Annotated in this window: 48 protein-coding genes (2 of these 48 running past the window's edge); 24 read left to right on the top strand and 24 right to left on the bottom strand. The window is 72.5% G+C overall.

Annotated features, from left to right (window positions below; translation table 11 throughout):
- Positions 1-981, bottom strand: the 5' portion of a protein-coding gene (locus tag U5C87_RS01090) for a GNAT family N-acetyltransferase (protein WP_330474816.1). 303 nt of this gene lie to the left of the window's left edge; 981 of the gene's 1,284 nt are visible here — the first part of the coding sequence; it begins with the start codon at positions 979-981; the stop codon falls past the left edge of the window.
- Between the two features lie 151 nt (positions 982-1,132).
- Here U5C87_RS01090 and U5C87_RS01085 point away from each other — a divergent pair, with 151 nt between their 5' ends.
- From U5C87_RS01085 to purL, 4 genes are all read left to right on the top strand, one after another.
- The gene (locus U5C87_RS01085) at positions 1,133-1,750 is read left to right on the top strand and encodes a hypothetical protein (RefSeq protein ID WP_330474815.1); all 618 of its coding nucleotides are present in this window, start codon (positions 1,133-1,135) and stop codon (positions 1,748-1,750) included.
- Between the two features lie 94 nt (positions 1,751-1,844).
- A complete protein-coding gene (gene purS / locus U5C87_RS01080; protein WP_330474814.1) occupies positions 1,845-2,171 on the top strand; it encodes a phosphoribosylformylglycinamidine synthase subunit PurS in 327 nt (108 codons plus the stop codon).
- Positions 2,168-2,863, top strand: coding sequence for a phosphoribosylformylglycinamidine synthase subunit PurQ (purQ, locus tag U5C87_RS01075; protein ID WP_030199187.1), 696 nt, complete (start codon positions 2,168-2,170; stop codon positions 2,861-2,863). The genes purS and purQ overlap by 4 nt, the downstream gene beginning before the upstream one ends.
- Positions 2,860-5,178: a phosphoribosylformylglycinamidine synthase subunit PurL gene (gene purL, locus U5C87_RS01070; RefSeq protein WP_330474813.1), complete on the top strand. Its 2,319-nt coding sequence runs from the start codon at positions 2,860-2,862 to the stop codon at positions 5,176-5,178. Before purQ ends, purL begins: the two co-directional genes overlap by 4 nt.
- A gap of 21 nt (positions 5,179-5,199) precedes the next feature.
- Here the strand turns inward: purL and U5C87_RS01065 are convergent, their stop codons facing one another.
- Both U5C87_RS01065 and U5C87_RS01060 read right to left on the bottom strand, forming a co-directional pair.
- A complete protein-coding gene (locus U5C87_RS01065) occupies positions 5,200-6,000 on the bottom strand; it encodes a spermidine synthase (RefSeq protein ID WP_330474812.1) in 801 nt (266 codons plus the stop codon).
- Positions 5,997-6,833: a hypothetical protein gene (locus U5C87_RS01060; protein WP_330474811.1), complete on the bottom strand. Its 837-nt coding sequence runs from the start codon at positions 6,831-6,833 to the stop codon at positions 5,997-5,999. Before U5C87_RS01060 ends, U5C87_RS01065 begins: the two co-directional genes overlap by 4 nt.
- A gap of 23 nt (positions 6,834-6,856) precedes the next feature.
- On the opposite strand from U5C87_RS01060, the gene U5C87_RS01055 reads away from it, so the two are divergent.
- From U5C87_RS01055 to purM, 7 genes are all read left to right on the top strand, one after another.
- Positions 6,857-7,738, top strand: coding sequence for an LLM class flavin-dependent oxidoreductase (locus tag U5C87_RS01055; RefSeq protein ID WP_330474810.1), 882 nt, complete (start codon positions 6,857-6,859; stop codon positions 7,736-7,738).
- A gap of 111 nt (positions 7,739-7,849) precedes the next feature.
- Positions 7,850-8,230, top strand: coding sequence for a sterol carrier family protein (locus U5C87_RS01050; RefSeq protein WP_330474809.1), 381 nt, complete (start codon positions 7,850-7,852; stop codon positions 8,228-8,230).
- The gene (locus U5C87_RS01045; protein WP_330474808.1) at positions 8,227-8,487 is read left to right on the top strand and encodes a hypothetical protein; all 261 of its coding nucleotides are present in this window, start codon (positions 8,227-8,229) and stop codon (positions 8,485-8,487) included. The genes U5C87_RS01050 and U5C87_RS01045 overlap by 4 nt, the downstream gene beginning before the upstream one ends.
- Positions 8,484-9,662, top strand: a complete 1,179-nt coding sequence (locus tag U5C87_RS01040; RefSeq protein WP_330474807.1) for a CaiB/BaiF CoA transferase family protein — start codon at positions 8,484-8,486, stop codon at positions 9,660-9,662. Before U5C87_RS01045 ends, U5C87_RS01040 begins: the two co-directional genes overlap by 4 nt.
- Positions 9,659-10,237 carry an RNA 2',3'-cyclic phosphodiesterase gene (thpR, locus tag U5C87_RS01035; protein ID WP_330474806.1) on the top strand — a complete coding sequence of 193 codons (579 nt, stop codon included), beginning with the start codon at positions 9,659-9,661 and terminating at the stop codon, positions 10,235-10,237. The genes U5C87_RS01040 and thpR overlap by 4 nt, the downstream gene beginning before the upstream one ends.
- Positions 10,238-10,263: 26 nt before the next feature.
- Positions 10,264-11,826 (top strand): amidophosphoribosyltransferase, encoded by a 1,563-nt coding sequence (purF, locus tag U5C87_RS01030; protein WP_030199214.1) that lies wholly within the window; start codon positions 10,264-10,266, stop codon positions 11,824-11,826.
- Positions 11,827-12,040: 214 nt separating this feature from the next.
- On the top strand, positions 12,041-13,171 hold the full coding sequence (purM, locus tag U5C87_RS01025) for a phosphoribosylformylglycinamidine cyclo-ligase (RefSeq protein WP_330474805.1): 1,131 nt from the start codon (positions 12,041-12,043) through the stop codon (positions 13,169-13,171).
- 299 nt (positions 13,172-13,470) lie between these two features.
- Here purM and U5C87_RS01020 read toward each other — a convergent pair whose 3' ends face one another.
- On the bottom strand, positions 13,471-13,665 hold the full coding sequence (locus U5C87_RS01020) for a DUF3073 domain-containing protein (RefSeq protein WP_030199226.1): 195 nt from the start codon (positions 13,663-13,665) through the stop codon (positions 13,471-13,473).
- A 432-nt stretch (positions 13,666-14,097) separates the two neighbouring features.
- On the opposite strand from U5C87_RS01020, the gene U5C87_RS01015 reads away from it, so the two are divergent.
- Positions 14,098-14,289 carry a BldC family transcriptional regulator gene (locus U5C87_RS01015; protein ID WP_045191048.1) on the top strand — a complete coding sequence of 64 codons (192 nt, stop codon included), beginning with the start codon at positions 14,098-14,100 and terminating at the stop codon, positions 14,287-14,289.
- 112 nt (positions 14,290-14,401) lie between these two features.
- Here the strand turns inward: U5C87_RS01015 and U5C87_RS01010 are convergent, their stop codons facing one another.
- Positions 14,402-14,872, bottom strand: coding sequence for a hypothetical protein (locus tag U5C87_RS01010; protein ID WP_330474804.1), 471 nt, complete (start codon positions 14,870-14,872; stop codon positions 14,402-14,404).
- Positions 14,873-15,009: 137 nt separating this feature from the next.
- On the opposite strand from U5C87_RS01010, the gene U5C87_RS01005 reads away from it, so the two are divergent.
- Positions 15,010-15,450, top strand: a complete 441-nt coding sequence (locus U5C87_RS01005) for a VOC family protein (RefSeq protein ID WP_330474803.1) — start codon at positions 15,010-15,012, stop codon at positions 15,448-15,450.
- Between the two features lie 5 nt (positions 15,451-15,455).
- Here U5C87_RS01005 and U5C87_RS01000 read toward each other — a convergent pair whose 3' ends face one another.
- Together U5C87_RS01000 and U5C87_RS00995 are read right to left on the bottom strand one after the other, a co-directional pair.
- Positions 15,456-16,118 (bottom strand): nucleotidyltransferase domain-containing protein, encoded by a 663-nt coding sequence (locus U5C87_RS01000; RefSeq protein ID WP_330474802.1) that lies wholly within the window; start codon positions 16,116-16,118, stop codon positions 15,456-15,458.
- Positions 16,119-16,153: 35 nt separating this feature from the next.
- Positions 16,154-17,788 carry a PucR family transcriptional regulator gene (locus U5C87_RS00995; protein WP_330474801.1) on the bottom strand — a complete coding sequence of 545 codons (1,635 nt, stop codon included), beginning with the start codon at positions 17,786-17,788 and terminating at the stop codon, positions 16,154-16,156.
- Between the two features lie 140 nt (positions 17,789-17,928).
- Here U5C87_RS00995 and U5C87_RS00990 point away from each other — a divergent pair, with 140 nt between their 5' ends.
- Positions 17,929-19,197 carry an NAD(P)/FAD-dependent oxidoreductase gene (locus U5C87_RS00990; RefSeq protein WP_330474800.1) on the top strand — a complete coding sequence of 423 codons (1,269 nt, stop codon included), beginning with the start codon at positions 17,929-17,931 and terminating at the stop codon, positions 19,195-19,197.
- Between the two features lie 297 nt (positions 19,198-19,494).
- Here U5C87_RS00990 and U5C87_RS00985 read toward each other — a convergent pair whose 3' ends face one another.
- From U5C87_RS00985 to U5C87_RS00925, 13 genes are all read right to left on the bottom strand, one after another.
- Complete coding sequence (locus tag U5C87_RS00985; RefSeq protein WP_330474799.1) at positions 19,495-21,264, bottom strand: alpha-amylase family glycosyl hydrolase; 1,770 nt, start codon at positions 21,262-21,264, stop codon at positions 19,495-19,497.
- 209 nt (positions 21,265-21,473) lie between these two features.
- A complete protein-coding gene (locus U5C87_RS00980) occupies positions 21,474-24,719 on the bottom strand; it encodes a glycoside hydrolase domain-containing protein (RefSeq protein ID WP_330474798.1) in 3,246 nt (1,081 codons plus the stop codon).
- 160 nt (positions 24,720-24,879) lie between these two features.
- Positions 24,880-25,842 (bottom strand): N-acetylglucosamine kinase, encoded by a 963-nt coding sequence (locus tag U5C87_RS00975; RefSeq protein WP_330474797.1) that lies wholly within the window; start codon positions 25,840-25,842, stop codon positions 24,880-24,882.
- Between the two features lie 13 nt (positions 25,843-25,855).
- Positions 25,856-26,767, bottom strand: coding sequence for a carbohydrate ABC transporter permease (locus U5C87_RS00970; RefSeq protein ID WP_330474796.1), 912 nt, complete (start codon positions 26,765-26,767; stop codon positions 25,856-25,858).
- Positions 26,764-27,663, bottom strand: a complete 900-nt coding sequence (locus U5C87_RS00965; protein WP_330474795.1) for a carbohydrate ABC transporter permease — start codon at positions 27,661-27,663, stop codon at positions 26,764-26,766. The genes U5C87_RS00970 and U5C87_RS00965 overlap by 4 nt, the downstream gene beginning before the upstream one ends.
- Positions 27,664-27,673: 10 nt before the next feature.
- Positions 27,674-29,002, bottom strand: coding sequence for an ABC transporter substrate-binding protein (locus tag U5C87_RS00960; protein ID WP_330474794.1), 1,329 nt, complete (start codon positions 29,000-29,002; stop codon positions 27,674-27,676).
- A 124-nt stretch (positions 29,003-29,126) separates the two neighbouring features.
- Positions 29,127-30,065, bottom strand: a complete 939-nt coding sequence (locus tag U5C87_RS00955) for an N-acetylmuramic acid 6-phosphate etherase (protein ID WP_330474793.1) — start codon at positions 30,063-30,065, stop codon at positions 29,127-29,129.
- 159 nt (positions 30,066-30,224) lie between these two features.
- Positions 30,225-31,124, bottom strand: a complete 900-nt coding sequence (locus U5C87_RS00950; RefSeq protein WP_330474792.1) for a MurR/RpiR family transcriptional regulator — start codon at positions 31,122-31,124, stop codon at positions 30,225-30,227.
- Between the two features lie 4 nt (positions 31,125-31,128).
- Positions 31,129-32,871 carry a serine hydrolase gene (locus U5C87_RS00945; protein WP_330474791.1) on the bottom strand — a complete coding sequence of 581 codons (1,743 nt, stop codon included), beginning with the start codon at positions 32,869-32,871 and terminating at the stop codon, positions 31,129-31,131.
- A gap of 38 nt (positions 32,872-32,909) precedes the next feature.
- Complete coding sequence (locus tag U5C87_RS00940) at positions 32,910-34,232, bottom strand: exo-beta-N-acetylmuramidase NamZ family protein (RefSeq protein WP_330474790.1); 1,323 nt, start codon at positions 34,230-34,232, stop codon at positions 32,910-32,912.
- Entirely contained in the window at positions 34,229-35,155 is a 927-nt protein-coding gene (locus U5C87_RS00935; RefSeq protein WP_330474789.1) for an endonuclease/exonuclease/phosphatase family protein, read from the bottom strand. The genes U5C87_RS00940 and U5C87_RS00935 overlap by 4 nt, the downstream gene beginning before the upstream one ends.
- Position 35,156: 1 nt before the next feature.
- Positions 35,157-36,974 (bottom strand): glycoside hydrolase family 3 protein, encoded by a 1,818-nt coding sequence (locus U5C87_RS00930; protein ID WP_330474788.1) that lies wholly within the window; start codon positions 36,972-36,974, stop codon positions 35,157-35,159.
- A 148-nt stretch (positions 36,975-37,122) separates the two neighbouring features.
- Positions 37,123-38,679: an ATP-dependent DNA ligase gene (locus U5C87_RS00925; RefSeq protein ID WP_330474787.1), complete on the bottom strand. Its 1,557-nt coding sequence runs from the start codon at positions 38,677-38,679 to the stop codon at positions 37,123-37,125.
- 186 nt (positions 38,680-38,865) lie between these two features.
- Between U5C87_RS00925 and U5C87_RS00920 the strand changes: the two genes are divergently transcribed.
- The 10 genes from U5C87_RS00920 to U5C87_RS00875 all read left to right on the top strand — a co-directional run bounded on the left by U5C87_RS00920 (position 38,866) and on the right by U5C87_RS00875 (position 53,637).
- Positions 38,866-39,876 carry an alpha/beta hydrolase gene (locus U5C87_RS00920; RefSeq protein ID WP_330474786.1) on the top strand — a complete coding sequence of 337 codons (1,011 nt, stop codon included), beginning with the start codon at positions 38,866-38,868 and terminating at the stop codon, positions 39,874-39,876.
- 187 nt (positions 39,877-40,063) lie between these two features.
- Positions 40,064-40,873, top strand: coding sequence for an SDR family NAD(P)-dependent oxidoreductase (locus U5C87_RS00915; RefSeq protein ID WP_330474785.1), 810 nt, complete (start codon positions 40,064-40,066; stop codon positions 40,871-40,873).
- Complete coding sequence (fabG, locus tag U5C87_RS00910) at positions 40,870-41,652, top strand: 3-oxoacyl-ACP reductase FabG (protein WP_330474784.1); 783 nt, start codon at positions 40,870-40,872, stop codon at positions 41,650-41,652. The genes U5C87_RS00915 and fabG overlap by 4 nt, the downstream gene beginning before the upstream one ends.
- 1 nt (position 41,653) lies before the next feature.
- Complete coding sequence (locus U5C87_RS00905; protein ID WP_330474783.1) at positions 41,654-42,688, top strand: phosphotransferase family protein; 1,035 nt, start codon at positions 41,654-41,656, stop codon at positions 42,686-42,688.
- 1 nt (position 42,689) lies between these two features.
- Positions 42,690-43,910, top strand: a complete 1,221-nt coding sequence (locus U5C87_RS00900) for an acyl-CoA dehydrogenase family protein (protein WP_330474782.1) — start codon at positions 42,690-42,692, stop codon at positions 43,908-43,910.
- On the top strand, positions 43,897-45,159 hold the full coding sequence (locus U5C87_RS00895; RefSeq protein WP_330474781.1) for an acyl-CoA dehydrogenase family protein: 1,263 nt from the start codon (positions 43,897-43,899) through the stop codon (positions 45,157-45,159). The genes U5C87_RS00900 and U5C87_RS00895 overlap by 14 nt, the downstream gene beginning before the upstream one ends.
- Before the next feature lie 283 nt (positions 45,160-45,442).
- Positions 45,443-48,649: a TIM-barrel domain-containing protein gene (locus tag U5C87_RS00890; RefSeq protein ID WP_330474780.1), complete on the top strand. Its 3,207-nt coding sequence runs from the start codon at positions 45,443-45,445 to the stop codon at positions 48,647-48,649.
- 93 nt (positions 48,650-48,742) lie between these two features.
- The gene (locus U5C87_RS00885; RefSeq protein ID WP_330474779.1) at positions 48,743-49,156 is read left to right on the top strand and encodes a nitroreductase family deazaflavin-dependent oxidoreductase; all 414 of its coding nucleotides are present in this window, start codon (positions 48,743-48,745) and stop codon (positions 49,154-49,156) included.
- A 154-nt stretch (positions 49,157-49,310) separates the two neighbouring features.
- Positions 49,311-51,779, top strand: a complete 2,469-nt coding sequence (locus U5C87_RS00880) for a sensor histidine kinase (protein WP_330474778.1) — start codon at positions 49,311-49,313, stop codon at positions 51,777-51,779.
- Between the two features lie 49 nt (positions 51,780-51,828).
- The gene (locus tag U5C87_RS00875) at positions 51,829-53,637 is read left to right on the top strand and encodes a GAF domain-containing sensor histidine kinase (RefSeq protein WP_330474777.1); all 1,809 of its coding nucleotides are present in this window, start codon (positions 51,829-51,831) and stop codon (positions 53,635-53,637) included.
- On the opposite strand, the gene U5C87_RS00870 is transcribed toward U5C87_RS00875, so the two are convergent.
- From U5C87_RS00870 to U5C87_RS00855, 4 genes are all read right to left on the bottom strand, one after another.
- Positions 53,612-54,946 (bottom strand): hypothetical protein, encoded by a 1,335-nt coding sequence (locus tag U5C87_RS00870; protein ID WP_330474776.1) that lies wholly within the window; start codon positions 54,944-54,946, stop codon positions 53,612-53,614. The two genes, U5C87_RS00875 and U5C87_RS00870, sit on opposite strands and share 26 nt — an antisense overlap.
- Before the next feature lie 69 nt (positions 54,947-55,015).
- On the bottom strand, positions 55,016-55,405 hold the full coding sequence (locus U5C87_RS00865) for a hypothetical protein (protein ID WP_229675009.1): 390 nt from the start codon (positions 55,403-55,405) through the stop codon (positions 55,016-55,018).
- 92 nt (positions 55,406-55,497) lie between these two features.
- Positions 55,498-57,231 carry a CDP-alcohol phosphatidyltransferase gene (locus tag U5C87_RS00860; RefSeq protein WP_330474775.1) on the bottom strand — a complete coding sequence of 578 codons (1,734 nt, stop codon included), beginning with the start codon at positions 57,229-57,231 and terminating at the stop codon, positions 55,498-55,500.
- Positions 57,228-57,671, bottom strand: the 3' portion of a protein-coding gene (locus U5C87_RS00855) for a CDP-alcohol phosphatidyltransferase family protein (RefSeq protein ID WP_330474774.1). It continues 384 nt past the right edge of the window; only the last 444 of its 828 coding nucleotides appear in the window; the start codon falls outside the window, past its right edge; the stop codon is at positions 57,228-57,230. The genes U5C87_RS00860 and U5C87_RS00855 overlap by 4 nt, the downstream gene beginning before the upstream one ends.

The following is a 57,671-nucleotide window of genomic DNA, read 5'->3' as shown; positions in this document are numbered from 1 at the left end:
GTCCCGGACGTGGTCGAGCAGGGCCTCCTCGACGACGTGCTCGGGCCATGCCGGCAGCACGTCGGCGGCCGGCGCCCCCGACAGCACGCGACCGCTCGATCGCACCGTCGCCCACGTGAGCACACGGTGGTTCGACGCAGGCAGGAGGTGGAGGGCCTCTCCCGGGCTGATCCGCATGATGGGGCCGCCCCGCCGAGCCGCGGCATCGTCGTGCCGACCGGCGTAGGCCTCCACCGTGGACCGCGCCACGGTCTCCACCTCCACCCGCCCGCGCCACCCGGGGTGACGCTCCGCCAGCGCGGTGTGCACCGGCGCGACGGCCGCCAGCATCGTGTCGTCCGGCGCCCGGGTGACGACGGCGAGCACGTCGAGGTCGCTCCGTGACGGGGCGAAGTCGCCGGCCACGAGCGACCCGTGCGCGTAGAGCCCGAGGAGGTCGTCACCCAGGGCCGCCCCGAGCCCCGCGGCGAGGTCGGCGAGCACCGCCTCGGGGCCTACGCCGCGGCGCAGGACGACGCGCCGGCCGAGCGCGTCCAGCCCCAGCCGGCGCTCCGTCTCGCGCAGCCGGCGAAGCCCGGGGCCGAGGTCGGTCGGCTCGACGAAGCCGTGCCGGGCGTAGAACGGGGCGTTCCACGGCACGTCAGCGAACGTGCACAGCGTCAGCGCCTCGTGGCCGCTGCGTGCAGCCCACCCGGCGGCAGCCTCGAGCAGCGCTGCCCCGACGCCGCGCCGGGCGGCCGACGGGTGCACCGACAGCTGCTCGAGATGGGCCTGCCCGTCAACGCGCTCGAGCCGGGCGAAGCCGACGACCGGGTCACCGACGACGAGGACGGCAGCCGCCCCGGCGAGCTCCTCCGCGGAGCCGACGCCCGGCGGGAGCGGCCCGATGCCGGCGGCCGCGAAGAGCGCGTCGGCGGCCGCCTCGAGTCCTGGCAGGTGCTCGAGGTCGCGGGGGCGGGCGGGGCGCACGACGGGGAGCATGCGCCCACCCTGTCAGCCGGGCACGTCCGTGTCGCAGGCGTTTCTGGTCGTATGCGGTGTGGCCGCGCGGCGCGCGGTCGCACCGTCACGCGACCCGGGGCACACGGCATACGCCATCGGTTCGTGCCTGCTGCTGTGGGACGCTGGGCGCATGACCGAGCCCGTCGCCGACGCCCCTGCGGAGCGCTACGTGCTGCGCCAGAAGCTGACCATGATGGTCAACCGCTACGAGATCCTGCGCGCCGACGAGAACGGCAGGGAGCTCGGCGTGCTGTGCTTCGCCGAGCAGAAGCGGATGGCCGCCAAGGAGCAGGTCACCTTCTACACCGACTCGGCCAAGGCGCACCCGCTCTTCGGCTTCAATGCCCGCAAGCGCCTCGACCTCGGCTCCACCTACGACGTCACCGACGGCCAGGGGCGGCCGATCGGCTGGTTCAAGAAGCACTTCAAGGCCTCGCTCGTCAGCTCGACCTGGACGCTCGGTCTTCCCGACGGGCGAGAGTTCGTCGGCGCGGAGCGCAACACCAAGGTGGCCGTCGCCCGGCGACTCTGGGAGATCGTGCCCGTCGTCGGGGACATCCCGGTGCCGTTCCTCTTCCACTTCGACTTCGCCGCTCCCGACGGGTCGCTCGCCCTCAGCTCGACGAAGAAGGCGAGCGTCAAGGACGTCTACCACGTGAGCCTCCCGCCGCTCGCGGACGGACGGCCGATCGACTGGCGCGTGGGCCTGGCGATGGCCGTCGCGCTCGACGCCCTCCAGTCCCGCTGAGACGCTGTCCGGGGGCTCGCGCCGCGCCCGATAGACTCGGGCCGTCCCTCGGGACGCCGCCACCGCCCATCCAGCGCAGGGAGAACGACCACCGATGGGAAGCATCGTCGTCGACGTCATGCTCAAGCCCGAGATCCTCGACCCCCAGGGACAGGCCGTCGCCGGCGCCCTGCCGCGGCTCGGGTTCGACGGGTTCACCGACGTCCGCCAGGGCAAGCGCTTCGTGCTCACCGTCGACGGTGACGTCACGGACGAGCACCTCGCCGCGGCCCGCGAGGCCGCCGAGAAGCTGCTCTCCAACCCCGTCATCGAGGACGTCGTGTCGGTCCACGTGCTCGAGCAGGACGCGGCCGAGCAGGACTCGGCTGAGTCGGACGCGGCCGAGTCGGACGCGGCCGAGTCGGAGGACGGCGAGCAGTGAGGGTCGGCGTCGTCACGTTCCCCGGCTCCCTCGACGACCGTGACGCGGCGCGCGCCGTCCGCGAGTGCGGCGGCGAGGCCGTCCCGCTCTGGCACGGCGACGACGACCTCAAGGGCGTCGACGCGGTCATCCTGCCGGGCGGGTTCTCCTACGGCGACTACCTCCGCTGCGGCGCCATCGCCCGCTTCGCGCCGGTCATGGACGCGCTCGTGCCCGCCGCCCAGGGCGGCCTGCCGGTCCTCGGCATCTGCAACGGCTTCCAGGTGCTCACCGAGAGCCACCTGCTGCCCGGCGCGCTGATCCGCAACGACCACCGCAAGTTCAACTGCGTCGACCAGCGCCTCGTCGTCGAGAACGCCTCCACCGCCTGGACCTCCGACTTCGAGGCCGGCCAGGAGATCACGATCGTCCTCAAGAACGGCGAGGGCGGCTTCGTCGCCGACGAGAAGACGCTCGACATGCTCGAGGGCGAGGGGCGGGTCGTCTTCCGCTACGTCCCCGACGCCGAGGGTCGCAACCCCAACGGCTCCTACCGTCACATCGCCGGCATCACCAACGAGCGCGGCAACGTCGTCGGCCTCATGCCCCACCCGGAGCACGCGGTCGAGGAGGGCTACGGCCCGAGCCTCGACGGTCGCGGCTTCTTCACCTCGATCATCAAGCAGACCCTCGAGAGCGCAGCCACCGCATGAGCGACACCCAGACCGCCCCGCCCGCGCCGGCGGCTCCCGTCCTCGACACCGTCGAGCACGCTGCCTCGACCCCCGACGTCGAGCAGCCGTGGGCCGAGCTCGGCCTCAAGCCCGACGAGTACGCCAACATCCGAGAGATCATCGGCCGGCGCCCGACCATCGCCGAGCTCGCGATGTACTCCGTCATGTGGAGCGAGCACTGCTCCTACAAGTCGAGCAAGATCCACTTCAGGCTGTGGGGCGAGAACACCACCGACGAGATGCGCGAGAAGCTCCTCGTCGGCATCGGTGAGAACGCCGGCGTCGTCGACATCGGCGACGGCTGGGCCGTGACCTTCAAGGTCGAGTCCCACAACCACCCGTCCTACATCGAGCCCTACCAGGGGGCCGCGACCGGCGTCGGCGGCATCATCCGCGACATCATGTCGATGGGCGCGCGCCCGATCGCCGTCATGGACCCGCTCCGCTTCGGCAACCTGCACCACCCCGACACCCAGCGCGTCCTGCCCGGTGTCGTCGCCGGCGTCGGTGGCTACGGCAACTGCATCGGCCTGCCCAACATCGGCGGCGAGGTCGTCTTCGACGACTGCTACCAGGGCAACCCGCTCGTCAACGCCCTGTGCGTCGGCGCCATGCGCGTCGAGGACATCCACCTCGCCAAGGCGTCCGGCGTCGGCAACAAGGTCATCCTCTTCGGCGCCCGCACGGGTGGCGACGGCATCGGCGGTGTCTCGGTCCTCGCGTCCGAGACCTTCGACGAGGGCGGCCCGACCAAGCGCCCCGCCGTTCAGGTCGGCGACCCGTTCGCCGAGAAGGTGCTCATCGAGTGCTGCCTCGACCTCTACGCCGCGGGTGTCGTCGACGGCATCCAGGACCTCGGCGGCGCCGGGCTCTCCTGTGCCACCAGCGAGCTCGCCTCCAACGGCGACGGCGGCATGCAGGTCGAGCTCGACCTCGTCCCGCTCCGTGACGCGAGCCTGCAGCCGCAGGAGATCCTCATGTCCGAGTCGCAGGAACGCATGATGGCGGTCGTCGAGCCGAAGCACCTCGAGCAGTTCATGGCGATCACCGACAAGTGGGACGTCGAGGCGACGGTCATCGGTGAGGTCACCGACGGCGACCACCTCGTCATCACCTGGCACGGCGAGACCATCGTCGACGTGCCGCCGCGCTCGGTCGCGCACGAGGGCCCGACCTACGACCGCCCGCTGGCCCGGCCGGCATACCTCGACGAGCTGAACGCCTCGGGTGCGGCCGCACTCGCCAAGCCCGAGACGGGTGAGGAGATCAGGGCCCAGCTGCTGACCCTGCTCGGGTCGCCCAACCTCTGCGACAAGTCGTGGATCACCGACCAGTACGACCGCTACGTCCTCGGCAACACCGCGCTCGCGCAGCCCGACGACTCGGGCGTCGTCCGCGTCGACGAGGAGACGGGCCGTGGCGTCGCGATCTCGACCGACTGCAACAGCCGCTTCACCAAGCTCGACCCGTATGCCGGTGCGCAGCTCGCCCTCGCCGAGGCCTACCGCAACGTCGCGACGGCCGGGGCCGCCCCGCTCGCCGTCACCGACTGCCTCAACTTCGGCTCGCCCGAGGACCCGGGCGTCATGTGGCAGTTCCGCGAGTCGATCCGCGGCATCGCCGAGGGCTGCAAGTTCCTCGGCATCCCGGTCACCGGCGGCAACGTGTCGTTCTACAACCAGACCGGCGACGTCCCGATCCACCCGACCCCGGTCATCGGTGTGCTCGGCGTCATGGACGACGTGTCCAAGCGCTCCGGCTCCGGCTTCCGCACCGACGACGCGCACGTCTACCTCCTCGGCACGACCCGCGACGAGCTCGACGGCTCCGAGTGGGCGCACGTCGTGCACAAGCACCTCGGCGGCGTGCCGCCGAAGGTCGACCTCGCCGCCGAGCAGGCGCTGGGGCACGTGCTCGTCGAGGCGGCCCGCACGGGTCTCGTGGAGGCCGCGCACGACCTGTCCGAGGGCGGTCTCGCGATCGCGCTCGCCGAGGCGTGCATGCGCCACGGTGTAGGCGTGACCGTCGACGGCCTCGACTACATCGGCGTCGATGGCGAGGGCAACCCGCTCGACGCGTTCACGGCGCTCTTCTCCGAGTCGAGCGCCCGCGCGCTCGTGGCCGTCCCGGCGGGTCACGCTGCGGAGTTCGAGGCGCTGCTCGGCGACGTCCCGCACGTGCGCATCGGCGTCACCGGCGGTCGCGACCTCGACGTCGTCGGTCACTTCTCCGTGTCGGTCGCCGAGCTGAAGTCGGCGCACGAGTTCACGCTGCCGGCGGTCTTCGGGGGCTGACCCCGGCTGACCCGAACAGGCTCAGCGCGCCCGCCACTTCCCGGTCTCGGGGGGTGGCGGGCTCTGCATTCCCTTCTCCTCGAAGGGTTTTGCTCCAGCTACCAGTTTCGTGAGCGCGGCGCCCTCGCGCATCCCGGTGGGGAGGTGGGCGCGGGCGACCTCGCGACGCAGCGTCTCGACCGGCAGCGGTGAGGCGCTGGCGAGCAGCACCGAGTTGCCGAAGCGGCGGCCCTTGAGCACCTCGTGCGTCGCGATGATGGCGACGTGGGGCAGGGCTTCGGACATGGTGGCGACCACCCTTGCGACCCAACGCATCCCGGGCTCGTCGGCGAGGTTCCACAGCGCCAGCCCGGTGGGCTTGAGGACCCGTGCGACCTCGCGGGCGTATGCCGTCCCGACGAGCTCCGCAGGCACGCGCCCTCCCGCGTAGGCGTCCGTCACGACGACGTCGGCGGATTCGTCCTTGAGTGCCCGCACCCCGGTGAGCCCGTCGACCGGGCGGACCCGGATCCGGTGGCGCCGCGGGAGCGGGACCTCCCGGCGCACGAGCTCGGTCAGGGCCTCGTCCGGCTCGAGCACGATCTGGGGCGAGCCCGGCCTGGTCGCCTCGACCCAGCGCGGCAGGGTCAGGCCCGCGCCCCCGACGTGCGTGACGCCGAGCGGTCCCGGCGGCAGCGCGTCGATGGCGAGGGCGAGGTGCTGCACGTACTCGAAGACGAGGACCGTCGGGTCGTCGGGCTGGACGTGCGACTGGGGCGAGCCGTCCATGTGGACGGTGACGCCGCCGCGCTCGTCCCACTCGAGCGAGACGTGGTCGCTCACAGGTCGAGGACGAGCTGGCGCTGCTCGCCGTAGCGGGTGAAGCCGAGCCGCTGGAGGATCGGTGACGAGGTGTCGATGCGGCCGTGCGTCAGCGCGAGGGTCGCGCCCATGCCGGCGGCGAGCTGCAGCCGCGCGGCCAGGGAGGCTCGGTAGGCGCCGTGTCCTCGCAGGTCGGGGTGGGTGCCACCGCCCCACAGCCGAGCCACGTCGCCGGCGAGGGTGAAGCCGCCGGTCGAGGCGGGACGGCCGTCGACGTAGGCGACGACCCGGGCACCTGCGCGGGCCTCGACCGTGCGCTGCACCTCCGCGAGGTGGTCGGCGACCATGTCGTCGGTCACCGGAGGGTCGTCGAAGGCGACCCGGCTGACCTCCAGCGCCTCGCGGAGGGTCTCGGCGTCGACGACGCGCCTCGTGGTGACGACGTGTGGGACGCCACGCGGGACGCCGAGGTCGGGGGCGCCGTCGCCGAGCGGGAGTGCGAGCACGTCCATCCGCTGCACGACCTCGCCGCCCCGGGAGAGCAGCTTGTCCTCGAGGCCCGCCGGCCCGCGGCTGCCGGTCACGTTCCACCACACGCGGTCACGCCCGAAGGCACGCGCCACCTCGTGGGCCTCGTCGACGAGCGCGGCGGCGTCGATCGCGTTCCCGAGGCTTCGGGCCACGGTCGGCGTGCCCACGTAGTCGGGGTAGGCGACGACGAGGAGCTCGTCGGTCCGGTGCACGCGAGCCTCGTCGGGCACCCACGACCAGGCGTCCGAGGCGGCGAGCACGGCGGCTTCGTCCCACTGCGCGCGGGACGCGGGCGCCGAGCTCTCGGGGGAGTGAGGTGTCACCCCGACAGGCTACGGTCGCAGGTATGCGCTTCGGACTCACCATCCTCCCCGAGCACCCCTGGTCCGAGGCGGCGCCGATGTGGCGCGAGGCCGAGCGGATGGGGTTCGACCACGCCTGGACCTTCGACCACGTCGTCTGGGGCGGCCTGCCCGAGTCGCCGTGGTTCGGTGCCGTGCCGACCCTGGCCGCGGCCGCCGCCGTGACCGAGCGCATCGGGCTCGGCACCTTCGTGTCGTCGCCCAACAACCACCACCCGGTGCAGTTCATGCGCGAGGTGCTCGCCCTCGACGACATCTCCGGCGGGCGCTTCCTCCTCGGCATCGGCACGGGCGGCGACCTCGACTCGAGGATCATGGGCGAGGACCTGCCGCTGCGTGACCGGGTCGCCCGCTTCCACGAGTTCACCGACCTGCTCGACCGGCTGCTGACCGACGACCACGTCGACGCCGACGGTCGCTTCTACTCGGCGCGCGACGTGCGCACGCTGCCCGGACCCGTTCGTGGTGCCGGCACCGGCAACCGCGTGCCCCTCGTCGTCGCGGCCAACGGGCCCAAGGCGGTCCGGCTCGCGGTCGAGCGCGGCGACGGCTGGATGACCTACGGCGGCAACGCCGACACCGACGACGAGTGGTGGGCCCTCGTCGCAGGCCTGGGGCGCCGGGTCGACGACACGCTGGCCGAGGCCGGGCGTGACGGCGCCGGCTTCGCCCGCTACCTCAACCTCGACTCGGCCCCCACGTTCTCGCTGAGCAGCACCGCGGCCTTCGAGGACGCCGTCGGTCGCGCCGCCGAGCTCGGCTTCACCGACGTCATCACGCACTGGCCGCGCACGACCGAGCCCTTCCTCGGCACCCGCGACGTCCTCGACGAGGTCGTCGCCGACGTCATCCCACGCCTGCGCTGACGGTGGCGACCGCGGGACCCTGATCCGCTGCGGCTTCTCCGCCGGGGCAGAGCTGTCGTGGTCTCGGGCCCTTGGCACGTTGCGTCGGTGGGCGCGGATAGCCTGCGAGGTATGCCGCCCCGCCGCCGTACGCCTGTCGCCGAGGGACACGCTGCTCTCCTCGCCTGCCGCGAGGCCGACTGGGCCGCCGACCGCCGGACCACCGCCACGGCCGTCCGCTACACCCTCGAGGAGCTCGCGACGGTCGCCCCGGGCCGCACCGTCGAGGTGCGGGTCCCGCCGCACGGCGCCGTCCAGTGCATCGAGGGCCCGGTCCACACCCGCGGCATCCCGCCCAACGTCATCGAGACCGACGCGGCCACGTGGCTGCGCCTGGCCGTGGGCGACCTGACGTGGGAGTCCGCGGTCGACGGCGCGCGCGTGCGGGCCAGCGGCCAGCGCGCGCACCTCGACGGCCTTCTCCCGCTCTCCTCGCTTAGGCTTGACCCGTGACCCAGCCCTCGCCGAACACCCAGCCGCGCACGCGTCCCGAGCGGCCCCGCATCCCGAACTTCAAGCGCTTCCTCATCACGGGCGCCGTCCTGGGCTTCATCGTGGGCGCCGTCATCTCGATCATGGGCGACGAGGTGCAGGGCTACACGACGACCACCGGCGCGCTCTACATCGGCGCCTTCGGTGCCTTCATCGGCCTCGGCGTCGCCGGGATCATCGGCATCCTCCTCGACCGGTCCGGTCGCGACCAGTCGTGACCTCGCCGGCCGGCGACGGCTCGTCGGGCCCGCTCGCCGGCGTCCGGGTCGTCGAGCTCGCCGGCATCGGCCCTGCGCCGTTCGCGGCGATGCTGCTGGCGGACCTCGGCGCGGACGTCATCCGCGTCGACCGGCCGGGTGAGCCCTCGCTGCCGGTCCCGCTGCCGCCGCAGGCCGACCTCCTCCGGCGTGGTCGCCCCTCGGTCTCGCTCGACCTCAAGCACCCCGACGGGCTCGCAACGGCGCTGACGCTCGTCGAGCGAGCCGACGTGCTCGTCGAGGGCTACCGCCCCGGCGTCGCCGAGCGCCTGGGCCTGGGCCCCGACGACTGCCTCGCCCGCAACCCGCGGCTCGTCTACGGCCGGATGACCGGCTGGGGCCAGGACGGGCCGCTGGCCCAGTCCGCGGGGCACGACATCGGCTACGTCGCCGTCACCGGGGCGCTGCACGCGATCGGCCGGGCCGGCGGACCACCCCAGGTCCCGGTCAACCTCGTCGGCGACTTCGGCGGCGGCGCGCTCTACCTCGTCGTCGGCGTGCTCGCGGCGCTCCTCGAGGCGCGCACCAGCGGTCGTGGGCAGGTCGTCGACGCCGCCATCGTCGACGGCACGGCGCACCTCTCCTCGCTCGTCCTCGGGCTGCACTCGGCCGGTCTCTGGTCCGACCGGCGCGGCACCAACCTGCTCGACACCGGCGCTCCGTTCTACGACGTCTACGAGACGAGCGACGGCGGCTGGCTCGCGGTCGGACCGCTCGAGCCCGCCTTCTACGCCGAGCTGCTGCGCCTGCTCGACCTCACCGACACCGCCCCCGACCGGCTCGACCCCAGCCGGTGGCCGGCCCTGCGCAGCCTGCTAACCGACACGTTCCGCACCCGGACCCGCGACGAGTGGACGGCGCTGCTCGAGGGCACCGATGCCTGCGTCGCGCCGATCCTCAGCTACGCCGAGGCGCCCAGCCACCCGCACCTCGCGGCCCGCGGCACCTACGTCGAGCACCACGGCGTCGTCCAGCCCGCGCCGGCGCCCCGCTTCTCGCGCACCCCGACCGCGCTCGGCACGCCACCGTCGGCCCCTGGCGCCGACACGCGAGCGGGCCTGTCCGCGTGGGGGATCGACGACGTCGACGCGCTGTTCGCCTCGGGTGCCGCGTCCGCCCCCTCCGACGGGCCATGAGGCTCTTCGTCGCCGTCGTCCCGCCCGACGACGTGCTCGACGACCTCGAGGAGCACCTCGAGCCACGTCGTGAGGCCGGACCCGAGATCCGCTGGACCGACCGCCACCAGTGGCACGTCACGCTCGCCTTCCTCGGCGACGTGCCCGAACGCCGCCTCGACGACCTCACCGAGGCCCTCGCCCGCTCCGCCGCCAAGCGCGACCCGCTCGTGCTGCGCCTCGCCGGGGCCGGCGCCTTCCCGAACCCGTATGCCGCCCGCGTCCTGTGGGCGGGCGTCGAGCAGGTGCGCGGTGACCTCGCGGCGGTGGCGGGCGGCATACGCAATGCCGCGGCCTCGGCAGGAGCGACACCCGACGGGACCCGCTTCCAGGCGCACCTGACGCTCGGGCGCTTCCACCGGCCCACCGAGGCGACCCGGTGGATCCGCGCCCTCGACGCGTGGGAGGGCCCGGCCTGGCGGGTCGGGGAGCTCGCGCTCGTCGAGTCCCACCTCGGCGAGGGCCGCGGGCGCCGGCCGCGCTACGAGGTGCTCGCCGACCTGCCCCTGCGCACGCGTCCACCGCGGACGGACTGACCGCAGAGGTGTGGGAGACTGGGCGAGTGGCACGTGGCGACGGTCGTTTAAACCATGACCTCATCCCCGGCGAGAAGGGCCCGCAGGACGCCTGCGGGGTCTTCGGCGTCTGGGCTCCCGGAGAGGACGTCGCCAAGCTGACGTACTTCGGGCTCTATGCGCTGCAGCACCGCGGGCAGGAGTCGGCCGGCATCGCGACCGGTGACGGCGAGAAGATCCTCGTCTACAAGGACATGGGCCTCGTCTCGCAGGTCTTCGACGAGACCGCGCTCAGCTCGCTCCGCGGCCACATCGCGATCGGGCACACGCGCTACTCCACGACCGGCGGCTCCACGTGGGAGAACGCCCAGCCGACGCTCGGCGGCGCCGGCCGCAGCACGCTGGCCCTCGCCCACAACGGCAACCTCATCAACACCGTCGAGCTCAAGGCCCTCGTCGACGAGCACTTCGGCGGCACCCGCATCACCGGCGAGCTCGCCCGCGGCAACACCTCCGACACCGCGCTCGTCACGACGCTGCTCGCGGCCGACGAGGACCGCACGCCGGAGCAGGCCGCCCTCGAGCTGCTGCCCAAGCTCAAGGGCGCCTTCTCCTTCGTCTTCATGGACGAGACGACGTTGTATGCCGCCCGCGACCCCTGGGGTGTGCGTCCCCTCGCGCTCGGCCGCCTCGAGCGGGGCTGGGTCGTCGCGTCCGAGACCGCGGCCCTGCAGACCATCGGTGCCGCCGTCATCCGCGAGGTCGAGCCCGGCGAGCTCATCGTCATCGACGAGGACGGCCTGCGCTCGCACAAGTTCGCCGAGCCCCAGCCCAAGGGCTGCGTCTTCGAGTACGTCTACCTCGCCCGCCCCGACGCCGTCATCCGCGGCCGGGTCGTGCACGAGGCCCGCGTCGAGATGGGCCGCGTCCTCGCGCGCGAGCACCCCGTCGACGCCGACCTCGTCATCGGCGTCCCCGAGTCGGGCGTGCCTGCGGCGGTTGGCTATTCGCAGGAGTCGGGCATCCCGTTCGGTCAGGGCTTCGTCAAGAACGCCTACGTCGGACGCACCTTCATCCAGCCGTCGCAGACGCTGCGCCAGCTCGGCATCCGGCTCAAGCTCAACCCGCTCGAGCACACGATCCGTGGCAAGCGCCTCGTCGTCGTCGACGACTCGATCGTGCGCGGCAACACCCAGCGCGCCCAGATCCGGATGCTCCGCGAGGCCGGCGCCGCCGAGGTGCACGTGCGGATCAGCTCGCCGCCCGTCCAGTGGCCCTGCTTCTACGGCATCGACTTCGCCACGCGCGCCGAGCTCATCGCGACCGGCCTCAAGGTCGAGGAGATCCGCGCGTCGATCGGCGCCGACTCGCTCGGCTACATCTCCGAGGACGGCATGATCGGCGCGACGAACCAGCCGGCCGACGAGCTGTGCTCGGCGTGCTTCACCGGTCGCTACCCGATCGAGCTGCCCGAGGACGGCCTCATCGGCAAGCACGTGCTCGAGACGCTCCCGCTCACGGTCCGCACCGGCCACGACCGCTCGGTCGACGTCGAGGGCGTCACCCTCGGGGTCGGCCTCGGCGGGGCCAACGCCCTCCAGCACCCCTGACCCGAATCGCCCGTCGTTCGAGCCCTGGGCCGGCCGTCGCCTCAACGACTCCCTGCTGAGCGCTCGAGTGCCCTGCGACGTGACGAGACCCTGGGTGGGCTCGTGCTGTCGTCCGGTTGCGAGGCAGTCGTCCGCCCCAAGAGCACTCGAGGCCGCTCCGCTCGCCGGTGGACGGCGGGAGGAGGGGCGCTCGTGGCGCCGGTAGGCTGGGCGGGTGAGCGACGCCCCCATCACCTATGCCTCCGCCGGTGTCGACGTCGAGGCGGGTGACAAGGCCGTCGAGCTGATGAAGGCGTCGGTGCGCCGCGCGACCCGCCCCGAGGTGGTCGGCGGCCTCGGCGGCTTCGCCGGGATGTTCGACGCGAGCGCCATCGCCCGGATGACCCGCCCGATCCTCGCCACGAGCACCGACGGCGTCGGCACCAAGGTCGCCATCGCCCAGGCGCTCGACGTCCACGACACCATCGGCTTCGACCTCGTCGGCATGGTCGTCGACGACATCGTCGTGTGCGGCGCCGAGCCGCTCTTCATGACCGACTACATCGCGACCGGCAAGGTCGTGCCCGAGCGGATCGCCGCCATCGTCGGCGGCATCGCCCGCGCCTGCGAGGAGGCGGGCGTCGCCCTCGTCGGCGGCGAGACGGCCGAGCACCCGGGCCTGCTCGACCCCGACGAGTACGACGTGGCCGGCGCTGCCACCGGCGTCGTGGAGTATGCCGCGGTGCTGGGTCCGCAGCGCGTCGCCGACGGTGACGTCGTGGTGGCCCTCGCGAGCAGTGGCCTGCACAGCAATGGCTACAGCCTGGTGCGCCGCGTCGTCTCGAGCGCCGGCTGGGAGCTCGACCGGCACGTCGAGGACTTCGGCCGCAGCCTCGGCGAGGAGCTGCTCGAGCCGACCCGCATCTACACCAAGCCGCTGCTCGAGCTCATCGCGACCGACGGCGTCGACGTGCACGCGCTCAGCCACGTCACCGGTGGTGGGCTCGCCGCCAACCTCGCCCGAGTCCTGCCCATGGGCATGTTTGCCCGCGTCGACCGCAGCACGTGGACCCCGCCGGCGGTGTTCCGCACGGTCCAGGACCTCGGTCGCGTGCCGCAGGCGGACATCGAGCGGACCCTCAACCAGGGCATCGGCTTCGTCGCCGTGCTGCCCGCCGCCCAGGCCGACCGCGCCATCGCGGTGAGCGAGGCCCGGGGCATCGCGGCCTGGCGGCTCGGCGAGGTCGCGACCGAGGAGCGGGCGCACGCCGGTGGACTCGTCGCGGACGGCGTCGAGATCGTGCGAGGCGCCAAGGGCGTCGACGGCGGCGCGGTGCAGGTCGTCGGCGAGCACCCGACCGCCTGACAAGACTGGCCCCGAGGGGGCCGCGGGGTCGGCCTCGGGCGCGATCACGCGCCCGGGGGCAGCGCACTCAGCCGGCCCTCAACGTCCCGCGTCCGTCGGGACCCGGCGACACGGCATACACGCGAGGGTGTGACGAAGCCCGCGCACCCCAGGAGGGTGCGCGGGCATCGATGCGTCACTCCGACGCGACCGGACCGGTGCTGCTGGCCGGCGCGTCAGCTGCCTCGAGGGCAGCACCGATCGCGCGCCGGGTGTGAACACCCGACGCACGAGGTGCAGACGGAAGGGGGAGGACGAGCTCAGCGCTCGCCCGAGACCCACTTCCCGTATTCGTCGTACTCGTCGTCGTCGACGGATCGCGGCTGATTGGAGACGTCGCGTTGCGACGGCCCGTGCAGCTCACGCTCCAGCGCGCTCAAGTCCGTGTCGGGTGTGTAGTACTTGAGCTGCCGTGCGACCTTGGTCTGCTTGGCTTTGGCTCGGCCGCGCCCCATGGCGTGACCCCCTCGTGCGTCGTGCCGGGACGGCATCGCCCCTCGAAGTGCCGGATGGCTCTTCGATGTCTGCGTAGCGGTCCCGGGAATGTGTGTGTTCTCGTGGGCCTAACGCTACATGAGTGGCGCAAATCCCGCGCCCGCGGGACCACGGCTCGCCGAGCCGTCAGGGCAGCCACCGGGACAGCCCCTGAGACAGCTGTCGCGCGAGTCGTCGAGCCGGCGTCGAGGGCGGGCCTGCGGGAGGGTCGTCCCGTGGCCCTCGACGCCCCGGGTTCCTATACACCAGGTCCTGTGAAACCGGGACGATTTGACTCTTTTCAGTGTTTAACTGCCATTCGGCGGGCCGAGACTTTACCCTTGCTTTACTGAGCCCCGATTGGGGCGCATGCGTGTCGCTGCACCTAGCGACAGGGTGGTGGGGATATGACAATGACGACTCAGGATCGACACGAGACCGAGAAGCTGCTGACACCTGCCGAGGTGGCGGCCCTGTTCCGAGTGGACCCCAAGACGGTCACTCGATGGGCCAAGGCAGGCAAGCTGACTTCGATCCGGACCCTTGGTGGGCACCGGAGGTACCGCGAGTCAGAGGTTCGCGACCTTCTGGGTGGCGGGCACTGAGCTAGACCGAACAGTTGGGGGTAGCCGGTCACGACGTCGGGGGAGGAGCGCCACAGGGTGCGCCTCCCCCGACTGCTTCCGGCTCGGTTGTTCGGGCTGCGCGGGTGTGCGGTCAGGCCTGGCCGTGGGGGACCGGGTTGACCGTGCAGACGAAGTACTTCACGACGCCGTCGTCGACGAGCGCGCCGGCGGCGATCGCGGCCCGCACCTCGTCCGCGGCGTCGAGCACGCCGTCGCGGTCGTGGTCGCCCGCGGCCAGGGCGGCGGCGTACGTGCCCGTGAGCGAGACGGCGTGCACCTGCCAGCGGCCGCCGTTGTAGCCGGGATCTCCCGGGGCTGCGGTCGCGACGCTGCGCTGGACGGCGCCGAAGCTGTAGATGGTGTCCCACGCCTGCGCCGGGGCGCCCGTGAGGCTGAGGTCGGTCGGCGTCGCGACCGTCCGGTAGAGCTCGTGGTCGACGTAGAAGGCCGGCCCGGAGACGCCGCCGGCGTGGGCTGCGGCGCCGCCGGCGAGGGCGGTCGTGACCCCGACCGCGGCCACCGCGATCGCTCGGATGCTGGACCGCATCGGATTGTGTGACATGGGTTTCCACCTTTCGGCCGATCACCCTGACCGGCTCGTCCACGAGTCAAGTCCTCCGCGGGCGCGAGCTCCATGACGCAGCGGTTACCCCGACCTTACGGGCCGGCGACGTCGGTGGCCGGCCCTACGGTGGAGGGATGACGACGTCTCCCGACATCACCGCCATCACCCTCGGCGTCCGGGACGTGGAGCGGTCGCGCGCGTTCTACGTCGACGGGCTCGGCTTCCGGTCCGTGCTCCACCTCGACGGCGAGATCAGCTTCGTCCAGTGCGCGCCCGGCCAGCTCCTCGCGCTGTGGGACGTCATGCAGATGCCGGGCGAGTACGGCGACGTCGCCCACGGCCCGTCCGCCCCACCCGTGTCGCTCGGTCACAACGTGGGTGACGCCGAGGAGGTCGAGCGGTTGTATGCCGCGGCCCTGGCCGCCGGGGCCACCTCGGTCTCGCCGCCGACCGTGCGCAACTGGGGCGGGGTCAGTGCCTGCGTGGCCGACCCCGACGGCTTCCGCTGGGACCTCGCGCACAACCCGAGCTTCCACGTCGACCTCGACGGCACGGTGCACCTCGGCGAGAGCTGAGCCCCTCAATCGAGCCGCGCGCCCCACGGGTGGTCGGCCCCGTGCTGCCTCACGACGTGCGACAGCAGGGCGCGCTGGGTGGTGTCGAGCAGGGGGAGGGCGGCCTCGAGGTCCGCGTGGTCCTTGGGGCGGGTCGACCTCACCTTGTGGGCGAGGACGAGCTCGGGGCGCAGGTAGCGCACGCCGTGGCGCTGCCACGTGGCGTCGTCGAGGTCGAGGACGAGCGCCGGGTCGCGCTTGAACTGCCAGCGCCCGTCGACGTCGGGATTGAGCAGGACCTCGCCGCGCCACGGCGCCAGGGCGTGCTCTCGGAACCACACCTGCTCCGCGTCCTCCGGCATCTCGCGTCCGGGCGCGAGATGCAGCAATCCCCGGTCGCCGGCCGCCCAGAGGTGGAAGTGGGGCTCGAGATGGGCCCGCACGGCGGGCAGGTCACGGCGGAAGACGGCGACGTCGATGTCCTCGTGGTGACGCCGCACGCCGGTGAAGGCCTCGACGGCCCACCCGCCGGCCACCCACCACGGGACGTCCAGCCCGTCGAGCAGCACGCGCAGCTCGCTCGGGGACATGGGGTCCAGCGGGCCGTAGACCCTCTCGAAGTCCTCCTGGGTCATCCGCTCCTCGTCGGCCGGAGGGCGCGTCGCGGGTCGCTTCTCGGACGTCGACACGCTTTCACCCTAGTGACGGGGCGTCGGGGCCGGCGTCAGTGGCCGAGGGCGCGCAGCTGGAGCCGCAGGGCGAGGCGGGTCTCGGGGTCGTGCAGGTCGAGCTCGACGACGTCGGACAGGCGCTGCATGCGGTAGCGGAGCGTGTTGGGGTGCACGTGGATCCGCGCGGCCGCCGCCCGGGGGTCGCCCGGGTGGTCGAGCCAGGCGGCCACCGTCTCGAGGTATGCCGTGTGGTGGGCCTCGTCGTGCTCGCGCAGGGTCGCGACGGGGCCGAGCAGCTCCTCGGTCCAGATGCCGCCGAGGGCGCGGGCGTTGGTGACGGCGGCCCAGGCGTCCTCGACCGTGGTCGTCGTGCCGGTGACGCGGCCCGCGTCGCGTAGGCGCTGGACCTCGGTGGCCTCACGACGGGACCGGTCGAGGTCGACGGTGCGCGAAACCCGACCGCCGGCACTCGCCGTGGCGGTCGGGGCCACCCCGGCGACCTCCTCGACGACGCCGTGCAGCCACTCCCACGAGCCCGGCGAGGTGTCTCCGGGCACGTCGCGCACGAGTGTCAGCGCCACGCCGTCGAAGATCGCGAGGAGCGGCTGTCGCCACGACCGGCGGCGCGCGGCGGACTCCCAGACGTCGAGCTCGCGCTCGGCATCGCGGGGTGCGCCCCCGCGCGCGGCGACACTGCGGTCGCGGTGGGCGCCGGCCAGCACCACGACCCGCCAGGGTGCGGGTGGGAGCCAGCCCTCCGCCTCGTGCGTGTCGCCACTCAGCACGGCCCGGAGCCGGTCCGCCGACACCCGGCGAGCGAGGTCTGCCTGCGACCGCATCCGCAGCAGGTGCAGGGCCACGACCGCGGCCGTCTGCGCCAGGGAGGCCATGACCGGCTCGGGGGGCTCCTCGTCGACGACGGCCCAGATCGAGCCGAGCCACTCGGTGCCGGCACGGACGGGGACGACGGCGCGCGCGCCGAGGCCGCGTCCGGCCGGGACGAAGAAGGGCTCGTCGGACCGCGCGAGCCGCCGGAACACCCCGCGTCCGCGCAGGCCGGCGATGACCTCCTCGGGCACCCGGCGCCCGACGATCGTGGAGACGCGCGCCGGGTCGGCGACGTCCTGCGTCGAGGAGTAGGCGAGCACGCGCGACTGGGTGTCCTCGATGGTGATCGGCGCCGCGACGAGCGCCGCGCACGCGTCGGCGAGGACGAAGAGCTCGTCGAGCACCGGTCCCTCGGCGCGCACCGCCGGACCGCTGGCAGCCCGGTCCAGGACGCCGCGCAGCAGCCACACGACGTGGGCCCACGACGCGTGGTCGGCGAGCTCAACGAGGCTGACGCCGACGCGGGCCGCCGCCGCCCTCACCTGGCGGTTGCGGGCGGCGGCCCGGCGCAGCACCACGGCGCCACTGTCCACCGCGGCCGCTCCCTCCAGCAGCGCGGTGGCGTCGGCCGGGCGCTCGACGCCGACCCCGAGCAGCAGGTCGCCGGCCTGGCCGAAGACGCCGGACCCGGGCTCGGCGAGGGTCACGTCGTCGACGGCCGGACCGCCGGCGTCGACGACGACCGTGAGCAGGCCGCCGCCCAGGGTGCCCACGAGCTGCGCGACGGGCAGGCCGACCGGTGTCGTCGAGGAGGTGCGGGTCGCGGACTGACGCGTCGAGCGGGACGGGGCGGACGGCATACGACCATTGTGTCCCGTGATGGTGCTGACAGCACAACGACAAGCGCAGACGTTGGCGGCGCAGCACCATGGTGGCGAGTCCCTTCGGCCCCACCATGGAGGCAAGGCCACCCACCAGACCTGACACAGGAGTCGATCGAATGCCCGCCGTGACCCCCGCCGGTACCCCCGTCCCCGAGCGCGTCGCCGTCGTCGGCGCCGGCATGGTCGGTCTCGCGACCGCCTGGTTCCTCCAGGAGCGTGGCGTCGAGGTCACCGTCATCGACCGCGACGGCGTGGCTGCCGGCGCATCCTGGGGCAACGCCGGCTGGCTGACCCCCGGCATCGCGACGCCGCTGCCCGAGCCCGCCGTGCTCAAGTACGGCCTGCGAGCCGTGTTCAGCCCGAGCTCGCCCGTCTACGTGCCGCCGAGCGCGCGTCCCGACTTCCTGCGGTTCGTCACCGGCTTCACCCGCCACAGCACGATGACGGCGTGGAAGAAGGCGATGGGCGCCCTCGTGCCCGTCAACGACCTGTCGCTGCAGAGCTTCGACCTGCTGAAGGCCGGCGGCGTCGACGCCGAGACGTACGAGGCGAAGTCGTTCACGGCGGCTTACCGCACCGCCGAGGAGCGCCAGACCCTCCTCGAGGAGATCGAGCACATCCACGCCTCCGGTGGCGACATCACCTTCGACGCCCTGACCGGCGACGAGGCCCGCGCCATCGAGCCCGCCCTGTCCGACGAGATCGGCGCCGCGATCGTGCTGCACGGCCAGCGCTTCATCAACCCCGGCGCCTACGTCGCCGCTCTCGCCGACTCGGTCACCGCCCGCGGCGGCAAGATCGTCACCGGCAGCGCCGTCTCGCGCATCACCGACACCCCGACCGGCGTCCTCGTCACCAACGACTTCGGCCAGGCCGAGCACTACGACGCCGTCGTCGTCGCGACCGGCGCGTGGCTGGGCAAGCTGGCCCGCGAGTTCGGCGTCAAGCGCGTGGTCCAGGCCGGCCGCGGCTACTCCTTCAGCGTCGAGGTCGAAGACCTGCCCAACGGCCCCGTCTACTTCCCGGCCGCCCGCGTGGCCTGCACGCCGGTCGGTGACCGCCTGCGCGTCGCCGGCATGATGGAGTTCCGCCAGCCCGAGGCCGCGCTCGACCGCCGCCGCGTCAAGGCCATCGTCGAGTCCGCCCGCCCGCTGCTCAAGGGCGCCGACCTCGACCACCGTCAGGACGAGTGGGTCGGCTCGCGCCCCTGCACCGTCGACGGCCTGCCGCTCATCGGCGCGTCGAAGAACCCCAAGGTCTTCGTCGCCGGCGGTCACGGCATGTGGGGCATCACCCTGGGCCCGGTCACCGGCCGCCTGCTCGCCGAGCAGATGGTCACCGGCCGCGCGCCCGAGCAGCTCGCGCCCTTCAACCCGCTGCGCTGAGGCGCCGCTGACGCGCCGTCGATGCGCCGTCGACGCGCCGTCGACGCGCCGTCGACAGGGCCGGCCGGTCGGAGCACGCCGGCCGGCCCTGTCGCAGGCGTGCACGCAGCACAAGGCCCACCTGACGAATGCGTCAGGTGGGCCTCCGTGCGCGTCCCCCCGCGCAACGGCAGGGCGACCGGGCGCCCTGCACGGCCACCGCCGGACCCCTCAGTGCGGCGGCGGCCGTCCACAGGGGTTCGGAGACGTCACGCGGAACGGATGGGTGCCGATCCGAACCGATGTCGAGGTCGTGACTCAGGCCGGCGTCAGCACGACGAGGCTGTAGGCGCCCACGGAGACGGTGCCACCGGCGGGCTGGTCGTCGACGGGCTCGTCGGTGGCGTCCACGTCGTGCGTCTCATGGCCGGCGAAGAGGGAACTGTAGGTGGCGGCGTCGGAGTTGAAGCGGACCGACCAGAGCCCGGCGGACGGCATACCCGTCGTGATGTCCTGCGGCTCGGCCGAGGCGTTGACGACGACCACGGCGACGTCGTCGCCCGAGCGGCGGGCCCACGAGAGGGTCTTGGCCTCGTCGTCGAGGTGCAGCACGTCGAAGCCCTCGCCGCGCAGGCCGCGCGAGACCCCGTCGGCGTCGCGGCGCAGCCGGATGAGGTCACCCGTGAGGCGCACGAGGTCGCGGAACTGCTCGGCACGGTCCCAGTCGAGCGGCACGGTGTCGCGGAACTCCTCGCCCTCGAGGAACTCCTGACCCTGGAACAGCATCGGGACGCCGGGAGCCGTCAGCGTCATGGCCAGCCCGAGGGTCGCGCGCTTCTGCGCCGCCCAGCCGGTGGGGTTGCCGCCGTCGACCTCGTCGGGCACCCGGAGGCCGCCCTCGGCGACCTCGTCGTGGCTCTCGGTGTAGACGACGCGCCGGAACGGCTCGTCGTTGCCGCGCAGGGCCTCGGCGAGCTCGGACATCGAGCGCTCGGAGTCGTCCACGGCGGTCAGGACGTTCCGCACCGGGTGGACGAAGCCGGGATCCCACTGGGCGTGGAAGCCGGCGCCGCCGTCGTCGACCGTGGTGATGGCCGGGTCGGACTGCAGGTCCTCGGCGATGAGGATCTTGTCGGGGTGGCTCTCGCGGACCGCCCCGGTGATCGAGCGCATCAGCTCCCAGCCCTCGGGCACATCGCCGGTGCCGAGGCCGTCGACGGTGCGCACGTAGAGCGTGGCGTCGAAACGCAGCCCGTCGAGGTGGAACTCCTCGAGCCACATCAGGACGTTGTCGTGCAGGTAGGCGCGCACCTCCTCGCGGCCGTAGTCGGGCCGGGTGTCGCCCCAGGGCGTCGTCGAGCGCTCGTCGTTGTAGAAGTAGATGCCGCCCTTCTCGTTCTCGCTCCACCCGTCGAACTGCCACAGCGCGAGGTCGCTCGGACCGAAGTGGTTGATGACGACGTCGAGGATCACCGCGATGCCGTGCCGGTGGGCCTGCTTGACGAAGTCCTTGAGCGCGTCCGGGCCGCCGTAGCTGCTCGAGACGGCGAAGGGGTTGGAGGGGTTGTAGCCCCAGGAGTAGTCGCCCGCGAACTCGGTGACCGGCATCAGCTCCACGGCGCTCACGCCGAGGTCGGAGAGGTGGTCGAGCTTCCCGGCGACGCCCCCGAGGTCGCCCGCGTCACCCTCGGCTGCGACGAACGAGCCGATGTGCGCCTCGTAGATGACGAGGTCGTCGTGCGGCGGGCAGCCGAAGGTGTCACCCTCCCAGTCGAAGGCCTCGCGGTCGTAGACCACCCCGTTGCCGGACGAGTTCGTCACGACGCGGGCCCGCGGGTCGATGCGCATGAGGCGCTGCTCGCCGTTGGTGATGACGAACTGGTACTCGTCGCCCGGACCGGCGCCCTCGACGTCGGCGTACCAGTGCCCGTTCTCCTCGGCGACCATGGCGTGGCCGTCCTCGGACCAGTCGGTGAAGCTGCCGGTGACCGCGACGGCGTCGGCGTTCGGGGCCCAGACGCGGAAGGCGGTGCCGCCCTCGTGCGGCATCGAGCCCAGCCCGGGTCGGGGGGTGTCGTGCTCGGACATGGGGCTCCAGACGTCGGGAGGGGTCGGCCCGAGCCGACGGGCTCGGGCCGGGTGGGGACCGATGGGTGTCGTACCCGATCGTCCCGCCTGACCCGTCAGCCCGTCGACCGGCTCGGCGTCCCCGGCTCAGCGCCCCGGATCAGCGAACTCCGCTCAGCGAACCCGGCTCAACGTCGATCGGCTCAGCGCCCCCGGGTCGGCGCCCCCGGTCAGCGCAGGTAGCCGGTGACGTCCGCGACGAGGTGGACGGTGCCACCCGAGTGGTTGGTGATGGTGATGGTGCCGGTGCTGGACAGGCGGCCGACGAGCAGGTTGGCGACCGTCTGGCCGGCGGCGAAGTTGGCCGTCGAGCTGCCGCTGGTGGCGGAGGAGTCGGCGCTGAGGTTGCCCGCCCGCTGCGGCGCCGTGGCGGTCAGGTTGATCGCTGCTGCCTTGGCCCCGGCCGGGACCGGTGAGCCGGTGATGCCGGCCACCCGGACCGTCAGGGACGCCCACGGGGCGAGGGCGGTGCGGACCGGGTTGGTCTTCGTGCCGTAGCGGGTGTCGAGCAGACGCGTGGGGGTCGTGGTGGCCCACTGGTTCGACGTGCTCGCCGCCGTGACGTAGCCGGTGACGTCGGCGATGACGTGGACCGTGCCACCCGAGTGGTTGACGATCGTCAGGGTGCCCGAGGGGGTGAGGCGGCCGACGAGCAGGTTGGCGACGGTCTGGCCGGCGGCGAAGTTGGCGGTCGAGCTGCCGGTGGTGGCCGTGGAGTCGGCACTGAGGAAGCCGGCCCTCTGCGGCCGGGTGGCGGTGAGGTTGACCGCGGCGGCCGTGGCCCCCGCGGGGACGGGCGAGCCCGAGACGCCCGCGACCTTGATCGTCAGGGACGCCCACGGGGCGAGGGCGGTGCGGACCGGGTTGGCCTTGGTGCCGTAGCGGGTGTCGAGCAGCCGGGTCGGGGTCGTGCTCGTCCACCGGTCGGTCGTGCCGCTCGTGGTGAGGTAGCCGGTGACGTCGGCGACGACGTGCACGGTGCCCTTGGAGTGGTTGACGATCGTCAGGGTGCCCGACGCGGTGAGGCGGCCGACGAGGAGGTTCGCCACGGTCTGGCCGGCAGCGAAGTTGGCGGTCGAGCTGCCGGTGGTGGCCGTGGAGTCGGCGCTGAGGAAGCCTGCCGTCTGGGGCGCGGTGGCGGTGAGGTTCACGGTCGCGGCGGTCGCCCCCGCGGGGACGGGCGAGCCGGAGGCGCCGGCCACCTTGATGGTGAGGGCTGCCCCTGCAGCGAGGGCGGTTCGGACCGGGTTGGTCGTCGTGCCGGAGCGGGTGTCGAGGATCCGGGTCGGCGTCACGGGGACGACGTGCGAGAAGGACGACGGCCGGACGGCAGCCGACGGGCTCGACGCGGGCCCGGGGCCGACGACGTTCGTCGCCGTGACCGTGAAGGTGTAGGCCGTCTCGTTGCTCAGGCCCGTGATGGTCGCCGACGTGGCCGACCCCGACACCGTGGTCGTCGCCCCCGACGGCGAAGCCTTGACCGTGTAGCTCGTGACCGGGCTGCCGTTGGCGGCGGCGGCGGTCCAGCGGACCGTCGCCCGGCCGTTGTCGGGGACCGCCGACACCGAGGTGGGCGCGGACGGGGCCGTCGCCACGAGCGCGAAGCGCATCGCGTCGACCCCGACCTGCTTGGTCGTGGAGACGGTGCTGCTGTCGCTGGCGTGGACGCGGACGGACGTGCCGTTGCGGGCGAAGTAGCTGCCCAGGGAAGCCCAGCCGGAGAGGGTCGACTGGTCGAGGGACGTCGTCTTCGTGCCGGTCGCGTCGGTGACGGCGTAGCGGGCGTTGGCGGTCGCCCCCGTCGCCGGGACGTAGGCGCTCACGGCGTACAACCCCGTCGAGAGGCTGGGCGACCACGTCGCGCCGTTCTCCTCGGTGCTGCCGTCCGCGGAGTAGCTGGTGTACGTGTAGTAGGCGCGGCCCTGCAGGCCCTGCCCCTGGTTGGGCTTCCAGTAGTACATGTTGCCGGTGAAGAGGAAGGACGGGCCGCCGGGGCCGACGATGCCGGCGCCGTAGCTGATCGGCACGGGGTTGCCGGTGACGCGGCCGCCCACCCAGTTGGCGTCGATGTTGATGTTGACGCCGCCCCACGTCTCGCTGCCGGTGCTGTACTGGTGGATCCGCTGGCCGTTGGCCCAGTAGTTGTCCCGGAACGCGGGGTACTTCGCCGAGTCGGACAGGGTCTGCAGGCCGTTCCAGTTGGCGAACCACACGTTGTCGGGCGCCGTGAAGCCCGTCGTGCCGACGGCCTTGGACAGGTCGACCATGAGCGACCCGGTGCTGCCGTACGCGCCGGAGGTGTAGCCGCGGGCGTGCAGCTCCTGGGTCCAGGCCGTGAGGAACGTCAGGACCGTGGAGGTGCAGGAGGCGCTCGGAGCGTAGGCCTCCATGTCGTAGTAGATCGGCGACCCGGCGCCGAGGCCGAAGAACGCCGCGCGGCCGGCCGCGTCCGCGGCGGCCGCCTTGCCCTGGGCCGCAGCCTGCTTCGGGTCGATGGTGGCCAGCCCGGTCTGGTTGACGCAGGGGGCCTGGACGCCGACGTAGATCGGGATGAGCCCCCAGCCCATCGTGCTGACCTGGCTGACCCAGCTCGACGACAGGTTGCCGTCGGGGCAGGCGCGCATGGAGCCGCCGATGTAGATGCCGGCGGCGCGGTAGGGCGAGGAGAGCCAGGACTGCATGGTGGAGACGCTGGGGGCGGCGCACGCGTCGAACCCCATGCCGGTGAAGGTGCGGGGGCCGGACGCAGCGACGGTGGTGGCGGTCGTGACAGCGGTCCCGGTGGACGCGGTCGTCAGGGAGGCGCCGGCGCGCGACGCCGGCGCGGACGAGGTGGTGGAGGAGGTCGTGGTCGGACTGGTGGTCGAGCTGGTGGTCGAGCTCGTCGTCGCGGTGGCGAGGACGTCGTCGACGGCCGACTCGGCGGTGCCCCACGTGGCGTCGACCTGCACGTCCTGCGCGGCGAACCGCGCGGTCTTGGTGCGGGCCACGGGGTCGGACCCGGTGTTCGCTCGGAGCCTGCCGAGCGCAGTGGTCCCCGACGTGGTGGCGGCCGTCGCCCGGTCGGTCCCGGGGTGCAGCCAGATGGTCTCGGTGCGCCCGACCTTGTGCGCGGGGCAGTCCTGCTGGCTGCCGGGCCGGCCGAGGTAGACGGCCTTGACGTCGAGCCGCAGGCACCGCGTGGGGTCCGCGTCGAGGTCGATGACCGGCCAGTCGGCGGGGACGGACACGCGGACGCCGCGGTAGTCCACGGCTCGCGTGCCGACGGGGACGGCCGGGGCAGCAGCCGTCGCTGCCTGCACGGCCAGGGCCGGCGCCGAGGCCGTGACCGGCTCGGCCGTCGCGGTGGTCGCGCCACCGAGGGCCAGTGCGGCAGCACCGGCGAGAGCCGTGAGTCGGCACCATGCAGCGGTCATGTCAGAACCTCTCGAACGTCACGGCAGTCGTACGGTCCAGCCGCGGTCCCTGTCGCCGCGGCACAAAACACCCATTACGCCACCCCCGCGACGGTATCGCGGTCAGCGGCCCCACGGGCCCCTATCGCCCCACCGGTCCCACGTGCGCACCGGTCCCTGTTCACCGCGTCAGGACGTATGCCGGGTGCTCGGGCACGTGCCCCGTGTCGCGCAGTTGCCGGGCGAGGAGCAGGGCGCCGTCGAGCGCACCGCCGTGGGTGGGGGAGCGCCGGGCGCCGCGTTCGGCGAGGCGCCGGTCGAGCGCGTCCGACACTGGGGCGGCGGCGAGCAGGCCGCCCGTCGCGGCGAGGTACGGGCTCTCGAGCCCGTCGGCCGCCCGGAGCAGCGAGTCGGCGAGGTCGGTCCCGGCCTGCACGCACAGGGACTGAGCGACGGGGTCGGTCCCGGCTGCCCGCGTCACGAGCGGGGCGACGGACGCGAGGCGCTCAGGTGCATCGGCGGTGGTCATGACCAGTCGCGGCCACCCCTCAGGCGGACCGAGCAGGTCCACGGCAGCGGCCAGCAGGGCGGGCGATCCGTCGGGCAGCCCGTCGTGGGCGCGCAGGGCCGCCCGCAGGCCGGCCATGCCGAGCGCGGCCGCCGACCCGGCGTCGCCGAGCACGTGCCCCCACCCGTCGACGCGGCGCCACTGCCGGTCGAAGTCGGTGCCGAAGGCGACGGCCCCGGTGCCCGCGGCGACGACGGCCCCGGGCCCGATGCGGCCGGTCGCGCCGACGAGGCCCGCGACCGCGTCGCTGACGACGATCGTGCGCCGGGCGCCCAGGCCCTCGGCGACGGTGCGCAGCACGTCGCTGCGGTCGGCGAGGAAGAGCAGCCCACGCATGGACCACGCGAGCACCTCGGGCGCCTTTGCGCCTGAGGCGATCTCGCCGTCACCAGCGTCCAGCAGCGAACGGGCGTCGGCCACGAGGGCGGCCACGTCGATCCCGCCCGCCCCGACGCGAGCGCCGGGAGCGGCGAGCACCGGACCCGGCCCCACGGCATACGACTGGAGGCGTAGTCCCGAACCGCCGACGTCGACGGCGACGACCGTGCCGGTCGCGGACGTGCTCGGCTCGCTCACGCGGGCGACCCGGTCACTTCGCCATGCCGGCGGTGAGGCCCGCGACGATCTGCTTGGTCGCGACGAGGAAGAGCAGGATGAGCGGGATGGTCGTGATGACGAGCCCGGCAAAGACAGCCGAGTAGTTGGTCGCGTTCTCGCCGAAGAAGTTCGTCAGGCCGACCGGCAGGGTGTACTTCTCCTCTCGGCGCAGCAGCACGAGCGGGAAGAGGAAGTCGTTCCAGATCGGCACGAAGCGGAAGACCGCGACCGTCGCGAGCGCCGGGCGCACGAGCGGCACCATGATCCGCCAGAACGTCTGCCAGCTGCTCGCCCCGTCGAGGGCCGCTGCCTCCTCGAGCTCCTCGGGCAGCTGCCGGAAGAACGTCGTGAGGACGAAGATCGAGAACGGGATGCCCGACGCGGCGTACATCAGCATCAGGCCGAGGCGGGAGTCGATGAGGCCGAGCCCGTCGAAGAGGTAGAAGATCGGCAGGATCGCCAGGTGGATCGGCAGCATGAGGCCGGACAGGAAGAGGGACTCGAGCCAGCGGAAGATCCGCGACCGGCCGCGGGCGAGCGCGTAGGCCGCCATCGTCGCGACCGCCGTCGAGATGGCGACGGCACCCACGGTGACCGCGAGTGAGTTGCCGAAGTACGTCGCGAAGTTGCCGGTGGTCCACGCCTCGACGTAGCTGTCCACCGTCGGGGGAGTGGGCAGCCCGAGCGGGTCGGTGATGAGGTCGGCGTTGGTGCGGAAGCTGTTGCTCACCATGAGCAGCAGCGGCACGAGCGCCAGGGCGGCATACCCCCAGAGGAGCATGCCGGCACCCGCGCCGCCGACGGGACGGTTGGACCGCGAAGGGCGGCGGCCCCGGCGGCCCTGGGTCGTCGGGACGACCGCCTGCTCCGACGGGGCCTCGGTGGTGACGACGGCGGTGGTCATGCGGTGATCCTCCGCTCGTGACGGCGCAGCACGGCCGTGGCGGCGTAGGCGCCGCCGAAGATGATGAGGAAGAGCAGCGTCGCGAGGGCTGACGAGCTGCCGATGGCATCGGTCGCGCCGGAGTCGAACGCTGTGCGGTAGAAGAGCAGCGACACGAAGTCCGTTGCGCCCGCGGGGTTTCCGGTCGAACCGCCGAAGGCGTACGGCAGGGCGAAGGCCTCCATCGCGAAGATGAACGTCAGCACCGAGACCGTGCCGATGGCGGGCACGAGGAGCGGCAGGGTGATCTTGAAGAACGCCTGCCGGTTGGTCGCGCCGTCGACGCGGGCGGCCTCGGTCAGCTCCTCGGGGACGCCACCCAGCGCCGCGCCGTAGAGCAACACCGGGAAGCCGATCCACTGCCACACGCTGACGAGGATGACGACCCAGATCGCGGTCTTCGGGTCGCCGAGCCACGGGAGGGCCCACGACTCGAGGCCGACCTTGGTGAGCAGCGTGTTGACGGGCCCGAAGGTCGGCGACAGCAGCAGGGTCCAGAGGTAGCCGATGACGATCGGGCTGACGAGGTAGGGCATCGCGTAGAGCGTCTGCAGCACCCGACGGCTGCGCGGTCGGCTGTAGAGCAGGTAGGCGATCGTCAGGCCGAAGGTGTTCTGGATGAGCATCGTGCCGAGGAAGAAGAGCACGTTGTGCAGCAGGGCCTGCGGCAGGTCGGTCGTGAAGGGGGCCCGGGTGAAGAGCGTCACGAAGTTCTGGGCCCCCGCGAACTCTCCGCGAGTCGTGCCCTGCCACTGGAAGAAGGCGTAGGAGAACGCCGTCACCATCGGGTAGAGCACGAACACCGCGAAGAGCGCGAGCGCCGGCGCGACGAAGACCAGGCCGGTGCGGCGCCTCATGCGGGATCCGTCACGCGCTCGGCTTGAACCAGGTCTTGACACCCGTGTCGAGGTCCTGGCTGACGCCGGCGGCGTCCTTGGAGCCGAGCAGCATCTGCTGCAGGCCCTTGCCCAGCAGGTCGGTGCCCGACGGTGCGCCGTAGCGGAAGTCGGTGAGCAGCAGGTACGGCGACCCGGAGTTGTTGTAGTTGTCGCTCATCTGCTTGAGCAGCGGGTCGGTCGGCTCGACGCCCGGCACGGCCGAGATCTGCTTGATGTCGTCGTTGACCATCTGTCCGAACTCCTTGGAGGTCATCCACTTGACGAGCTCCGTGGCCTCGTTGGGGTGCTTCGACTTGGCGGAGACGGCGAAGTTGCCATCGGCCCATCCTGCCGTCGTCGCGCTCGAGCCGCTCGGCGAGCCCGGGGCCGGCGGCACCTGGAAGATGCCGATCTTCATGCCGGGGTTGGCCTTCTGCAGGACCGACAGGTCGAAGCTGCCGCCCGGGATCATCGCGGCCTTCTCGGCAGAGAAGAGCGTCTGGGCGTCGGTCTGGGCGACGCCGGTGACGTTCTTGGGCATGTACTTCTCGAGGTCGCCGACGACCTTGACGGACGCTACCCAGTCGGGGTCGGTGAAGGACTTCTTGCCCGACAGGACCTCGCTCTGGAAGGCCTTGCCGCCGAAGCGCGAGCCGGCGAGCACCTCGTGCACGATCGGCAGCGTCCAGTCGTCCTTGGCGCCGACGGCGATCGGCGTGACGCCGGCCCCCATGAGCTTGTCGTTGGCGGCGAGGAACTCGTCCCACGTCGTCGGGGCCTTGAGGCCGAACTTGTCGAAGAGGCCCTGGTTGTAGAACATCTGGACCGTCTGGCGGGCGAGCGGCACGGAGTAGGTCTTGCCGTCCTCCTTGCCCTTGGCGCTCGCGACGACGTTCTCGTCCCAGCCGGCCAGGTCGACCTTGCCGTCGAGGGGCAGCAAAGACTTGCTCGCGACGGTGCCCTGCAGCTGGCCGTAGGAGCGCACCTGCGGCACGTCGGGGCCGCTCGAGCCGGCCAGGCCGGTGGCGAGGATCTTGTTGTACTCCGTCGCCTTGAAGGCCTTGAAGTCGACGTTGACGTTGGGGTGGGCCTTCTCGTAGGCGTCGAAGATCTTGTTGTATGCCGCCTCGTCCTCCACGCGCCACGACCACACCGTGAGGGTGACCTTGCCGTCACCACCCGCGTCGGTGGAGTCCGAGGAGCCCGACGAGGAGGGCGAGCAGGCGGTCACGAGCAGGGCTCCGGAGAGCGCGGCGATCGTGAGGACCGTGCGGCGTGCGCGCCGCGACGAGCCGGGAGGGCGTGAGGCGAACGTCATGGTGGTGCTCCTGTCGGGTTCTGCGAGGTGCCTCGGGTGGGCACGGGGGTGGGGTGAGGGGGACCGGGGTCGGGCTCGAGGCTTCGTGTCGTGTCGTGTCGGGTGGTGTGGGGCGGGTGCGGCGTCAGGCGGTGGGCTCGGCGGCGGCCTGCGGGACCTGGCCGCCCAGGGAGGCCAGGGCACGGGCGACCGAGCCGTCGTGGGCGGAGATGGCGTCGCGGGCGGTCGTGGCGTCGACGCCGGCGAGCATGGACAACAGCGCGGGCTTCAGCTCGCCGTCCGCGGCGTCCAGTGCGTCGCGGGCCTGGTCGGCGTCGGCGCCGGTGGCCTCGCGGAGGATGCGCAGGACCCGGCCGCGGAGCTTGGCGTTCGTCGCGACGACGTCGACCATGAGGTTGCTCCACGTGCGGCCGAGCCGGATCATCACCGCGGTCGAGAAGGAGTTGAGGACGAGCTTCTGGGCGGTGCCAGCCTTGAGGCGGGTCGAGCCGGTCAGGGCCTCGGGGCCGGTGCGCACGGCGAGCAGGATGTCGGCGTGGACGGCGAGCTCGGCGGCCGGGTTGGCCGTGACGAGGGCGGTCACGGCGCCCACCTCGCGGGCCCGCGCGAGAGCGCCGGCCACGAACGGCGTACGCCCTGAGGCCGTGAGCCCGATGGCGACGTCGCCGGGTCGGAGGGCGTCCGCCTCGGACCGGCCGAGGTCGACGTCGTCCTCGACGTTCTCGACGGCCTGGAGGAGTGCCTCGGGCCCGCCGGCGTGGTGGGCGACGACGAGACCGGCGGGGGCGTTGAAGGTGGGGCGCAGCTCGGCCGCGTCGAGCACCGCGAGGCGGCCGGACGTGCCGGCGCCGAAGTAGTGGACGGTGCCGCCGGCGCGGAGCGACTCGACGGCCAGGTCGACGAGGCGGGCCAGGTCGGGCAGGACCTCGCTGACGGCCCGGGCGACGGTGGCGTCCTCCGCGTTGAGCGCCCGGAGGATGTCGAGGGAGGTGTGGGTGTCGATGGACGTCGTCCCCGGATGGCGCTCCTCGGTGGGGGCGTCCACGGTCACCTCGCTGCTCACCCGAGCGAGGTTAGTTTCCTACGCCCGAGGCGTCAATGCTGTAAATGAGTAACATTCCGGTCACGTCGACCCGGGTCGGTGCCAGGGGCCGCGCTTCGCGTCTCGTGAAGCCGGTTGCCCAGCTGCGTATGCCGCGAGGCGCAGTCCCTGGCTCGAGGGTCAGTCGGTGACGTGGTGGCCGGCGACGGCCTCGCGCGTGTCGGCGACGGCCTTGCGGGCCCGGCGCAGGTTGCGCTGGGCGACGGCGATGTAGAGGCAGTCGATGACCGTGAGCGCGGCGATGCGGCTGGCCGTCGCGCCCGAGCGCAGGCTCGTCTCTCGCGCGGCGGTGGTGAGCAGGAAGTCCACGCCCGACGCGAGCCGCGAGAGCGGGAAGTTCGTGATCGCGACGGTGCGTGCACCCGTGGAGCGCGCGGCCGCCAGCGCCTCGATGGTCTCGGACGTCGTGCCGGAGTGGGAGATCCCGACGGCGATGTCGCCCGGGCCGAGCAGGGTGGCGCTCGTCAGGGCGATGTGGGGGTCGTTCCAGGCGAAGGCGACGATGCCGATGCGGTGCAGTTTCTGCTGAAGGTCCGTGCCCACTATGGCGCTCGCGCCGATGCCGTAGATGTCGACGCGGCCGGCCTTGGCGATGGCGGCGGCGGCGGACGCGAGGGCCTCGCGGTCGAGCTGCTGGGCGGTCTCCTCCACGGCGCTCGCGTCGGTGAAGGCGACCTTGGCGATGATGTCGTCGATGGTGTCGCTCGCGCTGATGTCGGTGCCGCTCCGGTTCATCGTGCGCGGGTGCGCCGACTCCTCGGCGAGGGCGAGCCGCAGCTGGGGGTAGCCCGGGAGCCCGAGCCGGCGGCAGAAGCGCAGCACCGTCGTCTCGGAGGTGCGCGCCGCGGTGGCGAGCTCGCTGATGGTGAGCCCGGCCGCGCGGCGCGCGTCGGCGAGGACGATGTCGGCGACACGGTCCTCGGCTGGTGACAGCGAGGGCTTGATCCCCCGCAGGCGGATGAGCAGCGATGCACTCGCGGCGCCTGCGGGGGACGAGGCCCCGTCCTCGGTCCTGGGCATGGGCCTACGCTACGGCGTCGCGACCGGACAGGCGCCATCCGTCTGCGGTGAAGGCGTCCGGTGTCTTCTCGCCGTCGAGCAGGACGCCGCCCGGCCCCTGGACGACGACGTCGTCGACGGCGACGCCGCGTCCGAGGTAGCCGCCGTCGGTCGTGTGCCGCCAGCGCAGCTGCTGCGAGCCGGCGGGCAGGTCGGCCCGGACCTGCACCCAGCGTCTGGTGCCGGAGCCGGAGACGACGCCGTCGGCGGTCTCGGTGGTGCCGCGGTCGACGACGTCGAAGGGCAGCGCCGTCCACGTTGCGCCACCGTCGGTCGAGCGCTCGAGGTGGAGCAGGTCGGTCTCCTCGGTGTCGAGGAAGAGATCGAAGCCGAGCCGGGCGCCGCGTGGGCCCACCGGCAGGGCCGGTGTCGTGAGCGTGGTCGTCGTCGCGTTGTCGCCGCCGGTGAACCAGGCGGTGTCGCCGTGGCGGGGGCGGATGGCCATCGCCGCCGCGAGCCCGTGCGCCCACTCACGCCGCGCGAGGTTGATCGATCCCCAGTTGCGGGACGGGTGCACGCGGTTGGTGAGCAGGATGGCGAACGAGCGGGACGTGAAGTCGATGACGATCGAGGTGCCGGTGTAGCCGGTGTGGCCGGCGGTGCGCGGGCCGCTCAGGGCGTCCATGTACCAGCGCTGGTCGAGCTCGAAGCCGAGACCGTGGGAGTCGCCGGGGAAGGCCTCGTTGAAGTTGGTGATGAGGGCCTCGACGCTCTTGCGGCTGAGGATGCGCTCGCCGCGGTAGGCGCCGCCGTTGAGCAGGGCCTGCGACAGGACCGCGAGGTCGTCGACGGTGGAGAAGACGCCGGCGTGACCGGCGACGCCGCCGAGGGACCAGGCGTTCTCGTCGTGGACCTCGCCGCGCACCATGCCGCGCGGCGGGGCCGTCTGGTACTCCGTGGCGGCCGCGCGGGCCTTGTCGGTCGGGTTGTAGCCCGTGTCCTTCATGCCGAGCGGCGCGGTGATGCGGTCGTGCACGACGGCGTCGAGCGGCTCGCCCCGCAGCTTCTCGACCATGACGCCGAGGGTGATGAGGTTGAGGTCGCTGTAGAGGTAGGTCGAGCCCGGCGCGTTGGTGAGCGGCTGGTCCATGACGGCCTTGATGCGCGAGGCCTTGTCGGGCCACTTGCTCCACAGCGGGAGCCACGACGTGAAGCCCGACGTGTGCGTCAGCAGCTGGCGCACGGTGACGGACTCCTTGCCGTTCGCCGCGAACTCGGGGAGGTAGGCCGCCACCGGGCTCTCGAGGGAGACGCGGCCCTCCTCGATGAGCTGGACGACGGCGATCGAGGTGAAGAGCTTCGAGACCGAGGCGAGGTCGAAGATCGTGTCGGTGCGCATCGGCTCCCACTGGTCGCGGGGGAGCTCGGTGGTCGCGTCGGCGTAGCGCAGCGCCCAGCCGCTCGCGTCCCGCTCGACGATGCGGCCCTCGTGGCCCATGATCCCCACGGCGCCGGCGAAGAGGGGGTGCCCGCTCGCGTCCACCTGCTCGTGGCCGTGGATCTGCGCCACGGCCTCGGCGATGGGTGCCGGGTCGAGGCCGACCGACGCGGGGCTCGGGTCGGACAGGACGGTGTTGGGCGGGGCGAAACCACGGTCGGGCTTGCTGAAGTCGTCGGCCGCGGCGCGGCCGGCGGGGCCGGCCGTCACGAGGCTGCCCGCGAGGGCGAGGCTGCCGAGGGCGGCCGGGACGAGGGTGCGCAGTCGCATGTCACTCCTGGATTGTCGGGGACGCGTGGGGTGCGCGCTCAGGCCGCCGGGCCGCGGTAGATGAGGTACTGACGGCGGCGGGCGTCGAACGCCGCGAGCTCGTCCTGCCAGGCGCCGACGACCTCGTCGGCGGGGGCGCCGGCCGAGATCTGGGTGCGCAGCCGCTGCGAGCCGGTCAGCTTGTCGATCCAGTACGGCCGGGCCGGGTCGTAGGAGTCGTAGCGCCACTCGAACTCGCTGTAGAGCGCCTTGGCCGCCACGAGCATCTCGACGGTGGATCGGATCGGGTCGAAGGTCGCGGGGTCGGTCACGTGGACCTGCACGCCGCCGCAGACCTTGCCCGTGTGCTTGCTGAAGGTCGGGGAGAAGTAGGCCTCGCGGAAGCCGACGCCCGGGAGGTCGAGCGCTGCGAGACGTTCAGCCCACTTGTAGTCGACGAACGGTGCTCCGACGAGCTCGAACGGCCGCGTCGTGCCACGGCCCTCCGAGAGGTTGGTGCCCTCGAACATCCCGGTGCCCGGGTAGACCAGCGCGGTGTCGGGAGTCGGCATGTTGGGACTCGGCATGACCCACGGCAGGCCCGTGACGGCATACGGCACGTCCCGTCGCCAGCCCTTGACCTCGATGACGGACAGCTCGGTGAGCCGGCCGCCCGCGTCGGCGGTGAGGAACTCGCCGTCGAAGTAGCGGGCGAGCTCGCCGACCGTCATGCCGTGCGCCTGGACGATCTCCTTGGCGCCGACGCCGGAGCTCCACGGCGTCGTCATCATCGGGCCGATCGCCTTGCCGCCGATGGGGTTCGGGCGGTCGAGCACGACGAAGCGGGCGCCGACGGCGACGGCCGCGCGCATGGCCGTGTACATCGTCCAGATGTAGGTGTAGAAGCGCGCGCCGACGTCCTGGATGTCGAAGACGACGGTCTCGACGCCCGCCGTGCGGAAGAGCGTCGTCATCTTGGCCGCGTTGGCGCCGTAGGCGTCGTAGACCATGAGCCCGGTGCGCGGGTCGGTGTGGTTGCCCTCGGAGTCGCCGGCCTGCGCCGTGCCGCGGAAGCCGTGCTCGGGGCCGAAGACGCCGACGATGTCGACGGCGCCGGACTCGTGCATCTCGTCGACGACGGTGCGCAGGTTGGTGAGGATGCCGGTCGGGTTGGTGATGACCCCGACCTTCTGTCCCGAGAGGGCGGACCACTTCGCGGCGGCCGCGCTCTGGGCACCCGTCGTCACCGGGTTGTTGGGGTAGTTGCTGGCGTATGCCGTCGGGCCGGTCTGTGCTGCAACGGAACCCGCGGCGGTGGCGGGGATGGCGACGGCGCCGAGGGCGCCGGCGGTGAGCAGCTGCCTGCGGTTGAGGTTGGTCATCTGGAGCTCTCCGATCCTTGGTCGAGCAGGACGGTCGCGGCGACAGCTCGGTGGTCGCTCGCGCCGACGAGGGTGGGGTCGTGGGCGGTGGTCGCGTCGATGACGTCGATGCCGGGGGAGACCGCGACGAGGTCGATGCGCTTGGTGGGGTTGATGGCGGGGTAGCTGAGGCCCGGCTCGCCGTCGCGGGTCGGCGCCACGGCCCACGCGTCACGCAGGCGGGTCCAGAGCCCTGCGAGCTCGGGGGCGCTCGCGTCGGCGTTGAGGTCGCCGAGGAGCACCTGGTTGGCGCCGACCGGGTCGTCGCCTAGGACGGCGACGGTGTCGGCGACCTGGAGCCGCCGGACCGTGGGGTCACCCCGGTAGTCGAGGTGGGTGACGTAGACGTGGGTACGGGCGCCACCGATCTGGATGGTCGCCTCGAGGAAGCCCGGGGCCGGCGCGGGCACCGGGTTCGGGTCCTGTGTCGACAGACGCGTCAGGTCGTGGTTCTCGACGGCGACGACCGGGTGCCGCGATAGCAGCGCGACGCCGAACTCCCGGCGGGGTGCGCCCGGTGTCGGCGGGTCGAGGCTGTAGATCGGGGCGAAGGCGGTGCGCATGCCGAGCCGGCGACCGAGCTCGGCGACCGTGTCCTCCCAGTGGCTGCGGTCGCCCCAGTGGACGTCCGCCTCCTCGAGGCCGACCACGTCGGCGTCGAGCGCACGGATGGCGGCTGCCGTCCGGTCGAGGTCGTAGACGTTGTCGCTGCCCGCCCCGGCGTGGATGTTGTAGGTCGCGACGACCGCACGGACGGGCGGAACGCTCTGGCCGGTCGGCGGGTTCGCGCTGCCGAGGTCAGCGCTGGCGGGCAGCGCAGCGGTGGCCGTGGCCGTGGCGACGACGAGTGCCGTCGCCACGGCCATCCGCTTCAGGGCGCTCATCTCAGTAGGTGAGGCCGTGGCCGAAGGGGTAGAGGACGGTGTCCGGGTCCCCGGCGACGGGGATGTCGACGGGCAGCGACGCGGTCGGGGTGACGTCGCCGACGATGACGCGTGCTGCGGCCTCGATGGCGACGGGGCTGTAGGAGTACGTCGCGACGTAGGTCGGAGCGCTCGTGAAGTAGGCGATGTCGTAGGGGTCGCGCACGGCGACGACGACGACCGTCGTCCCGGTGGCGAGCAGCTGCTTGACGAGCTTCTGCTGGCCGCCGCGCTTGTCGGTGACGCTGGTGTCCCACGCCTTCATCGTGGTGACGACGACGACGTCCTTGTCGGCGGCAGCGGCCACGGCGGCTGCGACCTGGGTATCGGTGGGGGACGTGCCGGTCTGGACCGTCTGGACGGTGGCGCCCTTGGCGGTCAGCGCCGCCGCCAGGGTGGCCGTGGTCGAGACGCCGTAGCCCGTGACGAGGACCTTCTTGCCCTTCGGGGCGATCGGCAGCGCCTTGGCGTCGTTCTTGACGAGCGTCGTCGTGCGGTCCGACACGGAGTCGGCGGCTGCGAGGTGCGACGGGGTGCCGACGACGGACGGGACGGCGCTCGGGTCGGCGTACGGTCGCGCCACGATGCCGCGGCGGTACTTCAGGCTCAGGACACGGCGGACCTTGGCGTCGACGTCCTCCTGCGGGATGCGGCCGCTGCGGACTGCGTCGAGGACGGCGGCGAAGGCGTCGTCCATGGCCGGCGTCATGAGCAGCTGGTCGACGCCGGCGAGGAGGGCGCGCACGGCGACCTCGGCATCGCCGTAGAGGTCACGGACGCCCTGCATGGCCAGCGAGTCGGTGACGATGACGCCCGTGTAGCCGAGCTCGTGGCGCAGCAGATCCGTCATGATCGGCTTGCTCAGCGTCGCGGGGTTGCCCGAGTCGTCGAGCGCGGGGAACGACAGGTGCGCCGTCATGATCATGTCGATCTGCTCGTTGATCGCTGCCTTGAACGGCGGTGCGTCGATGGCTTCCCACTGCTCGCGCGTGTGGGTGATGACCGGGAAGGCGACGTGGCTGTCGGTCGCGGTGTCGCCGTGACCGGGGAAGTGCTTGGCCGAGGAGGCCACCTTGCCGTCACGCTGGTAGCCGGCGACCTGCGCCGCCGCCAGCTCGGCGGCGAGCTCGGGCCGCGACGAGAACGACCGGGTCCCGATGACCGGGTTGAGCGGGTTGACGTTGACGTCGCAGTCGGGCGCGAAGTTCGTGTTGACGCCCATGGCCAGCAGCTCCATGCCGGTGATCGCCGCGGCGGTGCGGGCGTCGGCGGCGCTGCGGCCGGCGCCGAGGGCCATCGACCCGGGGAACTGGGTGGCGGGCGGGCCGATGCGGGTGACGACGCCCTGCTCCTGGTCGGTGGCGATCTGGAGCGGGATGCGGACCTTGCTCGACTGCGTCAGGGCCGCCTTCTGCAGGCCGTTGGAGAGGCCGACGATCTGGTCGGGGTCCTGCACGCTGTCGGTCCAGGCGAAGTAGATGACGCCACCGAGGTGGTACTTCTGCACGACCTCGGCCGGGCTCGCGACGCCGTAGAGCGGCAGGTTGCGGCTGTCCGGCGTCGTGGCGTCCTTGCCGTAGACGTTCTGGATGAAGAGCTGGCCGACCTTCTCCTCCAACGTCATCCGGGCCATCGTCGAGGTGACCCAGCCGTTCTCCCCGGCCACGGCCGCAGGGGAGGAGGTCGAGGCGGCGCGGGCGCTGCCGGCCGCCGCGCCGGCCGCTGCAGCGGCGAGACCGCCGGCGATGACGGAGCGACGCGAGAGATCGGACATGGTCATGGTGCCTCCAGAAGATGTGAAGAAATGACGCAATCTGCCTTCCGGGCGGAACTTACCTACGTACCGAGGCGTAGGCAACAGATAGCGACGACCGGTCCGGTGGACAGCACGCTCCGGACGACTCGTCAGGGCGACTCCCGCCCGAGCGTCACCAGCCGGCGAGCGACCTCACGGTCTGCACGGTGTCGATCTCCGAGACGGGCTTGTCGTCGCGGTAGCGCAGCACCCGGGCGAAGCGCAGCGCCATGCCGCCGGGGTAGCGCGTCGACCTCTGCACGCCGTCGAAGGCGATCTCGACGACCTGCTCGGGCCGCAGGCTGACGACCCAGCCGCTCTCGTCGACCGGGTCGACGGCGAGCTCCCGGAAGCGCTCCGTCTGCCACGCGAGCATCTCGTCGGTCATGCCCTTGAAGGTCTTGCCGAGCATGACGAGCTCGCCCGTCTCGGCGTCGCGCGCCCCGAGGTGGATGTTGGACAGCCACCCCTTGCGTCGGCCGCTGCCCCACTCGACGGCGAGCACGACGAGGTCGAGGGTGTGCCGGGGCTTGACCTTGACCCAGCCCGGACCGCGCCGGCCGGCGGCGTACGGCAGGGCGGGGTCCTTGACGACCACGCCCTCGTGACCCGCGGCGACGAGGTCGCTGAAGAACTGCTGGGCCCGCTCGGGGTCGTCGGTGCTCTCGCGCGGCACGAGCCACGCGGGCGGCACGGTGCGCCCGAGGTGGCTCCAGCGCACGTGGGCCGGCTCGTCGAGCAGGTCGGCGCCGTCGAGGTGGAGCACGTCGAAGAAGAAGGGCGTCAGCGGCACCTCCTCGCGCAGCCGCTCGACGTCGGCGCTGCTGGCCGTGCGCGCGCCCGTGACCTGGAAGGGCTGGGGGCGACCACCCTCACCGAGCGCGATGACCTCGCCGTCGAGCACGAGCGTCTCCACGTCGAGCGCCGCGAGCGCCTCGGTGATCTCGGGCATCCGGTCGGTGACCTCGTCGAGCGTGCGTGTGAAGAGGCGCACCGTGCCGGGGCTCGTGCGGTTGTCGACGTGGGCCTGCAGGCGTATGCCGTCCAGCTTGGTCTCGACGACGACCTCGCCCCCCAGCGTGGCGAGGGCCGCGGCGACGTCGGGCGCGGAGCCTGCCAGCATCGGCCGCAGCGGGCGACCGACCTCGAGCGTCATCGCCTCGAGGGCCGGGGCGCCCCCGGTGAGCGCGGCGCTCGCGACGGGACCGGCGAAACCGGCCAGCATCACGGCACGGCGGACGGCGGCGTCCGGCACCTCGGCCGCCTTGGCGACGGCCTGCAGCATGACCCCGTCCCCGGCGCCCTGACGGGTCTCGCCGGTGATGAGGCCGCGCAGCCACGCCTGCTCGTCGGCGGTCGCACGCGCGAACAGGTCGCGGACGGCAGCCGACCGCGCGGCCGCCGAGCCCGAGCCGCCGATGCCGGCGATCGCCGAGGCAGCCGCGTCGACCTCCTCGACCGTGAGGGTCGAGGTCTCGGCCGGGTCGGGCAGGCCCTGCAGGCCGCGCCAGCTCACGCCGATGCGCCGCTGGGGGAGCGTGCCCGACAGGTGCGCCGTGACGACCTCGACCACCTCGGGCCCGTCCTCCGCGGCGCGCTTCAGGCAGGTGGCCAGCGCCTCGACCTTGGCCGTGCGCGACGACGTGGCGGCGACGGTGTGCGAGGTGGCGACGACGTCCGAGAGCTGCATGACCTGATCCTGCCCGCTCCCACCCACATCCAACCCTTCCCCAACCGTCGAGAGGCCAACGTTTGCGGGTGCCCCACCGTCGAGAGGCCAACGTTTGCGGGTGCCCCACCGTCGAAAGGCCAGACTTTGCGGGTGTGGCACCGTCGAGAAGCCGACGTTTGCGGGTCACCGGACTAGATTCGCGACATGGTAGGCATCGTCGACCGGGCCCGCGGTCTGGCACGCAGGGTCGGACTGGGCACGGCGACCGCGGCCGGCGCGCTGCTCGTGACCGCCCGGACGACGCCCTGGCCGTCGGCGCTGCTCATCCGGGCCGTCTTCGACCGCGGAGCGGCACGGGCGAGCTCCGCCATTGAGAAGCACGTCCCGGGCGACCTCGTCGAGGTGGTCGACGAGGCCTACGACATCGCGTCCCCCGACGGGAGGCTCGACGTCTTCCGCCCGGCCCGTGACGAGCCGTTGCCCACGGTCGTCTGGGTCCACGGAGGGGCGTTTGTGTCGGGATCCAAGACCGACGTCGCCAACTACCTCCGCGTGCTCGCCGGCCGCGGGTTCACGACGGTCGGGGTCGACTACTCGATCGCGCCAGGCTCGCGCTACCCCACGCCCGTCAAGCAGGTGGCCGCTGCGCTGGCCCACCTCGTCGACCACGCCGACCGTCTCGGCGTGGACCCCGGCCGCATCGTCCTGGCGGGCGACTCGGCCGGTGCCCAGATCGCCGCGCAGGTCGCGCTGCTCGTCAGCGACACGGCATATGCAAGGGACGTCGGCATCGACGTGGACCTGCCTTCTGAGGCGCTCAAGGGCCTCGTACTGTTCTGCGGCGCCTACGACTTCACCCTCGCGCAAGGGTCGACCCGGCTCGGCAGCTGGCTGATCGACACGGCCATCTGGTCCTACCTCGGCTCGAGCCGGCGCCACGACGAGCGCACCACCCGCCAGGGCTCGGTCCCGGGGCACGTCACGCCGTCGTTCCCTCCGACCTTCGTCTCCGCCGGCAACGGCGACCCGCTGCTCCCGCACACCCACGCGCTCGTCGAGGCTCTCGACCGGCACGGCGTCGACCACGACGCCCTGCTCTACGCCGACGACCACGAGCCGCGGCTCGGCCACGAGTGCCAGTTCGACCTCGACAGTGCGGAAGGGCGGGAGGCGCTCGACCGGGCCGTCGCGTTCGTCCACCGCGTCACCGGCTGAGGGACCCGCAAACTCTGGCCTCTCGATGGGGCGGGACCCGCAAACTGTGGCCTCTCGAGGGGGCGGCACCCGCAAACTGTGGCCTTTCGACGGTTGAGGGTGTGGGGGGCCGGGGGAGCGGCTCTTGACGGGGAGGGGCTACTGTCGTCAAGGTAAGCAAGCGCTTAGTCCCCTTGCGAGGAGCAGCATGCCCGACACCGCCGTCGTCACCGGAGCCGCCCGGGGGATCGGTCGCGCCATCGCGACCCGACTCACGCGCGAGGGCTGGCAGGTCGTCGTCGCCGACCTCGACGCCGCGGAGCTGCAGTCCGTGGCCGACGAGACGGGGGCGCTCGCCGTCCCCGGCGACACGTCGACCGACGCCGGCGTGCGCCACCTCGTCGACACGGCATACGACCACCTCGGTCACGTCGACGTCTTCTTCGCCAACGCGGGCATCGGCACCCTCAAGGGGCTCGACGCCTCCGACGACGAGTGGGGCCGCACCCTCGAGACCAACGTGCTCGCCCACGTGCGCGCCGCCCGACACCTCGTGCCGCGCTGGCTCGACGCCGGTGGTGGTCGTCTCGTCGTGACCGCTTCTGCCGCAGGGTTGCTCACGATGCTCGGGGATGCGCCCTACTCCGTGAGCAAGCACGCGGCGGTCTCGTTCGCCGAGTGGTTGAGCGCGACCTACCGGCACCGCGGCATCGTCGTGCAGGCCATCTGCCCCCAGGGCGTGCAGACCCGGATGCTCGACGGCTCCGGCCCGCTCAAGGACCTCCTCACCCTGGACGCGACACTCACGGTCGACGAGGTCGCCGACGCCGCGTGGCAGGCGCTCGCGACCGACGCCTTCTACGTGCTCCCGCACCCCGAGGTGAGCGGCTACTACGAGCAGCGCGCCGCCCGCCCCGACGCCTGGCTCGCCGGCATGAACCGGCTCCAGCAGAAGCTCGACCACCAGACCCACCTCTCCACCACCCCGACCTCCACCCCGACCCAGGAGAACGCATGACCGACCAGCCGACCACCGCCGCCACGACCACCCAGCGCACCGCCATCGTCACGGGCGCCGCGCGCGGCATCGGCGCCGCCGTCGCCAAGCGCCTCGCCTCTGACGGGTATGCCGTGGCCGTCCTCGACCTCGACGAGTCGGCTTGCGCCGCAGTCGTCTCCGAGATCGAGTCCGCGGGCGGCAAGGGACTCGCCGTGGGTGTCGACGTGTCCGACGAGGCCGGCGTCGCAGCCGCCGTCGAGCGCGTCGCCACCGAGCTCGGCGCCCCGACCGTGCTCGTCAACAACGCCGGCATCATCCGCGACAACATGCTCTTCAAGATGACCGCGGACGACTGGGACGCCGTCATGAACGTCCACCTCCGCGGCTCGTTCCTCATGACCCGCGCGACGCAGAAGCACATGATCGACGCGAAGTTCGGCCGCATCGTCAACCTCAGCTCCACCTCGGCGCTCGGCAACCGCGGCCAGGCCAACTACTCCGCTGCCAAGGCCGGCCTGCAGGGCTTCACCAAGACGCTCGCCATCGAGCTCGGCAAGTTCGGCGTCACGGCCAACGCCATCGCCCCGGGCTTCATCGCGACGGACATGACCCGTCAGACGGCCGAGCGCATGGGCATCACGTTCGAGCAGTTCCTCGAGGGCGCCGCCAAGGAGATCCCCGTCGCGCGCGTCGGGCAGCCCGAGGACATCGCTGCGACTGCGTCCTTCCTCGTGCGTGAGGAGGCCGGGTTCGTCTCGGGCCAGGTCATCTACGTCGCCGGCGGACCGAAGGACTGACGTGACGGACGCCGACCGCACCGACCCGCCGGGACTGCCGCTCGACGCGCTCCGGGGCTTCCTCGACCGTGCGGCCCCCGGCCTGCTCGACGGGCCGCTGACCGGGCGGGTCGTGGCGGGCGGCAAGTCCAACCTCACCTACGAGGTGGGCGACGGCACGAGCACCGTCATCGTGCGCCGCCCGCCCCTGGGCCACGTGCTCGCCACCGCGCACGACATGGTGCGAGAGCACCGCGTCATCACCGCGCTGCGCGACACCGCCGTCCCCGTCCCGATCACGTATGCCGTGTGCGAGGACCCCGACGTCATCGGCGCCCCGTTCTACGTCATGGAGCGCGTCGCGGGCACGCCCTACCGCTTCGAGGCGCAGCTCCAGCCGCTCGGCGGGGAGCGGGTGCGCGCCATCAGCGAGCGCATGGTCGACACGCTCGTCGCCCTGCACGCCGTCGACCCCGCCGAGGTCGGTCTCGCCGACTTCGGCCGTCCCGAGGGCTTCCTCGAGCGGCAGGTCCGGCGCTGGAAGCAGCAGCTCGACGCCTCCCGCAGCCGCGACCTGCCCGGCATCGACGAGCTGCACCAGCAGCTCGCGGGTTCCGTTCCGACGCAAGGCGATCCGACCATCGTCCACGGCGACTTCCGTCTCGACAACCTCCTCGTCACGACCGACGACGAGGTGTCGGCGGTGCTCGACTGGGAGATGGCTACGATCGGCGACCCGCTCACCGACGTGGCGCTGCTCGAGGCCTACCAGCGGCTGCCGCTCCTCATGGACTCCGTCGCAGTCTCCGACGTCTCGCGGGCGCCGGGCTTCATCAGCGGACCCGAGCTGCGCCAGCGGTATGCCGCAGCGAGCGGCCGCGACCTCGGGCACCTCTCGTTCCACCTCGGGCTCGCCTACTTCAAGCTCGCCGTGATCCTCGAGGGCATTCACTACCGCTACACGCAGGGCCAGACCGTCGGCGGCGGCTTCGCCACGATCGGCGAGGCCACCGTCCCCCTCGTCACGGCCGGCCTCGCCGCCCTCAAGGAGAGCTGACATGGACTTCGGATTCGACACTCGCACCGAGGAGCTGCGCCGGTCGCTGCTCACCTTCATGGACGAGCGCATCGTGCCGTCGCTGCCCGTCTTCGACGAGCAGGTCTCGGCGCTGCCCGACCGGTGGGCGTGGAGCACCGCGCCCGTGCTGCAGGAGCTGCGGCAGGAGGCTCGCGACCTCGGACTGTGGAACGTCTTCCTCCCCGGCGAGCACGGCGCCGGCCTGACCAACCTGCAGTACGCCCCGCTCGCCGAGATCACCGGCCGCTCCATCCGCCTCGCCCCGGCCGTCCTCAACTGCGCCGCTCCCGACACCGGCAACATGGAGGTGCTCACGCAGTTCGGCAACGCCGAGCAGCAGGAGCGATGGCTGAAACCCTTGCTGCGCGGTGAGATCCGCTCGGCGTTCGCGATGACCGAGCCCGACGTCGCCAGCAGCGACGCGACCAACATCGAGCTGTCGATCCGCAGGGACGGCGACGACTACGTCATCAACGGCCGCAAGTGGTGGATCACCGGGGCGATGAACCCCGAGTGCGAGATCTTCATCGTCATGGGCAAGACCGACCCGTCGGCCGAGCGGCACCGTCAGCAGTCGATGGTCCTCGTCCCGCGCGATGCCCCCGGCGTCGAGGTCGTCCGCGGCATGGAGGTCTTCGGCTACGACGACCACGACCACGGCGGCCACGCCGAGCTGCGCTTCACCGACGTCCGCGTGCCGGTGAGCAACCTCATCGGCGAGGAGGGCACCGGCTTCGCCATCGCCCAGGCCCGCCTCGGCCCCGGCCGCATCCACCACTGCATGCGCTCGATCGGCCTCGCCGAGGTCGCCATCGAGGCCATGTGCCGGCGCGCGTCCGAGCGGGTCGCCTTCGGCCGCCCGATCGCCGAGCAGGGTGTCGTCCGCGACTGGATCGCCGAGTCCCGCGTGCGCATCGAGCAGCTGCGCCTGCTCGTGCTCAAGACCGCGTGGCTCATGGACACCGTCGGCAACAAGGGCGCCCACACCGAGATCCAGGCCATCAAGATCGCGACGCCCAAGACCGTCGAGTGGATTCTCGACAAGGCCATCCAGACCCACGGCGCCGCCGGGCTCAGCCAGGACACCGAGCTCGCCGCCGCCTTCGCAGGCATCCGCACCCTCCGCTTCGCCGACGGTCCCGACGAGGTGCACAAGAACGCTCTCGCCAAGGCCGAGCTGCGGAGGTATGCCGCCCGCTGACCTCCGCGGGACGGCATACGCCCGCTCGTCCACCGACTGCACGACCACTCCAGCCGACCGCACGACGAAGGGACCGACGATGGACTTCGACCTCAGCGCCGAGGAGCGCGAGATCCGTGACTGGGTGCGCACCTTCGTGCGCAAGGAGATCGTGCCGCTCGAGCCGCAGGTGCTCGAGCGTGAGCGGCGGGGCGAGCGTGGCCTGACGGCCGAGGAGCTGAAAAGCCTTCAGGACAAGGCTCGCTCGTCCGGCTTCTTCGGCATCCAGACGCCGGAGAGCCACGGCGGCATGGGGCAGGGCGCCGTCGTCGCGGCGCTCATCGAGATCGAGCTGGGCCGGTCGTTCGTGCCGTTCCGCTTCGCCGGCGAGGCCGACAACATCCTCTTCTCGGCGACCGAGGAGCAGCAGGAGACCTACCTGCGCCCGACCATCGAGGGCACGCGGAGGTCGTGCTTCGCCATCACCGAGCCGGGCGCCGGCTCCGACGCGCGAGCCATCCGCACGAGCGCCCGCCGCGAGGGTGACGAGTGGGTCATCAACGGCGAGAAGACCTTCATCACCGGCGGCCACGAGGCCGACTTCGTCATGGTCTTCGCCGTGACGGACAAGGAGAAGGGCGCCGACGGCGGTGTGACGTGCTTCCTCGTCGACCGTGACCGCGGCTGGACGAGCACCCCGATCGACACGATGGGCGAATGGGGGCCGGCGGCGCTCGTCTTCGACGACGTCCGGGTGCCGCACTCGGCGATCCTCGGCGAGGAGGGCAAGGGCTTCGAGCTCGCCATGCGCTGGATCGGCAAGGGCCGCTACATGCTGCCGGCCCGCGCGCTCGGCTCGTGCGAGCGGCTCGTCGAGATGGGCATGGAGTGGGCCCGCAACCGCGTCACCTTCGGCCAGCCCATCGCCGAGCGGCAGGCCATCCAGTGGATGGTCGCCGACTCCGCCGTCGAGATCGAGGCGCTGCGCTGGCTCGTGCTCACGGCCGCGTGGCAGGTCGACCGCGGCCTCGACTCGCGCCAGTCCCAGTCGATGGCCAAGCTCTACGGCGGCGTCAAGGCCAACGAGATCGTCGACCGCGTGCTGCAGATGCACGGCGGAATGGGCTACACCAGAGAGCTGCCCGTCGAGCGGTGGTACCGCGAGCTGCGGCTGCTGCGCATCTACGAGGGCACCGACGAGATCCAGCGCCGCACCATCGCCCGCAACCTGCTCAAGGGGCACGTGTCGGTGCGCGGGCACCTCGGCTGACGCGACGTCCGCGACCCGGCCACACGGCATACGTCCTCGCCACGCCGGCCGGTCCGGGCCGGGCCGGCGCGTCGGCACCCTCCCGCCCTGACCACCGGACAGGCCAACCGGACACAAACGGTTCTGGCGTGGCCGAGGACGCTGTGGCGTGCTCCGATGGCGATCGGGCGGCGCGCGCTGGGGCGCGTCGTGGAGCAGGAGGACGACGATGTTCGCAGCGAGACGCAGGCCCGGAGCCGCAGTGCGGGCGACCGGTCTGGGGGTTGCCCTGAGCGCCCTGGCCGTGGTCGCGACCAGCCTGACCGGCGGCGCGGGAGCAGCTGTGGGCGCACCGTCGAGCGGCGACTCGGCGACGGTCGTGCGCGACGGCAGGACGGCGACGGTCACGGCCGGCAAGGCCCGCTTCGAGGTCCTCTCGCCCACCCTGATCCGTACGGAGTACGCCGGTGACGGCCGCTTCGAGGACGCCGGCACCTTCAACGTGGTCGGTCGCGACGCCTTTGCCCCCACGGCCTACACGACGACCCGGGCCGACGGCTGGCTGACGATCGCCACGTCGAAGGTGACGTTGCGCTACCGGCTCGACTCCGGGCCCTTCAACGACGCGAACCTCGACATCGCCCTCGAGGCGGGGCGGCAGGCGGTCACTGCGTCGCCCTGGCCCGCGGAGGTGCTGTGCCGGACGGGGGTGCGGTGCGAGGCCGAGGACCAGCGTCTCGACGGCCCTGGTCTCGCCACCGACCACACCGGGTACTCCGGCACAGGGTTCGCTGCCGGATTCTCCGGCACGGGCGATGCCCTCGACCTCACCGTCGTCGCTGCGGCCGAAGGGGACTACGACGTCGCGGTCCGCTACGCCAACAACCGTGGCGGTGACGGCCAGCTCGTGACGCGTTCCCTGACGGCCACCGTCGACGACGCCGGCGGGCAGAGCATCTCGCTCCCGGCGACCGCGTCCTGGGACACGTGGGCGGTCGCCCGCGTCCCCGTGCACCTGACGGCAGGACGTCACACACTGAGCATCAGCCGCGAGTCATCGGACTCGGGCAACGTCAACGTCGACAACGTCGCAGTGCTGCCGAGGGGAGCCGCCTACCCGGCCGCAGCACCGCCCCCGGCTCCGGTCGACTGCTCCTTCGGCACGCTCTGCGAGGCCGACTCGGGGGTCCTGGCCGGAGGAGCTCGCACGGCGACGGACCACGACGGCTACTCGGGCGACGGGTTCGTCGCCGGGCTCGAGCGCGTCGGGTCGTCGGACATCCTGACGGTGAAGGGAGTGCCGGCTGCCGGTACCTACTCGCTCCAGCTGCGCTACGCGAACCACCTCGCCGGCAGCGCACCCCTGCAGACCCGCTCGATGTCGGTGACCGCCAACGGAGGTGCCTCGATGACGGTCGACCTGACGGCGACGAGCAGCTGGCGCAACTGGCGGACCGTGAGCACCGAGGTGTCACTCGTCGCGGGTGACAACACCATCGCTCTCGGCTGCCCGACGACGACGAGCTGCAACGTCAACCTCGACACCGTGGCGGTCACCCCGACGTCGGCGCCTCTCCTGGCCCCGCACGCACCGCTCGGCGGCTATCGGCGCGGGCTCGACAACGTCGACGGCGAGACCCGGACGGCCCCCGGGCTGCTCTACCAGGACGGGTGGTCACTCCTCGACGACACCGCTTCGGCCCTCTGGGACCCCAGCACCCAGAAGGTGACCCAGCGACCCGTGCACGGCGCCGAGGGCTACCAGGACGGTTACGTCTTCGCGTACGGCCAGGACTACCCCGCCGCGTTGCAGGACCTCTCGACGCTCACCGGCTCGACGAAGCTCATGCCGCGCTGGACCTACGGGGTCTGGTACTCCGAGTACTTCGACCGGACCCAGAGCGAGTTCCTCGCGATCCTCGACCGGGCACGCAAGGAGAGCATGCCGCTCGACGTCATCGTCGTCGACACGGACTGGAAGGCCGGCAACCCCTGGAACGGGTGGGAGGTCGACACCACGAAGCTGCCCGACGTCCACGGTTTCATCGACACCCTGCACGGCCAGGGAGTGCACACCTCCTTCAACATCCACCCGAGCATCAGCGGGAACGACCCGAGGTACCCCGCGGCACAACAGACCGCCGGTGGCGCCCTGAAGCCCGGCTACTGCGGAGGCGGAGCTCCCGACTGCCACGTCTTCGACTGGGGTGACCCGAGGCAGCTGAAGTCCTACCTCGACCTGCACCAGCCGCTCGACGCCGACCTCGACTTCTGGTGGCTCGACTGGTGCTGTGACAGCTCGTCGGCGAGCAGTCTCGCCGGCGTCACCCCGGACGCGTGGATCAACCAGCAGTACGCCACGAGGAGCGCCCCGAGCACGGAGCGCGGTTTCGCCTTCTCGCGGGCCTACGGCTCGCTGCAGGCAGGTGGCTACGGCAACCCGACAGCGGTGCCGACCGGGCCGTGGGCCGACAAGCGCACCACGATGCACTTCACCGGTGACACGATCTCCGACTGGCAGACGCTGCACTACGAGATCGGTTACACCCCAGGGGAGTCCGTTGCCACCGGCAACGCCTCGGTGACGCACGACATCGGTGGGCACACCGCGGGCGAGCGGTTGCCGGGTGCCGAGCCGGGCTCGACGCAGCTCTCCGCAGCGCTCTACGCCCGCTGGGTCCAGCTCGGCACGTTCCAACCCTTCCAGCGGCTGCACTCCAACCACAGTGACCGGCTGCCCTGGCAGTATCCGGCAGCCGCGGGAGCGTCGGCGACGAAGTTCCTCAACCTGCGTGAGCGGCTCGTGCCCTACACCTACACGCTCGCCCGCGAAGCGACGGAGACCGGGACTCCCATCGTGCGCCCGCTCTACCTGCAGTACCCGGCAGAGCAGGAGTCCTATGCCCTCGCCGGGAGCGAGTACCTCTACGGCCCGGACGTCCTCGTCGCGCCGGTGAGCTCGCCGGGGGACACCGCGACCACGAGCGTGTGGTTCCCGACGGGCAGCACGTGGACCGACTGGTTCACGGGCAAGACCTACCAGGGCGGCACGACCGCGAAGATCACGACCGGCCTGTCGACGATGCCCGTCTTCGTCCGGTCCGGGGGCATCGTGACGACGCGCACCGACGACGTCGCCAACGACGCCGCGAAGCCTCTCGACACTGCCACGGTGACCGTCGCGACGGGAGCCGAGGGCCGAGCGTCGCTCTACGAGGACGACGGCGAGTCGGCCGACCTCAGCAGGAGCGCCACGACCGTGATCGACTATGCCGAGAACGGACCGAACCACCGGCTCACCATCGGTCGCACCGAGGGCACGTACGTCGGCCAGCCGGTGAGCCGCACGTGGACCGCGACCTTCCTCGGCGCCGACGCGCCGGCGGTGGTCCAGGTCGACGGGCACCGGCTCTCTCCGAGCTCGTGGACCTACGACAGGGCGACGCGGACGCTGACGGTGAAGACGCCGGTGCGCCCGCTCGCGAAGAAGGTGGTGATCAGCTACCGGTGACGGCGGGCGCGACGTCCGCGACCCGGCCACACGGCATACGTCCTCGGGCGGCGAAACCACCCACCTGCACCCACCGGGGAGGACACTGAAGGGATGGCAGGCCCACCCGCGGCAGCGAAGCAGTTCAACAAGGTCGCCGTGCGGCTGGCAGGTCACCGCTTCCCGCCGATCTGGGCGGTGGTGCGCCACCGTGGCCGGTCGAGCGGCAAGGACTACGTCACGCCGGTCGCCGTCATCGCGACTCCGACGACGTTCCTCATCGGGCTGCCGTGGGGGCGCAGGACGGACTGGGTGCGCAACGTGCGTGCCGCGAAGGGGTGCACCATCCGGTGGAAGGGGCATGAGTTCCTCTGCACCGAGCCGACGTTCGTCGACCAGGAGGTGGCCGTCGAGGCCGCGCACGGTCTCGCCCGGCGCATGCTCCGGTCCCGCGAGATGGCCGGCGGCTTCCTCCAGCTGACCCGCGCACCCGCGCCGCAGCGGTCCGCCATGCAGTCCGGCTGGTGACTGGCTCGTCCGCGCGCCGATGGCGACACGACGCCTGAAAACTCCTTTTTGCCGGATTGGCCCGGCCGCTGCGCCATCATGAGCGCATGAGGTCCGCGCCCCAGGCGACAGCTGCCGCCCGTCGACCGGGCGTCGACGGGGACGCGTGGGCCGCGTGACGAGCCCTCGGCTGCAGTGGTGGACCGCGGCGGCCCTGACCCTGGTCGGGGTCTGCGTGCTCGGTGTGACCTCGGTGCACTTCGCGCTGCCGGGCTCGACGGTGGCGCTCTGGTGGCCGGCGGCGGGTCTGGCCGTGGCGTTCCTGCTCGCGACCGACCCCGGGCCACGACGCTCGACCGCCTTCGTGGTCGGGGTGCTCGTCTCGAGCGCCGCCGCCAACGCCTTCGGCGGCCGTCCCGGGCTCGTCAGCGTGCTCTACGGCGTGGCCAACGCGGCCGAGGTCGCTGTCGTGCACGGCCTCATGACCGCCCGAGGCCGCCGTCCCCGGCTCGCCTCGATGGACGACCTCTGGCGGCTGATCGCCGCGACGCTGACCGGGGCCGCGGTCATCGGGCTGCTCGCCGGTCTGACCGCACACCTCGTCCTCGACGGGAGCTTCCTCGACTCCGCGTCGGCAGCGGCATCCTCGCACGGGGCTGCCGTGCTCGTCATCGCCCCGCTCGGCATCGCGGTCGGCATCCGGCGCGTCCGCCGGCCGGCGCTCGAGGACCTCGTCCAGTGGGTCGCCGTCGTCGGCGTGACGCTGTGGGTGTTCCACGAGGACCAGCCCCTGCCCCTCGCCTTCTTGCCCATCCCGGGGCTCGTCTGGGGCGCGCTGCGCCTCGGCCTGCGCACCGTGGCGATGCAGCTGCTCGTCGTCTGCATCGTGTCGGTGACGATGACCGGCCTCGGGGGCGGGCCCTTCGCGGCGGCGCGCGAGGTCGGCACGATCCGCCCCGAGACCGTCGGGGCACTGACGCAGGCGTTCCTCGCGACCGCGGCCGTCACGGCCCTCGCGCTCGCGGTCGCCTCCACCCAGCGCCGCGCCGCCCTCGCCGAGCTGCGCAGCGAGGTCGAGCTGTCCGGCGTCGTGCTCGACACGGCAGCCAGCGCCATCATCGTCGTCGACGTGTCAGGGACCATCGCCCGTCTCAACGCCACCGCGGCCCGCCTGCTCGGCGCGCCGGAGGACCAGCTCGTCGGGCGACGGGCCGCCGACGTCTTCCCGGTCGACGTGCGCCACGCCGCAAGCCCGGGCGGGGGCAGCATCGCGGACGGCACGGTGCCGCTCCACGAGGAGCAGGACTGGCACGTCGCGGGGCTCGGCGTGCGACACCTCGTCTGGACGAACGCCTACCTCACCGACGACGACGGACGCCGCACGCACCTCGTCAGGACCGGCGCCGACGTCACCGACGAGCGGGCGGCCCGCACCTTCGTCGAGGCCGTCCTCGAGGCGGCCACGGCGACCGCCATCATCGGCACCGGCCTCGACGGGGTCATCACGCTTTTCAACCGCGGCGCCGAGACCGTGCTCGGCTGGCGGGCCGCGGAGGTCGTCGGCACGCACGACTGGTCGCTGGTGCACGACGCGGCCGAGATCGAGCGCCGTGCCGACGAGCTCGGGCTCGAGCCCGGCTTCGAGGTCCTCGTGCACCGGGTGCGCGGCGGCGCCGCGACCGAGACGCGCGACTGGACGTTCGTGCGCCAGGACGGCGCGCGGCGCACCGTGTCGCTGACGATGAGCGGGATCCGCGACGAGAGCGGCGCGCTCACCGGATACCTCGGCGTCGCCGAGGACGTGACACGTCGTCGACAGGCCGAGGTGGCCCTCCAGGTCGCGCTCGACCGGGAGCGGCAGGCGGTCGAGGAGCTCACCGCACTCGACCGCACCAAGTCCGACTTCGTCTCGTCGGTCAGCCACGAGCTGCGCACGCCCCTCGCGAGCGTCCTCGGCTATGCCGAGATGCTCGAGGACGGCGCCGCCGGGCCGCTCACCGAGCGCCAGCTCGAGCTCGTCGCCCGGGTGGACCGCAACGGTCGCCGGCTGCTCTCGCTCATCGAGGACCTGCTGCTCCACTCACGCATCGAGGCCGGTCGCCTCGAGCTGCAACCGCGCCGGTGCGACCTCTCGGACGTCGTCGCCAGCGCGTGGACCTCGGTCGAGACGGTCACGAGCCAGCGTGAGCTCGTGCGCGAGGTCGACGTGTCGCCGCGCCCGCTGTGGATCGAGGGCGATCCCGCCGCGCTCGAACGGATGGTCACCAACCTGCTGTCGAATGCCGTGAAGTTCACTCCCGACGGCGGCCGGGTCACGCTCGTCGCCCACCCGGACGACCGGTGCCCCGACGCCGTCCGCGTCGTCGTCTCCGACACCGGCATGGGCATCCCGCGGGCCGACCACGAGCGGGTCTTCGCCCGCTTCTTCCGGTCGAACGCCGCCAACGAGCGCGCGATCCAGGGCTCGGGCCTCGGCCTGTCGATCGTGCGCGCCATCGCCGAGGGGCACGGCGGCTCGGTGTCGGTCGACTCGACCCCCGACGTCGGTTCGACCTTCACGGTCAGTCTTCCGGTCTCGGGTTCTGCCGGACCGGCCCCCGCGAGCGCGTCTGGGACATATCGTGACCATCAGGACGATTCCTAGCAGCGGTGGGGACCGCGCCCCAGGGGTAGGCAACGTGAGGGGACATGGGTTGCGCGACGGCGTGATGTGGGAGGTGCTGGCGCTCCGGCGACTCACCGACCTGATGAACCGGGTCAGTGCCCAGGACGACCTCTCGAGCCTCTTCGACATGGTCGTCGACGGTGCCGCCGACGTCGTCGGCTTCAAGGTGGCCGCGATCAGCCTCGTCGTGCCCTCCGGTGACGTCGAGGTCGTGGCCGTCGCCGGCGACGACGACGCGCGCGCCGAGCTGCTCGGGCGACGCACCCCGCGCGCCAACCTCGAGGCCGAGTTCGCCGTGGCCGAGCGATGGGGGAGCCTGCGCTTCGTCCCGGCCGGCGAGCTGCCCGCCGGGTCGGCCGAGGGCTGGGTGTCGCCCGACTGGACCGCTCCGACCCTCGACAGCGACCCCGACGCGTGGCACCCCGAGGACACCCTGATCGCTCCGTTCTTCGACGCTGTGGGCGAGCTGCTCGGCATCCTCTCCGTCGACCTCCCGCTGACGGGACGGCGTCCCGACGTGACGCAGCGCGCCGTGCTCGAGCTGTTCGCCAACCAGACCGGCATCGCGATCTCGAGCGCTCGGCAGCGGCACGCGCTCGCCGAGCGGGTGCGTCTGGGCGAGGCGGTCCAGACGGTGGCGCGCATCGCCCAGGAGGACCTCGACCCCGCCAAGGTCGTCGACGTCGCCGCCGTGCCCATCTCGGCCGGCCTCGCCTCGGCAGGCCTGTGGCTCAGGGCTTTCGCCGGTGAGGACGACGACGAGCGCGAGAGCGTCTCGGCCCGCAGCGGCGCCCCGGTGCGCACCCCCGTGTCCCTCGTCGCGATCGCCCGACGGATGGCCACGAGCTGCTGGCGTGCCGGCGTGGTGGCCGTCGTCGGGACCGGGCACGCCGACCCGCCCGCGCTGTGGGCCGACGACGACGTCGCGCAGGTGCGTGCCTTCCTCGGCGACGCGGGGGCGCGTTCGCTGCTCGTCGCGCCGATGGGCTCGGGCTCGAGCTGCTTCGGCTACATCGCGTGCACGCGCGGTCCCGACGACCCGGACTGGACCGGGGCCGAGGCCGTGGCCGCTCTCGAGATGGGCCGTGACCTCGGGCGCGCCATCCGCAACGCGAGGTCGTATGCCGTGGAGCGACGCGTGGGTGCCGAGCTGCGGGAGGCGGACCGCAGCAAGACCCAGCTGTTCTCGACCGTGTCGCACGAGCTGAAGAACCCGCTCGCCTCGATCGTCGGTCACGTCGAGCTGCTGCGCCAGGAGCCCGACGGCAACCCCGACTGGTCGCTCGGCGTCATCGAGCGCAACACCGAGCGGTTGCAGAGCCTCGTCGACGACCTGCTCACGCTGTCGCGCGTCAGCGACCCCGACCGGACCATGCCCGAGGCCGACGTCGACCTCGGCGAGGTCTCGCGGGACGTCGTCGACATGTTCCGGCCGCGTGCCGACACCCAGCAGGTGCGTCTCACCTTCGACCTGCAGGAGCGGCTGCCGCTCGTGCGGGGCAGCGCGGACGACCTCGAACGGGTGGTGCAGAACCTCGTGAGCAACGCGGTGAAGTTCACCCCCGCGGGCGGGCAGGTGGCCGTCAGGGTCGAGAGCCGCCGCGACCGGGTGGTGCTCGAGTGCACCGACGACGGCCTCGGCATCTCGGAGGAGGACCAGGAGCGGCTGTTCACTGAGTTCTTCCGCGGCACCAACCCGCAGAGCCTGCAGGTGCCGGGCACCGGTCTGGGGCTCAGCATCGCGCGGCGCGTCGTGGACAGGCACGGCGGACGCATCGACCTCGACTCCGAGCTGGGCCGCGGCACCAGCGTCAGGCTCCTGCTGCCGGCCCTCTGACCTCGGCGGCGCCCTGGGGCGACGGGTCCGATCCGTCCGGCGCCTCCGGCCCGTCCGACCCGTCCGCCTCGTCCGGACCGTGGGCTCCGACTGACACGTCGGCCCCGTCTGCCGAGTTCGCCGTGTCCGCCCGGGCGGCGAGAGCGGCGACGAGCAGGGCCACGGCGGCCACGACCACGAGCAGCACGGTCCAGCCGGTGCCCAGATCTCCGGCCAGCACGACGACGAGCACGCACACCACGGCGATCCCGACCGCGACCGGCAGGGCGCGGGGAGCGCCGGCGGCACGCTCGGCACCGCCGCGCGCGCCGTTCCAGCCCGCGGCGGCGAGCGCACGCACCCGGCGTGCCCCCTGCGACGGGCCCACGACGAGGGCGACGAGCACGACCACGAGGGCGACGACCACGATGACGCGCACGAGCCGGCGCAGGTCCCCGGTCACCGAGTCGACGACCGACACGACGGCTGCGGACGTGCCGGACGGCATACCGCTCGTGGTGTGCGACCAGGCGAAAGACAGCCCCATGACGAGCACGACGCAGGCGAGCGCGACCCCGAGCCCCACGCGTACGACCGCTCGTCGCCGGTCCCGCGCCATCGAGACCCCGGCGGCGAGGAGCACGAGTGCCGCGACGGGCAGGGCGATGCCGCCGATGCGCAGCGCCTTATAGGCGGCCCGGGCGCCCGCGACGTCGGCGCTGTCGAGCAGCGGCACCGAGACGGTGACGGGCGGCAGCTTGTCGACGAGGGGCACGCCGGCGGCCACGAGACGCTCCTCGATCGGTGCGACGAGGTTGCCGATGTCGATGGAGACACTGGTGCCGGTGTCGACGAGCGCGCCCTCGGTCGACCCGGACAGGACGTTGACGAGCTGGGTGTGGGCCACGCGGTTCGCCGCGACCCACGCGGTGGCGAACTGCTGGCTCTGCACGACGGCCGTGACGACCCGCCGCACGACCTGCTCGACCTGGCCGGCGAGCGGCGCGGCCAGCAGCCCGAGCGCACGCGTGGCCGCCCCGGGCAGGCCACGGCTCTCGAGGGCGTCGAGCGCGCGCTGCACGAGCTGCTGGTCGGTGATCGCCGTCATGACGCGCGCGGTGGCGCGGTCCTCGACGAGGGCCGTCACGGCAGGGTCGGTCGCGAGCGGCGAGACCGTCTCGACCCAGCTGTCGGTGTCCGTCACCGTGGTGCGCAGCCACGTCGCGGTCGCCCCGACCGGCACGAGCACGACCCCGAGGACGAGGAGCACGGCCGCCAGGACCGAGCGCAGCCGTGCGGGCATGTCGACCTCCGGGAGCCTCTGGGACACAGGCGTGCTGCCTGTGTCCCCACCGTGCCGCGCTCGCCGGGCCCTCGCATCGCCCGGACCGGGTGAGCCTCAGGAGGCGTGCCGCCGGCCGGGAAGGGCCAGCTGCGGTGTCACGGGGCGCGCGCGCAGCAGCAGGAGGCCGCCGACGACGATGCACACGACCTCGGAGACGGCGGCCGCCCAGACCGACCCGCCGGCCCAGACGGTGTGCACGCCGAGCAGCCCGACGGTCGAGGCGATGACGAAGGCGCCCAGCGTCGCCGCGCCGAAGCCGGCGGTGAGGAACGCCGGGACCCAGTGCTGCCAACGGAGCAGCAGGCCGGCGATGACGACGCCGGCCACGACGTTGACGAGGAACATCGGTCCCACGCTCTGGTTCCGCACCCCGTCGAACCACAGGTAGAGGTGCACTCCCGCGGAGACGAGCAGTGCTGCCGCTCCCACGACTCGGAGTCTCATGGTCATGCTCCTGTCCGGGCCGCGCCGCGCCGTCCGGATGGCGTCGCGGTGTCGGACTCTCTCCCTGAAGACGACCTGCGGCGGGTGGGGGTTCAGCCGCCGGGCCGGCTGCCGAACGCCGAGAGGAAGCGGTCGCGGAAGCGGTCCATCGGCCAGACCGTCGAGGTCGGCCCGGGACGCAGGCCGTCCTGCCAGCCCCAGCCGGCGATGCGGTCGAGGACGGCGGGGTCGCGCGTCACGACGCTGACGGGCACGTCGTGGCTCGCGTGGTCGCCGGAGACGAGGCTGATCGGCTGGTGGTCGCCGAGCACGACGGCGACGAGGTTGTCGTCATGGGTCGCCTGCAGGAACGACACGACGCTGTCGAGGGAGTACGCCACGGTCTGGCCGTATGCCGTCCGCACCCCCTGCGTGGTGGCCCAGACGACGTCGCGCGGTGTCGCCTGCCCGGCCTGCTCGAGGAAGACCGAGCCGTTGCCGATGCTGCCCCAGTCGACGAGTCGTGGCAGGGGCGCCCAGGGGACGTGGCTCGACACGAGGTCGATCTCGGCCATGACCGGCGGTCGCCCGCCGGGCGGATGGCGCTGGAGCTCGAGCCGGTCGAAGGCGGCGAGCGTGAACTGGTCGGGCATCGGCGCGTAGCCGAAGCCCGGCCCGGCGTAGCCGAGCGTCCGGGCGTCGTAGACCTCGTCGTAGCCGTAGAACGCCTTCCCCTCGGGCCAGTCGCGGCGGTTGGCAGGGATGACGTCGACGGTGCGCCAGCCAGCTCGGGAGAAGGCACGCGCGAGCGTGAGTCGCGCTGTGCTGCCTGACGACTCGCCGGGGCTGCTCTGCGACGATGCGGTGTCGAGCAGCTGGTCGTAGCGCTGCTGGCTGCTCACCCAGAGCCCGGACTGGAGCGTCGAGTGCGCGAGCCAGCTCACCCCGCCGAAGGTCGGGGACGTCAGCCAGGCGCTGCGGGCGGTCCACCCCGAGGCGCGCAGTGCGCTCGTGCCGGCCGTCAGCGCCCTTGCCACGTCAGGACTCCCGTCGACCGCGACGCGGCCGTAGCTCTCGACGTAGACGATGACGACGTCCTTGCCCCGGAGGGCGGTGAGGAGGTCGCCGGGCGGCGAGTCACGATAGGCGTCGACGGGGATCTGGGCGGCGAAGGCCTCCCGGTCCCGGACCCCGTCCCGGACCGAGGTCACCTCGTGCGCTGCGAGCGACGCCGCGCTCGACGCGGCCACGGGCAGGTCCGGAGCCGTGCGGATCCCGAGGACGGCGCAGACCGCCCAGACCGCGGCCGCGGCCATGACGGTGCGCAGCCCGGCGCGGGGGTGACCGCGGACGAGGCGTCCGACCCGCTGCGCGGCGAGGGGCGTCAGCGTGAGGAGACCGACGACGAGCAGACCAGCGGCGGCGACGGCCGGCACCGCCGTGACCGGTCCGGCCGAGTCGCCGAGCAGCTCCGTGGCGGACCCGGCGTAGCGCCAGTCCGTCAGCGGGTTGAACGGGCGGTAGAGCGTGTCGAGGAAGGCCGCGTCGAGGACCCGCACGACGAGGAGGACCCCGAGCACGAGCCCCACCGCCAGCGCGAACCAGCGGGCGACGACGGCCGGTAGAGCGAGGAGCAGCGCGACGACGACGATGCCCTCGACGGGGATGCGCAGCAGCGACAGCGGTGTCGGCGACCAGCCGAGCGTCGGCATCGGCGTGGTCAGGGCGACCCACACGAGGAGCACCGCCGCGGCGGTGAGGACGTGACCGAGGACGCGGCGCCGCGTCGACCGCTGGGAGGAGCGCTGCGACGAGGCCTGCGACGAGTGCTGTGGCTCTGTCGTCATGGGAGCGCGCGCACGTCGAGGGCGGTCGCGACGGGGGCGGACGCCAGGTCGGTGACCACCGCCGACGGCAGGGCAGGCGGGCTCGGCACGGGGCGAACGGCATACGTCCTCTGCGTCACGGACCCACGGCGGAGCGTGGCGACCTCGGTCCCGAACGAGACGACCAGCAGACCGAGCCCCGCGGCGGCGACGACGGTGGCAAGGGCCTGCGACAGGATCCCGGCACTCACCGCCGTCAGCGCGATTCCCTGGTAGGCGGCGACCACCTTGCGCCACAGGCGTGCCGGCACCTGACCGCGCAACCACGGAGCCCAGCGGGCGGCGACCGTCACGAGCAGGAGGAGGTAGCGCGCGGCCCCGGTCACGAGCACCCACCAGCCGAGGCTGCCGGCGACGTGCACGCCGAGCACGAGGATGAGGAAGGCGTCGCTCTCCATGTC

Origin of the sequence: Terrabacter sp. C0L_2 (assembly GCF_036352015.1) — a bacterium.
GTDB classification, from domain to species: Bacteria; Actinomycetota; Actinomycetes; order Actinomycetales; family Dermatophilaceae; genus Terrabacter; species Terrabacter tumescens.
Note: the sequence above shows the minus strand (reverse complement) of the source record. Positions and strands in the feature narration are given on the sequence as shown.

Excerpts from the sequence above, each read along its gene's own strand:
- U5C87_RS01085 (WP_330474815.1), top strand. The coding sequence starts at position 1,133 with ATGACCGAGCCCGTCGCCGACGCCCCTGCGGAGCGCTACGTGCTGCGC.
- purS (WP_330474814.1), top strand. The coding sequence starts at position 1,845 with ATGGGAAGCATCGTCGTCGACGTCATGCTCAAGCCCGAGATCCTCGAC.
- purL (WP_330474813.1), top strand. The coding sequence starts at position 2,860 with ATGAGCGACACCCAGACCGCCCCGCCCGCGCCGGCGGCTCCCGTCCTC.
- U5C87_RS01055 (WP_330474810.1), top strand. The coding sequence starts at position 6,857 with ATGCGCTTCGGACTCACCATCCTCCCCGAGCACCCCTGGTCCGAGGCG.
- U5C87_RS01050 (WP_330474809.1), top strand. The coding sequence starts at position 7,850 with ATGCCGCCCCGCCGCCGTACGCCTGTCGCCGAGGGACACGCTGCTCTC.
- thpR (WP_330474806.1), top strand. The coding sequence starts at position 9,659 with ATGAGGCTCTTCGTCGCCGTCGTCCCGCCCGACGACGTGCTCGACGAC.
- U5C87_RS01020 (WP_030199226.1), bottom strand. The coding sequence starts at position 13,665 with ATGGGGCGCGGCCGAGCCAAAGCCAAGCAGACCAAGGTCGCACGGCAG.
- U5C87_RS01015 (WP_045191048.1), top strand. The coding sequence starts at position 14,098 with ATGACGACTCAGGATCGACACGAGACCGAGAAGCTGCTGACACCTGCC.
- U5C87_RS01010 (WP_330474804.1), bottom strand. The coding sequence starts at position 14,872 with ATGTCACACAATCCGATGCGGTCCAGCATCCGAGCGATCGCGGTGGCC.
- U5C87_RS01005 (WP_330474803.1), top strand. The coding sequence starts at position 15,010 with ATGACGACGTCTCCCGACATCACCGCCATCACCCTCGGCGTCCGGGAC.
- U5C87_RS00995 (WP_330474801.1), bottom strand. The coding sequence starts at position 17,788 with ATGCCGTCCGCCCCGTCCCGCTCGACGCGTCAGTCCGCGACCCGCACC.
- U5C87_RS00990 (WP_330474800.1), top strand. The coding sequence starts at position 17,929 with ATGCCCGCCGTGACCCCCGCCGGTACCCCCGTCCCCGAGCGCGTCGCC.
- U5C87_RS00985 (WP_330474799.1), bottom strand. The coding sequence starts at position 21,264 with ATGTCCGAGCACGACACCCCCCGACCCGGGCTGGGCTCGATGCCGCAC.
- U5C87_RS00980 (WP_330474798.1), bottom strand. The coding sequence starts at position 24,719 with ATGACCGCTGCATGGTGCCGACTCACGGCTCTCGCCGGTGCTGCCGCA.
- U5C87_RS00970 (WP_330474796.1), bottom strand. The coding sequence starts at position 26,767 with ATGACCACCGCCGTCGTCACCACCGAGGCCCCGTCGGAGCAGGCGGTC.
- U5C87_RS00965 (WP_330474795.1), bottom strand. The coding sequence starts at position 27,663 with ATGAGGCGCCGCACCGGCCTGGTCTTCGTCGCGCCGGCGCTCGCGCTC.
- U5C87_RS00960 (WP_330474794.1), bottom strand. The coding sequence starts at position 29,002 with ATGACGTTCGCCTCACGCCCTCCCGGCTCGTCGCGGCGCGCACGCCGC.
- U5C87_RS00950 (WP_330474792.1), bottom strand. The coding sequence starts at position 31,124 with ATGCCCAGGACCGAGGACGGGGCCTCGTCCCCCGCAGGCGCCGCGAGT.
- U5C87_RS00945 (WP_330474791.1), bottom strand. The coding sequence starts at position 32,871 with ATGCGACTGCGCACCCTCGTCCCGGCCGCCCTCGGCAGCCTCGCCCTC.
- U5C87_RS00940 (WP_330474790.1), bottom strand. The coding sequence starts at position 34,232 with ATGACCAACCTCAACCGCAGGCAGCTGCTCACCGCCGGCGCCCTCGGC.
- U5C87_RS00935 (WP_330474789.1), bottom strand. The coding sequence starts at position 35,155 with ATGAGCGCCCTGAAGCGGATGGCCGTGGCGACGGCACTCGTCGTCGCC.
- U5C87_RS00930 (WP_330474788.1), bottom strand. The coding sequence starts at position 36,974 with ATGACCATGTCCGATCTCTCGCGTCGCTCCGTCATCGCCGGCGGTCTC.
- U5C87_RS00925 (WP_330474787.1), bottom strand. The coding sequence starts at position 38,679 with ATGCAGCTCTCGGACGTCGTCGCCACCTCGCACACCGTCGCCGCCACG.
- U5C87_RS00920 (WP_330474786.1), top strand. The coding sequence starts at position 38,866 with ATGGTAGGCATCGTCGACCGGGCCCGCGGTCTGGCACGCAGGGTCGGA.
- U5C87_RS00915 (WP_330474785.1), top strand. The coding sequence starts at position 40,064 with ATGCCCGACACCGCCGTCGTCACCGGAGCCGCCCGGGGGATCGGTCGC.
- fabG (WP_330474784.1), top strand. The coding sequence starts at position 40,870 with ATGACCGACCAGCCGACCACCGCCGCCACGACCACCCAGCGCACCGCC.
- U5C87_RS00900 (WP_330474782.1), top strand. The coding sequence starts at position 42,690 with ATGGACTTCGGATTCGACACTCGCACCGAGGAGCTGCGCCGGTCGCTG.
- U5C87_RS00895 (WP_330474781.1), top strand. The coding sequence starts at position 43,897 with ATGCCGCCCGCTGACCTCCGCGGGACGGCATACGCCCGCTCGTCCACC.
- U5C87_RS00885 (WP_330474779.1), top strand. The coding sequence starts at position 48,743 with ATGGCAGGCCCACCCGCGGCAGCGAAGCAGTTCAACAAGGTCGCCGTG.
- U5C87_RS00865 (WP_229675009.1), bottom strand. The coding sequence starts at position 55,405 with ATGAGACTCCGAGTCGTGGGAGCGGCAGCACTGCTCGTCTCCGCGGGA.
- U5C87_RS00860 (WP_330474775.1), bottom strand. The coding sequence starts at position 57,231 with ATGACGACAGAGCCACAGCACTCGTCGCAGGCCTCGTCGCAGCGCTCC.